Source organism: Gillisia xinjiangensis, assembly GCF_046298265.1.
Classification (GTDB): Bacteria; Bacteroidota; Bacteroidia; order Flavobacteriales; family Flavobacteriaceae; genus Gillisia; species Gillisia xinjiangensis.
Map to the genome: position 1 here is coordinate 115344 of NZ_JBKAHK010000006.1, position 57671 is coordinate 173014.

The following is a 57671-nucleotide window of genomic DNA, read 5'->3' on the forward strand; positions in this document are numbered from 1 at the left end:
TTCATTTGCTCTATGGTATATTGGTCAAAAGTTTTTAATTCGTTTTCTGATAAAGCTGGCATACGTTCTAATCCTTCTGGAACTTTCTCTCCAATAGTGGTATCAACTAATTTTCCATTTTCTAAAAGTACCAAACCATAGTCTTTAGCTTCTTCAATAACTCTTGGCAACCAAACAACACCGCCACCAGCATCATCATGACCTAGAATCGAAAATATCATTCCATACTCATCCCCCACGTTTTCAAAGCCTCTAAACATATTTGTTGGTAATGAAATAATATCTCCTGGATGCAAGATAATCTCGCTTTTTTCATCATTATTCCAATAGAAGCGCCAGTGACTGCTATATACCATAAAAACTTCTGCTGTAAAATGAGAATGTGGCGAGTTTTTAACTCGTGGCGGTTGTCCAGCTGCACCAATACAAAAGCCATGTTTTTCTGAGAGATTCACTTTTTGATGAGTGCTTTCTGACACACCTCCACCAATAATACTGTAATTATCTTTTAGATTACTACCTGGTGTTTTGGCATCTATGAATGCCGCTTTACAAGGTATTAAATCTTCATATCGAATTAATCTTTCTTTGAGCATCTCTTTTAAAATTTAATTATTGTTTTGTTTTTCTTTATTTAATAGTTCAAAAACATCAATCCCTAACTGCTTTAAAACATGAGGCATATCAATGAAAACCCAATTTTCCCTTAATCTGTCATCTTCTCGCCTCCAATAATCTACTACTCGTAATGTTATTTTCTTCCCAGTTGCTTTTAAACCTAACCAACCATCGCCATTATGCGATCCATACATTGCAGGAAATCCAAAATCACAGGAATAGTTACCTTCTGCAATTTGTGTAAAATAATCCTCCTCTTTCTTTATGGTAATCCCTCTGTCTGGAAAAGCGGTTATAAAAGGGATTTGGTGATTTTTTTGAAAGCCCTTTAAGCCTCTTGTTGTACCAATCCCAGATGGACCGTACCACATCATATTTTCCACATCCCAAAATCGTTCTTGCCCCATAGAATTTAATGTTTTTCCATCATAGCTTCCTAATCCATTTAACATTGCATTGGTTAAATCAATTGTTTTTTTGTCTTCAATTGGGTCCGTATTATAATTTATGATACCATCTCCTGTCATTGGTGCAGGAGGAATCAATTCCACACCCTTGTTAGGGAAAAGATTAAATCCAGCTTGCCTTATAACATCAAGCATATCAAAGAAAAACCAGGCTTTTATAATCTTTTTATCTTCCATCATAAAATGAACAGCATAACGCAACCATGTTGGTTGTTGATTGGCCGGAATACCTAACCAATCTTTTGTAAAAGTGCCTATAAAATTTCCTGTACAACTGACATAACTTCGTTCTTCATAATCTCCACCAAGAAGAATATAAGGGTGATTTTCTATAGCTGTAAATGAATTTAATAAAGGAGTCCAAAAACTATTGTTGAATTCTTTAATACCAGTTAATTCTTCAAAAGGACTTGTAATATTTACAATAACGTTTTCGTCAAAATATGTTTCTAAAACATTATTAACGTCAGCGATTTTTGTTTTATTCATTTCCTTAAAAAAGGAGGTGATTAGGATTTTATTTGCCGTTTTCTTATGTTCTAAATCTGCAGTCATTAATTTTTATTTATTTCTCTTTTTAGTAATTGAAATACATCAATGTTAAATTGTTCAAGTGGATCTATCATTACCCAATTCTCTTTGAATTATTATCTTCTCTTCTCCAAAAATCCATAACCCTTATAGTAAACGATTTATGAGATAGTTTTAATCCAAGCCAACCATCACCCATATGTTTGAAGTCCTTTATAAGGTATCAAAAATGACATGCATGATTTCCTTCTGATATATTTACAAAGTTTGTAGATAAGTTTTCTTCGTTTTGTTTTAATTATAAAGTTGACATAGTGCATCAAAGCCATCATAAACCATCCATTCATCTGTAATTTTCCCGTTTTCAATATTATAATGACTTATTATTGGAACGAAAACCTCATCCGCTGAATCTATCCCAAAAATCCCAGATTTTGTTGATCTTCCTCTAATGTACCAACGTGCTGCAATTTCAGTTGAATTGCCTTTTCTATTTGATGTAATGCGATCAACATTTATAGTTACTTCTTTAAAAGAATTTAAAATAGATTGTATATATTCTTCTATATTATTAACACCACGAACATCCTGATTACATATTGCATGAAGTGTGCTGTTTTCTGAAAAATAGTTTTCTATCTCAGCTAATGCTTTATTTTTCCAAACATTAGTAATTAAAGAATACACTAAACCTTCTGGAAATGATATATTTTGTGCTTCCATTTCTATAGGTGAGTTAACGGATATTGACATGGGATTCTCTTTATAAGTCACATCTTTTTTGGCCATTTCTACAGGGTCAAAACCGAGTTGTAGCAAAATGTATAGATTATCTCTTACGAGCCATTCTTCATATATTTTATTGTTGGCAATTTTACAATCTGCAATGGTTCTAAAGCTGATTTTTTTACCTGTAGACATTCCATAAACAGTACTACCTTGGTTTGTAGCGGTAGATAAAATACGGTGTGAGGAATAGAAGTCTCCATTATTATCTGTTGACCAAATCACAGCTTCTCCTTGCATCTTTCTATCTGGGAAAGAGGAAAGTGTATCATTTGTGCCCCCAATTACTTTTTCTACACCGTTTATTTTTCTTGCTCCTGTATGAATTAATATGTCTTTTTCATAGGTTTCATTAATTACTTCTACGTCTTTTTTTTCCCAGATATCTTCCGTTATCTTTAATATATAATCAACAATATTATGATACTTACTTTCAAACCCTGGTAGATTTTGTTGTAAGCCATCTCTTTTCAATTGTTCAGTTTCTATATATATCATTTGTGTCGTCAAATCTTCAGTTTTTAGTTTGTAAAAATATTTTTTAAAGCAACGGTTTGCTCTTTCGCATACTCGGTTAGCATCATGCTATCAGATTTAAGAGCTATAAACTTAAACCCTTTTTCAATCATTTTTTTAGCATCTTCTATGGTTGCGCACCAAATTCCTGCTACTAAATTACGTTGCTGGCATTCTTTTAATACAGTATCTATTGCTTGGTCAAAAAAGCCTGTAGTGTCATTTTTGGTAGTTGCTTTTATCGACAATTTTAAATCTCCTGAGCCAATAAAAATGCCGTATAATCCTTCAACTGAGCATATCTCATTAATATTTTCTAAGGCTTGAACGGTTTCTACCATTGCGAAGGTGAGAATTTCATCATTCGCATAATCACCATAATCCATTCCTGCATAAACTCTTGCTCTTGTTGGCCCAAAACTTCTATAGCCTAATGGAGGGTATTTACAAGCCCCTACAAAAGATTCACATTCTTCTTTGTTGTTGATCATCGGGCAAATAATGCCATAAGCACCCCCGTCTAATAGTCTCATGATTTCTCCAGGACTATTCCAATTTGCTCTAGCAAGAGGCACAGTTTCTGTTGTTGATATGCCCTGCATCATTTGTATAGCCGTTTCTATGCTTTGCAACCCGTGCTGCATATCTACAGCTACACAATCCCAGCCAGCATTTGCCATAACTTCAGCACTCCAGGAGTTTGGTATATGCAACCAACCACACGCTACTGTATTATTGGATTTTAATAATTTTTTTAGTTTATTTTGACGCATAATATTTAATTTTTATTCCACCAATCAATTATTGCTTTATTAACTGAACGAGGTTGTTCTAGTGTACTTAAATGCCCACATTCTTCGATAATTTTCAACGCTGAAATAGGGATGGCATCTGCCATTTCTTCGTGTAATTGTACTGGACAGATAGTATCTTCTCTGCCTGTTATTATTAACGTAGGACATTTTATGTTTTGTAAATCCTTTGTACTATCTGGTCTTCCTAATTGCGCTTTAACTTGATTAAAAAAACCATCAATACCTACATTAATCGCCATGTCTAAAATAGTGTCTCTCAATTCTTTTTTTTGAGCATTTTTTGGATGTAACATAGCATCTATTAAAATATTAGAGGTAACCTCTTTAAATTCTCCTAAATAAGCCATCCCTACAAAACGTTGTAGATTAATCTTGGTTTGTTCCGATGGTTTTTTGTAATTTGTATCTAACAGGATTAACTTTTTAATTCTATCAGGTGCTTGCCTAAGTAATTCAAAAGCAATAATACCTCCGTACGATAGCCCCATTATGGATAAATCGCCCGAATACGTATTTAATATATTTTTAGCGACCTGTTTTAAACTATTGGAACTGCAAGTACTTGCGACATAGCAATCTGCTACATCTGTTAAGTCTTTTTTTTGATATTTAAAAAGAGAATCATCACAAAGAGTTCCTGGTATCATTATTAATTTTTCAGCCACAAGAAGAGATAATAATTTTAGGATTTACAAATTATCTAAGGGTTGATTAACCAAAAACATTTTCTATGTTTCTGGTTAATTTCAACACAAACTAATTCAAAAATGTATTAATTCTGATACCAATGCTTAGCAGTAATTATATCACCGCCAATGTTTGATGCTGCTGCTTGGTAATTAGAAGAATTCACAGATTGCTCTAAAGTTGGGTAAAACACCCTTGTCGGCACTAAACCATCCGTAAATGTAGTTGCTAAAGATCCTGGAACTAGGTTTGGAAGCCCTGTTCTTTTATGAGTACCCCACATTGATAGTGTGTTGTTAAAGAACATGGCTTTCCATTTTTGATTTATTAAATTAGGTAAAGTACCATCCCATGCCACATCTGGTCTTGTTAAAAAATTTTCTGGCATCGCTAAATTCCAATATGCTAGATTAGCGGCAATTCCATTATCATAATAACTTTTAGCTGTAGAAGTAGAGATCCAGTTATTTAATCTTGCCTCAGCTAAAATAAATTGTACTTCTGCATAGCTTATGAATACGAAATCTAATAACCCTTTATTGTCTTGGAACTTTGTGGTGAACTGAGAAGCGAATAACTCTGCATTTCCACCTGTCCCTTGTGCTACTTCTCTAGTTGTACCGCTTTCAACTCCTACAAATGGACCGGAAGACACACTCGGATCAATTGGTTTGTCCGCAAAAAATGCCAATCGCGGATCGTCATCTGCATCATCTGTTGGATTTACGCCATCTAACATACTAACAAATCTTTCCGAAGGACTTAATCCTCCTAAAGCGGAAAGTAGTGAGAAATCAGAAGTATTTGGTGCAACACCAGTAAAGTCATAAATAGCAGCTTCTGCATTACTTGCAATAATTGGATATGTTGAAGGATCAGAAACAATTGTTTTTATTTGATTGGCTGCATCAATGGATCCATTGTTTGAAAGCCTTAATAAATAGCGTAATCGTAACGAGTTTGCCATTTTTCTCCATTTCAATACATCGCCCTCAAAAAGTATATCTCCACCTAAAACAAAACCTTCTGTATCACTATCAAAAGCGGTATTTGCTTCTTCTAATAGGTTTAATACCTGCGGGTAAATATCTTGCTGTTTATCATATACTGGCTGCACATTATCCAACCCTTTTAAAGCTTGAGAATAAGGAACATCGATCCACAACTCGGTTAGTGAAGCCAAATAAAAAGCATTTAAAGTTTTTCCAGCACCAACATATGCATTTAGCCCGTTGGCTTGTCCATAAGCAATAGATTCATTACTATCTCTCATTCCTTTATATGCAGCAGACCAAAATTTGCTAAATAAATCTATGCCAGAAGCAAAGTCGTAAGCATCTAATTCATTTTCATTTCTATAGACTTTATACTGCATTATTTGATCTGTTAACTTCATTTGAACATTTAAATGGGGATTTAAAGGCCCAAAAATTGAACTTGGTAATAGTGTTCCAGAATTGGCTTCTGTTGGTAAATTTGAATCAACATTCATATCTTCAAAACCGTCTGTACAAGAGGTAAAAAAAAGCAAACTCAATATTATTAATTTGATTTTATATATATTTTTCATCATGATTTTTTTTTAGATTAAAATGACACGTTAAGGTTAAAACCATAAGTTGCTGCTCCAGGTAGTTGACCAATTTCAAAGCCAGGCACAAAAGAACTTCCGGTAAAACTTAATACCTCTGGATCAAAGTGCCTTACAAAATCATCTTTTGTCCACGTAGCCAAGTTTCTACCAAAAAGAGAAAAACTTATTTTTTCAAAAAGTGAATTTTCAAAGTATGGTTTTAAGTCTATTCCTAATGAGATTTCTCTTAATTTTAAAAATGTAGAATCATAGGTATTAGCTTCAATGTTTGATGCATCCCAATTGGATCTATACCAATCATATCCAGAAGTAGTCTGTGTGTTTTGTGTAAACGAACCGTTCCCATTATCAACAACCCCATTAGGCACAAAGTTTTCTGTTCTATATGGAAGTGTTTCGGTGATAGAACCTGATCTGTAGAGCTGAGACCCCGTTAACGAGTAAAAATCTCCACCATTTCTGTAATCTAAAAATATATTTAAATTAAGATTCTTGTATTGAAAATTGTTAGTCATACCCAAGGTCCAATCTGGATTATAGTTTCCAACTTTCTTTATATCTTTACCAATTTTAGGTCTCATAAGACCTCCTATATTTTGTAAAATAATATTTCCTTGGGGATCTCTCTCGTATCCCCTTCCATAAATATCACCCATTCTCCCACCTGGCCTCGCCTCAATTGTTGCCCCATTTGGACCTGATGCAATAATTAATGTTTCAATTCCATCAGCAAGGCTAACCACTTCAGATTTACTTTTAGCAAAGTTAAAAGTGGATACCCAGTTAAAGGCTTTTGAAACTATTGGTTTTGCGGTTAACAAAACTTCAATCCCTTTACTATTAATCTCACCAGCGTTGAATCTTCTAAAACTCACCCCTGAACTTTGACTAATTGGCGCAGTAAGTATTTGATTTGTAGTGGAGTAGTCATAAAAATCTATTTCGAAATTTAATCTATTATGAAGTAGTCTCAATTCAACACCAAATTCTAAAGCGTCTGTTTTTTCACTCTTAAGACTTTGGTCCGTAACTACAATAGGGTTTGTAACAGAACCTGGTATTATTCCTAGATTATAGGAATTATTTATGACACCTGGATCTGTACTATTACCTGTTTGTGCATAGCTTGTTCTCAATTTTAAATACGAAATAAAGTCTGGTAACTTGGCCATTTTTGAAATTACTCCACTAAGGCCAACCGATGGATAGAAAAAACTTTGATTTCCCCTAGGCAAAGTTGAAGACCAATCATTTCTCCCAGTAACATCAAAAAATATTTTTTGATCATAACCCAATTCAACCGTGCCATATACACTATTTAGTTTTTTCTTGGTATCAACCTGCGTAAGTGCAGGTTTATCTGCGGCATTACCGAGACTATAAATACCCGGTATTGCTAAACTATTTGTTTGCGCTATTTTATTTGAAATAATTTGTTCATAGATGCTTGCTCCTGCATTTACCTCTAAGTTAAATTTATCAGTTATATCTTTAGTGTAAGTTGCTAACATGTCCAAATTCAACTCTTGTAAACGCACATCTTGCTCTCTGTACATTCCATCTCTAAAAGCAGGCTGCCCCGATGCTCTTCTAGATTGCCTTCTATCTTCATAAGTATCTAAACCAATTCTAACGAAAGCAGAAAGATTATCATTGAACTCGTAGTTTGTTTTAAAATTACCAAATATTCTGTTATGCTTAAATCCGTTTAAATTTTCATTTACAATAAGATAAGGGTTTGTTCCCCAGTTTAAAAAATAATTTTGTTCCTGGTTTTCCTGATTTGGCAACCAATAATCTCTATAATCATCAAGACTAAAATTTTTCATTACCCAAAGCATACTATACATAAGACCTCCACTATTGTATCCTATATCTGGAACATTGCCCGAATTGCTGTTAACATAATTTGCAGACAAATCAATTGTGAGCTTTTCAGTTAAATTAGAACCTAGTCTTATTCCAACATTGGTTTTATTATAATCTGTGTTTGGTACAATACCTTCTTTGGAAATTCTTCCTAAAGAAACTCGTCCATATGATTTATCATCAGCAAATGAAAATGACAAATTATTATTATATGAAACACCTGTTTCAAAAAAACCCTCTCTATCTGCTCTTTGTAAAAATGGGGTAGGTTCCGGATTAGGATTATTTGGGGTTCCTTGGGCGATTAATTGCCCATCTGTGCGCGGGCCAAAGTTTCCTCCCCAGTTGCTTCTGTATTGGTTAAAATCAGCACCCAAAGGGCCACCACCACCATACTCGTATTGCTCATCCCAAAATCTATTAACTTTATCTATACTAACCCCTGTGGTATAGCTTACACCTACACCTTCTGTATTTTTTCCAGATTTTGTAGTAATTATTAAGGCACCATTTGTACCTCTCTCCCCATACAATGCAGCTGCTTTTGGTCCTTTTAAAACGGTAATAGTAGCATAATCATCAGGATTAAGATCATTTAAACTGTTTCCATAATCAACTGGTAAATCGCTTGATACAGGGTTACTGCCAATACCTATATAGGTGTTAGAAATTAAAACTCCATCAATAACAATTAAAGGTTGATTTTTATTTGGATTTAAAGAAGTTTCCCCTCTTAGTACAATCCTTGAAGAAGAGACAGCCGACCCATTGTTGGTTCTTACAGACAAACCAGATACTTGACCAGATAACTGCTGCGAAATATCACCAATTCTGGATTGGTTTATTGTTTCAGCTTTCAATGTTTGAGCAGCATAAGATACTTTTTCTTTAGATTTTGTGACACCCAAAGCAGTAATTATAACCTGATCTAATGTAGATGCATCTTCACTTAATCTAATAATTAAATTCGTACCGTCCCCAACATCCACTTCTTTGCTGCTGTAACCCAAATAACTTACAATTAATGTAGTAGCACCAACTGGAGCTGAAAGAGTAAATTTACCATCAAAATCCGTAACAGCTCCTTTTTGAGTTCCTTTTACAATTACAAGGGCTCCGGCTATTGGTTGATTTGTAATATCATCTACCACAGTTCCTGTTATTGGTTTTTCTATTAATTTTGATTCAGCATACAATCCCGAACTTAATAGAAATAACAAAAGAATGCCCGTGCTTAATACATACTTTCCGTATAAGGAGTACTTCCACTTCTTTGCTTTTTTAATGTTACTCATAATTATAAAATAGATTTGTTACTTAATTATTTTTAAGTCTTATGTACGTATAAATCAACACACTAAACTTACAATAAAAATCAAACATATAAATTATTTTATAATATACCTAATAGTTTATAAAATAATTTATTAACTAAAAATTATGAAACAAGACATATATGCAAAAAAAAAATCAAGAATTAAACTGCAATGTCATAGAGAAAGAGCTCCTGGAGAAGAGCTTTACGGAATTATAAGGATTAGAAATCGATCATCTCACAGGCTTTGAGCAACATGCATGCTCCTGCTTTAGCGCCCAAGTATCGACCTAGTGTTGAAGAAATAACTTCGCACCGCTCTGTTTTATTAACTTGGCGCGTTTTAATTATGCCCATTTTAATAGGGTCTATAAAGAAATCTTTTACCATAACATATTCTCCACCAATTATTACTAATTCTGGATCTAAAAGATTAATAATATTACCTAAGGCTTTCCCTAACTTAAGCCCTTGCTCTTGAATTAATTTTACCGAAAGTTCATCCCCTTTTAAAACAGCATCAAGTATATCATGATATTTATAATCAGATAAATTTGGCTTGTTAAAATAAATAGAAACTTGTCCATCAATAACAGCAGATTTAAGATCATTCAATAATGCATTCCCACCGATCTCAGTACCTAAGCAACCTGTTTTACCGCAATCACAAAGTCTCTTTCCTTTTTTGAAATGAATATGATTGATCCTCCCAGCAACTCCATGACTACCTTTAATTATATGTCTATCAGAAATAATACTTAAACCTAAAGCCCTACTTACTTTAACCACTAGAACATTGTCAACACCCTTTGCTTTACCAAGTATTTGCTCAGCTACTCCAATGGTTCTAGTATCCATATCCACAATTACAGCAAGGTTTAAATTGGACTCTAAATGATCTTTAAGTAAAATAACATCTTCAAGAAAATAGCTAGACAATGTACGATCGAAATTCTTTACAACTTCTTGAATACCAATACCAATGCCGATAATATTATTTTTATTAATACCAGAATCTAGTAAGGATTTTTCTATAAAACTTGAAATATTGTTTAAGCCTTCTTTATCATTTGACAACGTAAAATTTCTATCTATAGAGGTATATATAACATCTAATTCTATATTAAAAATGCTTAACTGAATAAATTTAGAAAGGATTTCAACACCTACAACATTAAAGTTATTTTTAATTAGGCAATAAGTAAAAGGTTTTCGCCCATTTTCAGAAGACTTTTTCCCTTGTTTGATTACCTGTTTTTGATTTACCAATTCTTTTATTAAGGAGGTACAAATAGGTATACTGACATCAATAAAACTCGCTATTTCGGGAATTGTTAATGGTTCTTTATGTCGCGAAAGATAGCGTATAATTTTTCGTAAATTATCAACTTTGCGTCCCTTGACTCCATTTCCATTTTCAAACTCTAATAAATCAATCATTAGTTTAATATTAGTAAGTTTAAGACGTAAAATTAAAAAAATATTTAATTAACATCTTGATTAATAAATAATTAGGATGTTAAATAGTTGCTAATCAGTAGCTAATATAGTTGTTTTAAAAGCATGACAAAAAGGCCTTGATAAATATTGTCTCCATTTCACATAGTAGGAAAGTATATTAGCTCAATGCCTTTTGCTTTTGTTCTATCATGGTGTGAATATTTCCATTTGCATCAAAAGCTGCAGTATATAAAATAGCATCTTCCATTACTAAAAAAACTAGCTGTTTACTGTTCCAATTCTTTATGAATATCTTGAGTTCCACAAATAAACCGAACAGAAGAGAGCCCAAATTCATGACTTTTCAAAGTCGCCATAGCTGCGTCAATAAATGCTTCATTTGCAGATATTCCTAAGTAATTATTAGCACAAAAATTTAAAACTTTTTTTCCTGTAGTTGTCATAAAAGAAGCACCTTTGCTTAGAGGTTATTACTCTTTCCTTTTTTGAATAAACCATCAATTTTAACAGCCGCTATCTCATTTAACAATTCGTTTTTGATTAATCCGTACATATATCCTAAGTATTTTGAATTTTACGATATTTATCTTCTAAATTTTTAATCATGTCTAATGTCATGGAACTAATGTCATATTTAGGCTTCCAATTCCAATCATTTCTCGCTGGGGAGTCATCAATACTATTTGCCCATGAATTAGCAATGTTTTGTCTAAAATCTGACTTATATACAATTTCAAATTCGGGGTATATTTTTTGAATAGATTCATGCAGCTGTTCTGGTGTAAAGGTCATTCCTGAAATATTATAAGAAGTTTTGACCGATATCTGTTCTAATTGCCGAATTACTTAATCTAACTACTTCGCCCGTATACGAACGTATTAAACAACTGGAAAGAAAAGGATATATAAAAAAATATGTTGCTTTAATTAATAAAAACCTGATCAACATATTACAGCCATTTGCATAGTGTCATTGAGATTTCATAACGAAGGATTTATTGATAAATTTGATCGTCAAATTAAAGCATTAAAGGAAGTTCAAGAATGCTACCATATGGCAGGAAAAGTGGATTTCTTTTTAAAAATAAATTTAGAAAGCCTTGATGCTTATCACGAATTTATACGACTAAAGCTTTCAAAAATTGAAAATATTGGAGTATTGGAAAGTTACTTTGTGCTAAAAGAGATAGTGCAAACTACAGAATATGACATATAATATTAGCCTAGTTCATTTTTTCAGAAATCTTTCCATCAGCATCCATAAAGTCAGTAAAATTATTACCAACCGCTCACTTAAAGAAGCATTGGCTTACTATGCGGGACAATCGCTCAAATATATGGAGAAACCGTAATTTACCAGTTGAGATAATAAAAGAAATGCCTATTAACATTGAGGAAAATAAAAGTAAAAGTATCGGTGAGATATACATTCAAAATTTAAACCTACAATCCTATTTATTACTGAGCATAATAGACAATAACTTAAAAAATATTAAAGATGACTTGGAGTACATCAGAAACACTTTTTTTTGATGATTTTAGCCTTCATTACAAAGACTGAGAAACTAAAATGAAAATCATATAAAAATAAAAATAATACTTAAACAGGTCTCACATCCAAACTTCCTATTCGCTGCAACGCCTGATTTATAAAGGACGATAACTATTACAAACTCAAATCCACCCAAACTGCAGGATGCTCACTGGCAGCAAGATTTTTATGAGTTATATTTGGATATACCGAAAACATAGGCCGTTTATCTGGCCAGATGCCTTTCCGGTTTAATCCGCTGCTTCTAACTTTGGTAAAAAGTTCCGGGGATAATAAGAGATAATCTTTTTGCTTGATATTTACTCCCATACGGTAGGCTCCAAGACTGTAATAGCCTGCATCCTTTCCTTTGTCGAAATCCACATTAAAGGATGGGTGTTTTGCTACATCTTTTAAATTGGTTTTAAGCAGTAAAGGTGAAAGGGAATAACAATAGGAAACGGCATTGAGCGTACCGACAATAGCAATATGCTTTTTACCTTCAGAATATAAATGATTATAGACTTCAGCAATTTTTTCGGTTTGTCCTATTCTTGTATCATCTGAAAAATTTTTATCTTCCGTTTGCGCCTGTAAGTGTGTAGCCAGGATCCAAATAAAATTCCCTTTAGCGGTTCGTATTTCATATTCCACAAGATCTTTATCGAAAACACTATCTCCCGGGGAATTTAAATCATAAATATGGCTCCTTACAGACTTTATCTGAAAACCATTTCTGGTAAGAACACCTATTTCCTGGCCTCGTTTATCATTTCCTTGCACCACAAATGTTTGTTGAAAAGGTTTGCAATACCTGGGAAGAAACTCCTCATTAAATTCTGCAAGCGAGGCGCGGTCTTCAATCTCCTGAAGAATCAAAATATCAGGGTTCACATCAGCGATCACCCGTGCTTTATTTTCTACTGCTTTTGGATCTAATGGATAATTCTGTAGTGCGATCCACCCGTTCCAATCGGTCAGTTCACAGGCTTTTAATTCTTTTGAATAATTCTTGCCTTTCAAAAAAAGAAAGCCGGCTTTTCTCCTTAAAACAGCGTAGGGCAACTGATGGCTATTATCCACACCCACTAAAAGTGACAATTCCCTCAATCGTTCGGTATCTTGATTGTTCTTTTTAGGTTTTCCCATTAACTGGTCTAACTCAGTATGCCAATCCTTACTACATTTACTGAAAGGCTTTTCCATAAAACTTCTGTCCCGATGGAATAAATTCTGAATATTAAAAGTGGCTATTTTCATCTATCTCCTATGATTTAAATCTTAAGATCTACCGACCGTCAAGATTTTGTTCCTCTGAAAATTATTACAAAATCATTTACATTTTCCAGTAGGACAGCATTTTGTGGATAAAATAAAATTTGTGCTTCCTTGATTTATTTTGATCTCAAATGAGATCAAAATTCAGAGAATTCTCGAATGAGCTTGTTAATAACTATAAAGCCAGCTGAAAAATTGGAGGGTAAAAACGACAGATTTGTGATTTTGAAGTTATAAAATTGCATTTTTTTAGAATGGTTTTGGGTTATGCTTATACAACCAGAATTTAATTTAAGATTCTTGCTATTTCCTTTTATCAGTAGTTTCTTCATCAAAGGAAATTAAGTTAAAAAGCTGGCGCATTCTGCTCCTTACCCTTGTTCCATAGCGCTCTTCCAACTCACCTGCATTTAGATTTGTAGTCGCATGGGTTCTTACTTTGTGATTCAGAAATAATTCATAGCGGGAAAGAAGAATTTCTCCCAGCACATTACAATCCTGTCCGTAAAACCTTCCTACCGGCTCAACTCCAAGGTCATCAAAGCAAAGATAACTGCTGTTTCCATAATCCTCAATGGTTTTATAACCAAGATGATGAAAAGCAAAGGCTATATTTCTACAGGGTATAACCTGATATTCCTTTTGGTGTGGCACCAGGTAACGTAACAGTTTTAGAAAACTTGTTTTTCCACAACCCACTGGTCCGGTTAGTAAAATCCCTTTTGCAGGATCAAGTTCGAATTTTTTACATTTTTCTTTATCTGCAATTATATAATTGCAGAGCTTGAAAAGAAGGGGTTCATCTTGTTTAAATAAGCGAAACTCCTTACCAAAGAGCAGGTTACCTTTTGCTTGCAAGTATTCGAGCATTAGAGGAAAATCGTATAGAACTTCCTTTCCCTTAAATTTCCCAATCCTGTATACCACCCCGCCTTCAATTATTTCACAAGGGTTCTCCATAATTTTTATTTTTTTTAATTTTTAAATGATCCGGATTTTTTGATCTTAAGCCCGGTTGAAATTCTTCGGCTTTCTTCATCCAACGATGCGCTAATGCTTGCCAGTTTACCACGCTGGTATTTTGGTTAATTTTCCACCCAACAGCTTCGTAATGGTGATAAAATTTAGAAGCTTCTGTATCAGTCCAATTTTTCTTTTTAAAAAAATTTAAAACTTCAAATTCACTTTTTGGCCAATAAGTTTTATCATGTTTAATATGTTTAATATTGTTTGTTTCATATACCAGAGCTCTTACACCACTCTTATCATACTCTTCTGCTACTTGTTCGAGAAATGTTTCCAACTTATCCATTTCTTGTCCAGTGCTAGTTGCCTGCTTGTCCAATACTTGTTCATCACATGTCCAAAAAATGGACATCTTAACCTGGCTTCCTTTTAAAGGGTTTTTAGATGGCATATACATAATGTAATTCCAATCGCTAAGCTCTCGTATACATTTATGATACGTAGAAAGCGAACCCACTTTAGAAGCCTGCATAATTTCTTCCCTTTGGACATAAAACTGTTTACAAAATCTAAATACATTCCAATACTGAAATAGGGCATAATATATACTTAGATGGGAGGGATTAAGCCGGTGATCATCCTTAAACCGCTCAAAAACTCCAGTAAGGTGCCGTATGTAATTCATACCTAATAACTATTGTCTACCCTATATTTCTGCATAACTCGCTGGATATCATCTGTATCATAGTAGATTGTGCCTGCTATCTTGATGTAAGGGAGCGTACCATTTATTCGCATATTCTGTAAAGTACCTGCACTAATCTGCAGCAATTCCATCACATCTGCAGATCTCATATATCTCTTCAGATTTCCATTTATGTGTTCTAAAAGAAGTTGCTTAAGTTCATCAAAGAGTTCTAACTTAAACTCCATAAGATCATCGGTGGTAATAATTTTATTTGCCATTTTGAATAGGTTTAAATAAAGACCCCACCGATGGTTATACTTTTTTACACGGTGGGATCTTGTTGATTTGACTTCTGATACAAAATTGATGCGCTTTGGGATAAAAATTTCACTAGTTCGACAGAACCCTGATAAAATTTAACATCTCTTATAAATTGCCCTAAATGGCTTTAAAATGCAGTAGAACTAATGAATTTTTCTGTTGAGAAAAGGGCTAAAAAGTTAAAAACCGTATTTTCGGAGTTCCGTAACCATACCGAAAATTACAGCCCCTCATCCCGATTTAATTTTTGCTCAAAATTCCAGGTTAACTCATCCAGAAATTTGGTTCTTCTGCCTTTTCTAGTCTTGATTTCCGAAAACTTTTTATAAAAATTATCCAGTTTTAGACTGAAAACTTCTTCAAAAAGGCTAACAATCGAAATGATATCGGCGGAACCATTATTAATGGCACCTGAGTGATGCAAAGCATAAATGAGTTCAATAAGTGCAACCTTTGAAGAAGTCCACTGTAAATCGTGTTTATATGCGAAATTTCCTTGAGGATTATCAAGTAAGGCTAACTGCTTATGAAAAAAGGTGAGTAACTTTTGATATGCTTTTAAACGGGCAAGTAAAATATCATGTGAAGTACTGAATTCAGGATCCCAGTATAATGGAGTATCATAAGATTCTACCTTATTTAAAAATCCACGGGTAAAGTAGAATTCATCCATAAAAGTATATTCCAGTTCAATATACTTTTGAAACTCCCTGTTTTTCTGAAAAAACTTATTGATTTTTTTTATTTCTTTATGCAGAAGCTTTCGACTATATTTTCCTGGAGTAGTTGTTTCCAGTTCAATGGAACGTAATTTAATATAGAAGATAAGCTCACTGAGAGGAATTTGTTTTTGCTCCTTAAAAAAATGAATCTCCTCAGAAATAGATTTAAACTTAACGGGCTTAATTTTTACCCTATAAATTTCCAGGATTTCCCGACAGTATTTTATAATTCTGCTATACGCAAGAAATCGGGTAGCAGAAGTTTCCTCTATTTTTAGAATTTCCTGGGCAAGTTGGTTGGATGTAATTAGAAAGTTCACCTTTAAATCTGTTAAACACTACCTTAAATTTCAGGTAAAAGTGCGTAACATATAAAACGAAAGGATTCTAATTTATAAATCAAGCTACATCATTTATAAACAAACACTAATAAAAAGCACCAATGGATATTAATTTAGGATAAACATAAGTATCTGTAAAGCCCAATAATCGATTCGTTCCAAAAATATAGAGCTCGTTTCTAAATGAAAGGAAATAATCATTGCTAAATCCCATAAAAAGAAGAATATCGAGAGGAGGTAGTATGCTATCTATTGATTGCGTTTCATGTTGCTCATGGCAAAACTGAAAATCTTGCCATACAGCATAACTGTATCATCGTAGTTACCCAAACCTTCATGACCATTTAAATAATCTATATCCATTAAAACAGGCATTTCTGCGTTTGATGAACTCTGTAGTTTGGCTATATACTTCCCACTATCCCACAAAGGAATGCGATCATCTTGGGATGCAGGCATTATCAAGGTTGCCGGATATTCGTTTTCTGTATTCAGGTTATAATAGGGATCCATTTTAACAAGACCTGTGAATTCCAGGCTGTCTTTTACTGTTCCATATTCAAGGTAACTTGTGCTATTAGACGTAGCCGATGATTCCAAACCAAGAGGATTTAGTCTTGGTACTTCAGCAATAAATGAAGAAAAAAGGTCCGGACGTTCATTCACTGCCATACCTGCCGTAACACCACCTGCACTGGACGTATATAAAGAAATGAGTCCCTTTTTGGTAAAACCTTTTTCGATTAAAGCTTCAGTGCAGGAAATAAGATCTTTCCAGGAATTATGCTTTAATGTTTTCATTCCCTGTAAATGCCACTCTTTTCCCTTTTCTCCACCTCCTCTTACATGAGGAAATGCAAGAATTCCACCCCGGGCCGCCCAGTCTAAAAAAATTGGATAAAAAAAGGGACTCAGACTTTCCCCATAGGCTCCGTATACATAAATAAAAACTTCATTATTTGAATTAAGTAGGCTGGGATTATAAAGAAGCGATAATGGTACCTCCACACCATCGTGACTTTTGACCATAATCTGCTCTGAAATTAGATCTTCAAATTCAGAATATAATATTTCTAATTGTAAACCTTCTTTCTGTAATCCTTCTTCTTCAGATATGAGGAATCTGGTGTAATTGGAGGTCCAACCATCTAATTCTACCCCGATAGAATTATTCTTCACCGACCCTCCAAAGAAAGTAACATATCCCGGGGTAATGGGTGTTTTAAGGTTAGTGATATTTTTTTTCTTATCGATTTCCCATAGGCTAACTTCAACTCCGTACTTAGACCGCGAGTAATATACTTTATCCCTGGTCACATCAAATTGTGTAATCGGGTTTTCCATTGTTCCTTCGACCAATACTTCAGGATTATTGAAATTTGGATTCTGGATCTGGACGCGGCTTATTTGATTCCCGGTGTCATTTCCCTGCCGGAAAATAAACTCCTCCCCTCGCACTTCACCCTCAGTTAAATATACTTTCTGCTCATCTGTAAAAAAAGGAATCCAATTTAGGTTTCCTGATATTATATCTGAAACTTTTGCAATATATCCATCATAGTGATCACTGGAACTTGCAGAATAACCAATTATGTATTTATCCTGACTGGAGCCAATTTTAACCTTCGGATAAAAATCAGGAGAAATATTTACTGTATTACTATCACCGAAAACTTTATTATTAAGATCCAGGCTGTCTCCTAATTTGTGAAGAACCGAAAAGGAATTTCTCTTATACCCCGGTTCTTTTTGATCTACGATCGGAAAATAGAGATAAATAAAACCCGAACTATCAGGTAACCACTCAATGCCACCAAATGAAGGATTAATATTGGTAATTTCTTCTCTGTAGAACTTCTTGTTTTTTACATCCAAAACTCTAACAGTAGATGAAAAATTTTGATCGGGTCGATATCCAATGGCGATTTTTTTTCCATCAAACGAGGGTTTTAAATAGGTGATCGCTTTTATTTCATTATGATTTGCTGGGTCAAAGATTTCCACCTCTTCTGCCGAAAGATTTTCTTTAAAATATAGCTTTTGGGTACCCGAGGAGTCATCGTATTTTAAATAAAAATAATTTCCTTCTTCATTCACTTCAACCATGCTCATTGATCCGTTCTGACGATTCTGGAATTTTTCAAATTTCACTAAATAATCTTGTAGCAGATTATTATTCGAAAAATAAGCCTCAGCCAATGAATCCTGGGATTTTAACCATTGGACAATCATTGGATCTTCAAGGTTATTCAGGTTAGCATAATCATCTATAAGTGTTATACCAAAATTATGCGAGGTCAGCACTTGCTTGGGAAGAGATGGGTATTGTGATTGAACAAAGTTTTCCTGACCAAAAGAAATGGTTAAAGATACTAAGCTCATATAAAGGAATAGAAATTGATCTTTCATTTTCATTGTTTTAAATTTTAAAAAGCCCGGAATAGTCCGGGCTTTTTTGCTTTAAGCTGATTAATCCTTACCCGGTTTAGGCCGTCTAACCTTGTCGCGGTCAATTCCAGCAGTACTTCCGCCGCCTTTAATTTTTTCCAGATTTTTCAAAGCTCTTCCCTGGTAATCTTGCAATGTTTTTTTCATGATTGAAAATTTTAAATGTTAATAATTATTTGCGTGCTACTAAATAACTACATCGGAAAACAAATAGCAATACATACATACCCTCCATTTATAAATGACGGTCAACTTTTCTTGAATTCAGCTCCTTTATAAATTTAGACGGGTATACACCGGTGTTTCTATAAAAGGCTTTAGAAAAAGACTCACTTGTCTTAAATCCAAATATCTCAGCCAAACCCGGATTACTAAATTTCAATAGAGAAGGATCATTATTTAACTTACGGATAGCTTCCGCTACACGAAGACCTTTTAGATAGTCAGGAAACGTTTTCCCTTTATATGTATTGATAATTATTGAAAGGTAGGAAGTATTAGTCTCCAATTCCTTGGAAAGAGTGGACATATCTAAATCTTTATCTAAAAATCTTTCAGAGTTTTCGAACCCTTCCAGTTTATTTAAAATATCATTTCTGACATCCTCCGGTACAGAACTTGGAGGGTTATTGACGGGCTCATTTATTATTTTTTTTCTTACTGAACCTTCTTCCAATAAAACTTTTAATTTTTTTTGCATCCGGGTCGATCTCACAAAGAAAAATATTCCAGTGAAGCTTGCTAAACCTGCCAGAAATCCAACAGCGGTAATTATTGTTTTTTTATTTTCCAGCTGTGCTTCAGCTTCTCTTTTTTGACGCTTTAAATAAGGAATATCATAAGAAGCCATAGCTGCATTTATAATATTTTCCTGTTTTGTGGAATGTAGACTATCATAAGTAATTAACTTCCCGATGTATTCTATCTGACTCTTTTTATCATTCTGATCCATGGAATGGAGAATTAGTTGATGATAGACATCTTTTACCTCTAAAAAAGGGTCACCCGTTGATGTTACTATGGAATCAATCTCTTTAAAATACTTAATAGAAAGATCTTTATTATTCAACCTGCCCTCTATTTTACCCAGGTAATATAGCTTTATAGCTTTACTGGTCCCATCAAGAGAACCACTGTATTTTAAAAGTGTATCTCTGGCCTTACCCAAAGCGCCTTCATAAAAATTAATTTGTGCGTCTAAAAGAATAAAATCTTGAAAATTAACCTTGTCCTTCAATGCTGAAGTTAAATCTATACCGGGGTTGGCATAGAACCTTGCTGAATCAATTGACTGTAACCTTAAATGAGTGAGGGAGAGATTAAACAACAGTTCTATGTAATCTTCGTAATGTTGTGTCTCAAAATTTTTATCTTTCTTCAGTAATTTTAAGGATTTATTGAAAATTTCCGCTGCAGCATAATGCTGTCCGTAAATATTTCGAATGGAAGCAATAGCAAGTGCAAATTCCTTTTGTTGTTCCACATTATTTTTCCTTATAGCGTAATTATATGCAGTAAGATATTCGGTAAGAGCTAGCTGAAAATTTCCAGATTCATAATAAAGATGTCCTTTCAGCGCGTATCCAATCGCAGGATAATTTGAATGAATACTCTCTTCGGTAAGCAAAATGACTGAATCTGCATATGCCAATGCAGGAAGAGTTTCTTCTAAAGTTGTTTTATAATAATAGGCTCTGGCTTTTTCAAGATTATTATTTTCTAAAGTAGCTTTTCTCAAATGTATTTTGATAAGCTTTCCCAAAGCTGCGCTATCTTCTTCTTCCAAAGCCTCATATTCCAGATCATGGATTTCTTCATAAGATAATTTTGTCGTCACGTTTTCATAACTCTTGCCCGGAATATCCTGCGAATACCCATAAAAAGAGATGGCTCCACTTGATGCTAACATTAAGTAGATAAAGATTGATTTATATGTTTTCGGGTTTACTGCCATACTAATTTTATTTTAGGTTGTCCAAAGCTGTCGGAACTGATAAAAAACCCGCTCAAGTAAAGTCACTTCCTCAAGCACTATTTCTGCTGTCCCTATTAATTCTTGATGAAGGATTAGTTCTTTTCCATAAGAAGTAACCAAACCATCCACATCCAAATACACAACGTAAGATGGAACTGACTCCCGGCTTGGCACCTCTGATATCGAATTAACGCTTGCCTTTATAATTCCCCATTCCCTATAAGGATAATTGTCTAGTCTTAAATAAACCAATTGGCCTCTACTAATCTGTCCGGAATTTTGAGCAGGAACGATACATTTGCCCAATAGATCATTCCTGGCAAATGGAACAATAGTGAATACAACCTCGCCTTCTATAATATTTTGATGTTCACCCCAAACTTGGTTAATAGAAAGCCTACCTGCAATAGGACTTTTTATAATATTTTCATCTTCCCATTCGGTAATGCTGTTGAAAAGATTCTGCCGAGAAAAAACCAATGCCGCTTCCTGAATGCTTAATTTTCTTTCTTCCGAAGTCCTTAAGAGTTCAAGATCACCTTTAGTCCTGCTCTTGTCAGCTTGGAGTTGGATTATCTGTTGTTTGAGTAAAAAAATTTCCCGGTTCTTCTCGGTATGTTGCAACTCAATCTTTTCCAAATCAAATTTAGAGATCACTCCTTTTTCATATAATTGACGATGGCGATTTATGTTCGCTGTTGAAATAGAAAGACTATTTTCCATTAAGTAAAACTCCTCCTCTTTGGAATTTAGAATTGAACCCTGGTTCAAACTATTTTGAAGCAACTGTTGCTCCATGGCTTTGTTCTGGCCGAGTGTACTTTCTAAGATAACGGTGTGATAGTCTTCTAAAAATCTATTGTAAGCTGCCTGCAAGGAAATTCCTAAATTTAAGGTTACCGGAAATTCTGTTATCAATGCATCCAGAGATAATATTTGTGACAAATCCTTCATTAATACTTCTTTTAAGAAAGCAACGTCTCTTTGATTTGCTGGATTATCAAGAACTGCTACAATATCTCCTACTGCTATGGAATCTCCCGGTTTATAAAAGATTGCAGAAAGCTTTCCGTCCCTTTTTGCCTTAATTTCAACAGGTGGATTCTTTGAAGTAACAGTTACAGTTCCTTTTACTACCTGATTGAAAGAAACTAATGCAGCCAGAAGTAGAACCAGAAGGAAGAATATAAATATATAGACAGTACCGCGGCGCAATAAATAACCAGGCTCAATATCCAAAGGATTATTCCCGTTCTTATGATATTCTCTATGCTCCCTCATCTCAAATTTTTAGTTGGTTTTTGATCAGGTTATGGTAAACTCCTTTATTTAAAATTAAATCATGGTGATTACCTCTTTCCACAATTTCCCCCTTATTCATAACCAGTATTTGATCAGCATTCATTACTGTGGATAGCCTATGGGCTATGATTACAACCGTTCTGTTTTTATAAAAAGAATCAAGGTTGTCAGTAATAAATTTTTCGTTTTCCGAATCTAATGAGCTGGTGGCTTCGTCCAGGAATAAGTAATCCGGATTTTTATAGATTGCCCTTGCCAGTAAAATTCTTTGTCTTTCTCCGCCACTTAGAAGCTGGCCATTTTCACCAATCCTTGTCTGATAACCAAGCGGCAGATTCTCGATGAATTCATTTAGGTTAACCATTTCCGCAGCTTTGCGCAACGACGTACGGTCTACGGGAATATCCGGCTTTGATTCCGTAATATTCCTCTCAATTGTATCGTTAAAAAGACATCCATCCTGCATTACAACTCCACACCTACTCCGCCACAGGGCTGTATTGATATCTCCCAGATATTCATCTCCGACTCTCAGGGAGCCTTTCCAGGGTTTATAAAATTTCAGAAGCAGTTTTAACAAAGTTGTCTTTCCTGAACCGCTCGAACCCACAATTGCTGTAATCTTTCCTTGGGGAATTGTTATACTAAGATCATTTAGCAAGGGAGACAAGGAAGGGTTTCCATAACCAAAACTAAGATTCCTAAAGTGAAGATCGCCTTCGGGTTTGATATTGTCATACCTTCTCTTACCATCTTCAGGTATTTGATTATGTACTTCAGCCAATCTGTTAAAAGAGAGTCTGGCACTCTGGTAATCTGTAAGAAAATTGATAATATTGGAAATAGGCAAGGATAGATTACCTATAATAAATTGAATTGCCAACATTGCCCCTAAAGTTATTTGCCCTGTGATTACGGCCTTTGCAGACCAGAAAATTATCAAAATATTAGTTAATTCATTTAGGAATAGTCCACCTTTAATTTGAGCCTGCCCTACACCTAAAATCTTTGACTTTATCCTGAAAAGACTATTTTGGTTGATTTCCCACTCCCCCTTTCTTCTGTTCTCTGAATTGTTTAATTTTATTTCTGAAACAGCCAGAATTATCTGAAGAAATAACGATTGGTCTTTCCTGTTTAGATCGAAAAGCTGGTTATCCAGGAGTTCCTTTTTCTTCATAAATAACAGGGACCACCCGAAAAATAGAGATGTTCCGGTGAAAAATATGAGTGCTATAGAGGGATGGAAGTAGAATAATACTATTCCAAATATTACTATAGAAAGGATATCAAAAGGGATATTCAATCCACGTCCGGTTAGAAAATCGTCTATCCTTTGATGATCATAGATTCTTTGCATAAAATCTCCCGTGGTTTTTGATTCGAAATATTTTAAAGGAAGTTTCAGCAATTTTCCCAAGAAATCTGAAAGCATTTGAATATTTACACGAGTACTTATATACAACAGGATCCAGTCCCTGATGACTTCTGATACTGAACGTGTTAAAAACAAAAAGAACTGTGATAATAGTATAAGATTGATGAAACCAAAATCTTCATAGTTTATTCCATAGTCCACGAGACTCTGGGTAAGGAAAGGAAGCATTAATTGAATTGTGGCCGCAATTAATAAACCGAGAAACAACTGGTTTATATATTTCTTATAAGGTTTGAGATACTCAAGTAGAAATCCCAAACCATCTTTCTTCTCCATTTCAGGAGGTTCCTCGTCAAAGAAATAATCTGTGGGTTCAACCAGAAGAAGAATACCCTGATCTTTCTCTGCCTCTGCCCACTTCTCGATAAATTCATGATGCTTGTATTTCACCCTGCCATAGGCTGGGTCAGAAACATAGATGAACTTTGAGCTAATCTTATAAATTATTATAAAATGATTCCCCTCCCAATGGGCAATGGCAGGAAGGGGTACTTCTGAAATTAATTCCTGAAAATCTGCTTTAATTCCGACGGATTCTATTCCCAATTTGCTTAATGCTTTGGCAAGACCATCCAATGAAGCCCCATCCCTTTGCAGAAAAGAGATTTGTCTTAAATATTCCAGATCATATTTTTTTCCGAAGAATTCAGTGAGCATCTTAATACAAGAGGGGCCACAATCCATCTGATCCAGTTGACGATACACGGGAAAATCGATAGTCCTAAACATAACAAATGAAACTAATTACACTTAAATTTAATTTGGAATTGAATAGGTTCAATCTCAAATTAGCGCTGATTTATAAATCACGTTCTTTTGGAATAGAAATAGGGGAAGATCTTTTCCTTCAATAATGTAAAATGTAAGATTTGTTTAATCGCGGATTAATGTTTAATCTTTCAATCGATTGGGCTACAGAAATTTAAGAAAAAAAATTAAATGTTTTTAATAAATTTTTAATCTGAACGAGAAATTTAAAAAAAATGGATCAAAATGAATAACCATTTTGACCCAATAATAAAAAGTTCTCCCATATATTAAAATAGTCCCTTAGCCTAAATAGGTGAATTTGGTTTAGGCATAACTTGTTTCCCTTGGTTCAGAATCTCCCGTAAAGCGTTGATGTCCTGACTCACCTTGTTTTCTAAAACCCTGGCATAGACTTGAGTAGTTGAAATTTTTGTATGTCCTAAAAGCTTAGAAACCGTCTCAATAGGCACTCCATTACTTAAAGTTACAGTGGTTGCAAATGTATGCCTTGCCATATGGAAAGTTAGGTTCTTTTTTATACCACAGTACATTGCAACTTCTTTTAGATAGACATTTAATTTCTCATTGGTAATTACGGGTAATAGTGAACCGGTGACCATTGTCACAGGATGATGCTCATATTTCCTTATTAGCTCTAAAGCTGGGTCAAGTAATGGAACTCTTATAGGTGTATTGGTTTTCTGCCTTTTTGTGACAATCCATTTGTTGCCATCATTTCCAACAGAAATATTGTTTCCTGTCAGCTTCATTATATCAACATAACTTATCCCGGTATAACAGCTAAAGACGAAAAGATCCCGTACCCGGTCCAACCTTTCAGCCGGAAATACAAATGTTTCCAAATTTGATAATTCATTATCTGATAAAAATTCGCGATCGGTTTTCTCAAAAGTGTTTTTCCAGCGCCTGAAAGGATCTTTATCTATCCACTCCATATGGTAAGCCAGCGTAACCATTTTTCGCAACCGCTGAATATGCTTCATAACGGTATTATGTTTCATCGCCTTCGGATGGCCTTTTGGATAATACGAATTAAGAAAATTCTCGAAATCACATAGAAACTTATAATCCAGTTCTTTAAGATATAAATCTGGAGTTTTACGTTCCTTATTAATGAATTTAAAGATATAATTTTCTGTAATTCCATAATTTCTAATAGAACCCACAGCGAGCGTACTCTCTATCTTCTTGGAATGGTAATCAATGAGGTTTTGAAGAGATTTAGAATTCTCATCTTCTCCAAGGAAAGTAGCCTTAATTAACTGGGCAGTAACTTTCTTACCCTGAGAAGTTAATTCCTGATAACATTGAAAAAGTCGGGATTTTGCAGAATCCAGATGTAGATTTAATTGTTTTGCTTTAGCAGAGTTGCCCTTGGCTCTTCTTTTTTGGGAATCCCATAATTCAAGTGAAATTTCACGTTTTAAACTAACAAGAACCCTCCTTTGGTTGACCGTAATTCTTGCATAAATAATCCCGTCATTAATTTTTTCATTTTTTGGCTTTACCCAAAAATGTACTGAAAATGTGTTTGTAGTTCGCATTGCTGTCATCTTTAAATTAAACAATTAATAGTTAGATGAAGTCAAATCAACAATACAAATTCAAATATCAAATTACCCATAAATGTAACCTAAGGTTACATTTTAAAAATTAGGTATCCTTTTAGGTTACATTTTAATTAAATTTACATAAAATAAAAGGAATACCCAAAAACCTAAAAAACCGCGCTAGTCCTAAGATTTGCGCGGTTTTGATGTTATTTATTAACAGCTTTGGTGACCTCGGCTGGATTCAAACCAGCAACCTCTTGAGCCGTAATCAAGTGCGCTATTCAGTTGCGCCACGAGGCCTTTTTGCGGGTGCAAATATAGGTTTAATTTTAAAAAAACCTAAATAAACAATCCGGTTTTTTTAAATTTTCAGGCTCTTCTGTTCTATTTAATTTTCTATCCTGTTATCTCTGCACTTAATCCTGCCTCCAGCAACTTGGAACACCTTGGTTTCAAATCGGGATAATCACCGGTTTTTACGGTGCATTTCCCCTTATAATGTACCAGGATCGAACATTGCTCTGCTTGTTCGGGAGTATGGTCACAAGCTATAATAAGCATTTCAATAACGTGGTCGAACGTATTGTGATCGTCGTTAAATAATACTATCTCGTAATTCTTCTGTTTTTTGGTCTTGGTCTTTACCTCTTCCAATACTTCTTCCTTCGTGCTCATCTTCCTATATTTTATTGAAACTTCTCTGCAAAGATAAGAAAAGTTCTATGTTTTTAGAATTCGGTTTCCAGTTCCAATTGATAGGTCCGGGATTGATTTTAAAAATTCAGTAATATCCGGTAAAGAATCAAGATCGCTCCGCCTTTGGCGTAACTGTAAGAATCAAGAACCAAGACCTATTTTAATTAACTGATAAACATTTAGTTATAATCCCTATTTTTTCAGCACACTTTAACTACCAGTGTGATTTAAAAAATTTATTATTGCAAGGTTTGTTTTAAAAATCTCTTTGGAATGCCCAATGGACAAATGGTTTCAACTTTAACAAAAGTGTTTACCGGACAACAATGTTAAAAACTCAAAGCAAACCCGCCTGCATGATTTGGGCCGATCTCAGCAAACCTGAACGACCGTTAGTTGGGTTCAACCCTCTATGAGGAATTAAAATCATAAAGGAACAACCTTGATGCAAGCACCTCTGAATAGTTCAGGCAGGACTTGAGGAACCTGCCCAGTAAGTCACGCGGGTTTAACCATCAATGTGGGTAAAACTTAAGGCTGCCCAATTATCACGTTCCAGCTGTTCCTCGAGTTTTAATCCGTGCCTGTTACACTCCTCCTCTATCGCTTGGATATCTTCGGTATAAAATCCGCTTAAAAATAGTTTTCCACCAGGATTTAAACTGGCCGCATAGGCATTTATGTCTTCCAGAAGTATGTTCCGGTTGATATTGGCGATAATACGGTCATATTTTCGTCCTTCCAGCAATTCAGCACCTCCCTCATAAACAGAGATCAATTCGCAATTATTGCGTTCTGCATTTTCAATGGCATTCTGATAACACCAGTTGTCGATGTCTATCGCATCGATCTCCTTTGCGCCCTTCATCTCTGTTAGAATAGCCAGCACTCCGGTGCCGCTTCCCATATCCAGCACAGATTTATCCTGCCAGTCATTTTTCAGAATAAATTGCACCATCATATGCGTTGTTGCGTGATGACCCGTTCCAAATGACATTTTTGGCTCGATGATGATATCAAACTCGGTATCCGGTTGCTCGTGAAATGGAGCACGAATAGAACAAATATCATCTACAATAAGCGGATCAAAATTCTTCTCCCACTCACTGTTCCAGTTTATTTGTTCAATTTCCAACGAGGTATAGGTGATCTCAAATTCTTCCGATTGCAAAATATGAATCCCGGCAAGCATCTCCGGATCATATTCTTCTGAAGGAATATATGCGGTAACCCCGTCTTCATCTTCCACAAAACTTTCAAAACCGGCATAGCCAAGTTCTGCTATAAGAATTTCTGAAGCCGGTTGCAACGGAGCGATCTTAAATTTGAACTCTATATAATTCAGCGGCATTATTCAAAGGCATTTACAATGGCAAGAAAGTCGATCGCATTGAGACTGGCACCGCCAATCAATCCACCATCCACATCTTCATTTGCGAAGATCTCGCGGGCATTATCGGGCTTTACGCTTCCACCGTATAAAATGGAAACCTCATCGGCAGTTGCCTGATCATAATTTTCAGCCACAATTTTCCGAACATAGGCATGCACTTCCTGAGCTTGTTCCGGGGAAGCGGTTTCGCCCGTACCTATTGCCCAAACAGGCTCATAAGCCAGGATCACGTTTTTCCATGCATCCTTGGGAAGATGAAAAATGGCATTTTCCAACTGAGACTTTACCACCTCAAAATGTTTGTCTGCTTTACGTTCCTTCAGTTCTTCTCCGAAACAAAAAATAATTTCCATTTCATTTGCAATCGCTGCAGAAACTTTTTTGGACAGGATCTCATCGGTTTCATCAAATTGAGCTCTTCTTTCGCTATGACCAAGGATCACGGAGTTCACCCCGATACTCTTCAGCATTTTTGCAGAAACCTCTCCTGTAAATGCGCCTTTTTCAGCAAAATGCATGTTTTGGGCCACAACTTTAACAGGGGTATCTTTCAGGGACTGAAAGGCGCTGTACAAACTTATAAATGAAGGTGCTACATAAACCTCGGCAGTAGGTTCTTTTACCATTTGCAATTTTAAATGTGCTATCAGTTCCTGCGTTTCAGACAGATCATTGTTCATTTTCCAGTTTCCTGCTACTATATTCTTTCTCATAATACTATGTTTATTTTTTATTATTAGGGCTGTTTTATACTAAGATCACTTCTGAAATAAGCAAATCAAAACCACGGGATTTTCACGAGTTTCTTAAAAAACAAGCTTTTACAAATATAAAGGTTCGTTTAAACATACCCGACTATTCTGCTATAAAAAGCCTGGCTTTAAAATTTTATAAATCTATATCTGCAGAATCATACCAATGAACTTTTTGGGTTATGGTTCCCTTCTCAAGCGTTAGAATTCCGGGATTTGCGCGCACAATGGTTTTTAAAACAGTCTCATCACTTTGATAAAATTCAAAATTCAAACTGAATTCTCTTATAATTGCTTCCTGCCTTTCCGCATTGGAGGAGGTGAGTCCCACCACGGTATATCCCTTTTCCAGGGCGCGTTCACTCAAACCCTTTACGGCATTAAAACCATCTTTTTCTGTACTTCTTAAGTTATAGGCAACAATCAGCAAGAGTTTGTCGCTGCTCAAAATCTCTTTGGTAACATCTTCCCCGTTCTTTTCAATGAAAAAATCGGAAATCGCCGGCTTATCGCCTTCTCTTATCAGTTTTGTATCTACTCCAAGATATTTTCCCTGTACCTGCGGATATTCTCCCTGGTTCTTGATGATTATTTCCTTTCCATTATCCTCAAAGATCCAGGTATATTCATAGGTAGCTTTTTCAGCATCTTTAGGCATTTCCATTTTTTCGAGGATGTTGTTGCCTACTTTATATACTCTGAAATCTATTAGCGGAAGATGCATCAACACATAATATGCAAAGATAAAACAGAGCATAAAAGAGAGAAATATGATCCACCTGTGCGATGCCGGAACAAGAATAGGCGTAATGTATTTCCTGTTAAAGAAAAGCACAAGGATCAAAATAAGCAAACCCACATCCTTATAAAAAGATTGCCACGGCGTTAAAGGCATGGCATCTCCAAAGCAACCGCAGTCCTTCACTTTATCAAAATAAGCAGAATAAAAGGTGAGGAAAGTGAAGAAAAGAATCATCAATAACAGGCTCCACATGGTGAATTTGGGTAAATATCCAATGATGAGCATTATCCCAAGTACCAGCTCGAAGATCACCAGGATAATGGCGATCACCAATGCAAATGGAATTAGAAATTCTATTCCCAGTACACCCGTGCTAAAGTATTCCTGAAGTTTGAAGGAAAAACCAATTGGGTCATTCAATTTTACAAAACCGGAGATTATAAATAATATCCCTACAAATATCCTGGCAATTCCTACAAATATTTTCATCGTATACTACTGTTTTAGGTGAGCTACCAATGCCCGTTTTATGTATTTTTTCTTCTGAAAAATCAAAACTATACTGCTGCTTCTTCCATCAAAATAAGTGCAAAAACCGCATAATTGATTATATCCTGATAATTGGCATCTATTCCTTCACTTACCAGGGTTGTTCCTTTATTATCTTCGATTTGTTTTACCCGTAAAAGCTTCTGAATGATCAGATCTGTAAGAGAACTCACGCGCATATCCCGCCAGGCTTCTCCATAATCATGATTTTTATTCTCCATCAGGCTTTTGGTTTCAGCAATTTTTTGATCATAATGTTCGATCGCTTTTTCCGGGTTTAAATCCGGTTGATTAACAACGCCCAGTTCCAACTGAATTAAGGCCATTACCGAATAGTTGATGATCCCAATAAATTCGGGTATTTCATCTTCCTCCACTTTGCGGGTTGCATTTTGCTGAAGGCTGCGAATGCGCTGCGCCTTGATAAAAATTTGATCGGTTAAGGACGGAAGCCTCAATATTCGCCAGGCACATCCGTAGTCTCTCATTTTATTTAAAAAGAGATCCCTGCAGGTTTTCACCACGGAATCATATTGTTTTGAAGTATCCTTCATAAAAACATTCTAATTTGCGTAAATTTCGGTCAAAATATTTAGATAGTCAAAGTTAATTTTTTCGGCGGAAAAAGCCGAGTATAAACACAATTATACTGGAATGACCATAACATGCAAAGGCAAGCTTATAAATTTTGAAACTCCAAAAGTGATGGGAATCCTGAACATAACCCCGGATTCCTTTTATGATGAGAGTCGGAATTCCTCTCCTGATGTTTTGCTGAAAAAAGCCGAAGTAATGCTTGAGGAAGGTGCTACTTTCCTGGATGCTGGCGGTTACAGCTCGCGGCCGGGCGCAGAAGACATCAGCCAGGATGAAGAACTGAAACGCGTACTCCCGGCGATAGAAATTCTGCTGAAAAATTTCCCCGAAGTTTTAATTTCAGTAGATACTTTCAGAAGCAAAGTAGCCGAAAGAAGTATTCAGGCCGGGGCAGCACTTATAAACGACATTTCTGCAGGAAACCTGGATGTGGAAATGATGCAGGTTATTGCCCGGTATCAGGTACCTTATATCATGATGCATATGCGCGGAACTCCCCAAACAATGAAAGACCTCAACAGCTATGAGGATGTAACCCAGGAAGTGCTTTTTTATTTTTCAGAAAAAATTAAAGCCGCCAGGACACTAGGAATCAACGACCTTATCATTGATCCCGGCTTCGGATTTTCAAAAAATATAGCTCAGAATTTTGAACTGCTTTCCAATCTTGAGTTGTTTGAAATTCTGGAATTACCATTATTGGCAGGACTTTCAAGAAAGTCGACTATTTATAAAATCCTTAATTGCACACCAAACGACGCATTGAATGGAACCACAGTCCTAAATACCCTCGCACTCACCAAAGGCGCCGATATCCTGAGGGTGCATGACGTAAAAGAGGCGATGGAAACCGTGAAATTAACCGCACAACTGAAAAACTAACCGTATATTTTCTATTTTTACACAAAGCCTTAAAAATTTGGATTTTCTAAACCTCCGCATTCTTGATATAGTAGATATAGTGTTTTTGGCTATACTTCTGTTTTACATTTATAAACTCGTAAAAGGTACCGTAGCCGTAAATATTTTTGTGGGAATTGTCATTGTCTGGCTTTTCTGGAAGCTTACGCAGTTGTTGCAAATGGAATTGCTTTCCAGTGTTTTTGGGGAGTTTATCGGTGCCGGGATCTTTGCCCTGATTGTGGTATTTCAGCAGGAAATCAGGAAATTCCTTCTAATGATAGGATCTACCAATTTCACGCAACGCAGGAAATTCCTGAGACAATTCAGGTTTGTAAAGGATGATACTCAAATAAGTACCAATATCAACGCTATTATAAATGCATGCGAGGCAATGAGCCGAACACTCACAGGAGCCTTGATTGTGATCCAGAAATCTACCAGCCTGGATTTTGTGAAAAATACGGGGGACAAGATGAATATCGAACTCAATCAGCCAATAATTGAATCCATATTTTATAAAAATTCCCCGCTTCATGATGGCGCGATGATCGTTGAAGACAATAAGATCACTGCTACCAGGGTGATACTGCCAGTTTCAAACGACAGGACAATTCCGTTAAGGTTTGGACTCAGGCATCGTGCTGCTGTTGGTATTACCGAAAAAACCGATGCTATTGCACTTGTTGTCAGCGAAGAAACCGGACAAATCTCCTATTTAAAAGATGGTGAGTTGGTGATCTTTGAAGATTCGGTAGATTTGATCAATAAATTAAGGGATGATCTTACTTAAATCAAAAACCACAAAAGCCCTGAAAGGGTGAGATAATTGATAATTAAGGTGCGCTCTTCCCCGTACCCCTTTTTATTTCGCCCTTTCAGGGCTATCTTAAACTAACATCTTTAATTCGATGGGCGCTGCCCATCGCTGATAGATCTGGCCCTTTCAGGGCTAAATGGTTGAAGTGAAAAATATCTTTAAAATTAGAGGCAGGCCCGCCTGAATGAGAACTCAATGAGGGATCAAACCGATTCTTCAGCCATAAACTGAACTTCGTAAAGATTTTTGTAGAAACCGCCTTTCACTTTCAGCAATTCTTTGTGGGTTCCCATTTCTACGATCTTTCCTGCGTCCATCACCATAATTTTATTCGCTTTTTTAATGGTTGCAAGTCGGTGGGCAATTACAATGGAAGTTCTGCCTTCGGTTATTTTATCGGTAGCATCCTGTATAAGTTGTTCGCTGTAAGAATCTACAGAGGAAGTTGCTTCGTCCAGAATAAGAATGCTTGGATTGCTCACATAAGCACGTAAAAAAGATATTAGCTGCCGCTGCCCGGAGGAAAGCATCACCCCGCGTTCCTTTACATTGTAATGGTATCCGTTTGGCAAAGAAGTGATGAACTCGTGGATCCCTATTTCTCTTGCTGCACGTATCACGTCCTCTTCGGTAACATTCGGGTTATGAAGGGTGATATTATTTAAAATGGTATCGGCAAAAAGAAAAACGTTTTGTAAAACCACTGCGATTTCTTTCCGAAGCGTTTTCAGGGTAATATCCCTGATATCTATTCCATCTACCAGGATCTTTCCGCTGTTGATCTCATAAAAACGGTTGAGCAAATTGATTACGGTGGTTTTCCCGGCACCGGTAGAACCAACGATCGCGATAGTTTCTCCTGCATTCGCCTTGAAAGAAACCCCTTTTAAAACCTCTTCGGCTTCATCATATCCAAAGCGAACATCCTGAAATTCTATCGCTCCGGTTAAATTATCGATTTCAATTTTTCCTTCATCTTTTATGGATGCTTCCGTATCCAGAATCGCAAAAACACGGTTTGCAGCAACCATTCCCATTTGAAGCGTATTGAATTTATCGGCTATTTGACGCAGCGGACGAAACAGCATCTGGGCCAGTTCAATAAACATGATAATGATACCCAAACTTAACGCATCATTATCCACCACTCTTAAACCCCCATACCACACAATTAAACCTATGGTGATCGAGGTGGACATCTCTGCAATAGGGAAAAAGATGGAGTTGTACCAAACGGTTTTTACCCAGCCCTTTTTGTGCTTTTGATTGATCTCCTTAAAATTGTCATATTCTACCTTTTCCCTGGTGAATAACTGGACGATCTTCATTCCTGTTATTCGCTCCTGGACGAAGGTATTTAAATTGGCAACCTGATTTCTCACATCTTCAAAAGCTATTTTCATTTTCTTCTGAAAAACCCTTGTGGCATACAGAATAAAAGGAAGCACAAGAAGAACCAGCAACGTAAGCTGCCAGCTATTATAGAACATAAAGCCCAAAACCACCAGCATTTTAAGTAGATCACTGGCAATTACAAACAAACCTTCACTAAAAATACTCGCTATGGTCTCAATGTCGCTTACCGCACGGGTTACCAATCTCCCTACAGCCGATTTATCAAAATACTTCATTTTAAACCGAAGCATATGCTCAAATAAATTCACCCGCAAATCCCGTATTACTTCCTGCCCTAACCAGTTGGCAAAATAGATGAACAAAAACTGAAAGATCACTTCCAGGGTTAATGCTATCAACATTAAACTTATATAGTAAACCAGGTTTTCACTATCCTGTGGAAGAATAGAGTCGTCTATCGTGATTTTAAGCAAATAAGGTCTTAGAACCGCGAAAACAGACAATAATATAGCCGAAACGGCCACAAAATAGAAGGTCCATTTATACGGGTTTGTATACCTAAGCAATCTTTTAAAAAGATTTACATCAAAAGCTTTTCCTGTTCCTGTCGCCATTTATTTTTCTACAATAGATGTTGGATATTCAATTCCTGTTAAAAACAAGGCCTTTGCCGGCACCGAAGTTCCTGCATTTTGCCTGTCCCTGCTTTTTATAATTTCCTCCAGCTTCTCCACCGGAATTTTTCCAAGCCCAATCTCCAGCAAAGTTCCCACTATGGCCCGAACCATATTGCGAAGAAACCTGTCTGCAGTTATTTTAAAAACCAGTTTATTTTCCTGTTGTTCCCAAATCGCCGATTTTATAACACAATTATAGGTTTTCACATCGGTTTTAGATTTTGAAAAACATTTAAAATCGGTGTGTTTTTTTAAACGAAAAGCTGCCAGATTCATTTTATCGAGATCCAGTTCATTTTTTACAAGATGAGCTGTTTCATAAAAAAACGGATCTTTTTGCTGAATGATATGATATTCATAACTTCTGCTTATCGCATCAAAACGGGCATGCGCCTCGGGGTGAACTTCAAATAAATTATATACAGCTATATCTGAAGCCAAAAGTGAATTCAGCCTAAAGATAAGCTTTTGGGGGTCTGGTAAAATTTCAGCATCAAAATGAGCGAAATACTGACTTGCATGAACTCCCGCATCTGTCCTTCCAGCTCCCACAACCGGGGTTGAAACCTGCAATAAGGTAAAAAGTGCGGTTTCCAGAGTTTCCTGTACTGAAACTGCATCCGGCTGATTTTGCCAACCATGATATGCCTTTCCATTATACGCCAGTTCTATAAAATATCTCAATCTAAATTGATACTTTTACGTGATTTTTGTGCAAAGATACAGCAATATGATGGTTTGATTATATGATGGTATGATTATTTGATGGTATGATGTGATGGTATGAAATGATGTTTTGATTATAGGATGATGTGATGGTTTGAAAATTTCTTTTCTGAATTTAATTTTATTATACCTGGACAAGCTTATTTAATCGGTTAATTTTGAATTTTAATTTTGAATTTTGAACCCGGAACAGTAAAAAATGAAAAAAATATTATTGCTGAGTGATACCCACAGTCATATAGATGAAAGAATTCTGCATTATGTCGCTGAAGCTGATGAAATTTGGCACGCAGGGGATATCGGCGATCTAAAAGTAACCGATAAGATCAAAGAACTAAAACCGCTTCGGGCGGTATTTGGCAACATTGACGATCACGAAATAAGGAAGGAATTTCCGTTAAATCAAAGGTTTTTATGTGAAGATGTAGATGTTTGGATCACGCACATTGGAGGATATCCCGGCAGATATTCTCCCGCCATTAGAGAAGAAATTCAGAAAAATCCACCAAAATTATTCATATGTGGCCATTCCCATATCCTTAAGGTAATGCCTGATAAGAAACTCGATCTTCTCCATATGAATCCAGGAGCAGCAGGAAAATATGGATTTCACAAAAAAAGGACGATGCTTCGGTTTAATATAGATGGTGCAAATATTAAGGATTTGGTTGTGATTGAATTGGAGGCCTCCCCAAAAGTCTCCCCCGGTCCCTGCGAAGGAGGGGAGTTTGTCCCATAGGACTATCTATTGTAAATAAAAACTTTGTCGAATAACACCTGTGCCCTTAGTTAGAATATGACCATAACGTTTATATATATCTTCCCTAAAGAAAGAAGCTGAATTTTATTTTGGCCCCCGAAGTATTGGAGTAAAGGCGGGAAAGTGATCCGTTTTAAATCTGTGTAATTCACGTTTTTAGCAATCCGTGGAATTCGTATTTTAATCCGTTTTTCTGGCTTTTGTTTTGTTCCTCTAAAATTAATTAATTCTATAATCCCTTTTCCGGAATTCACCTGTAGATTATGTAGTTGTTTTTGTCTACCTGGCCTTTTCGCAAATTCTTATGCATTTCTGTTTCTGGATACATTTCAGGGTACTTTATTATATGTGCCAAAAAATTCCGTAGGTTATTTTCTAACTGGAGAATTTCCATTTCCGTCCATGCTTCTTCTAAATATTCAAGAACTTTTTTTAAACCTTTTTCTGCTTGTGGCGTCCAAACTATTTCTAATGCCATTCGTCAAAGCGGTTCATTACAGTTTCGTGTGCTATATAATCATTTTTATCTGCTTGTGCCAAGCCAGTTTCAATTTCCTTCTGTTCTTCCTTCGACATTTCTCCATACCAATCCCCTTGTTCATCTTCAAAAACTTTTTTTATTTTTGCCAACAAGCTCTTTTTTTGTGTCTGTAACAAAAGCTGCATCAACTCTAATTTTGTAGTTTCTATATTCATGATCCCGGGTTTAATCCTAACAAAGATAGTATTTTTATATGCAAATTTTATTCCCAATCAAGGGATAAAAGCTGGTGAATCCCACCCCGAAGCATTGGAACAAATAACCCGGTTCAAGATTCCGGATTGAAAATTCAATAAACCCTAACTCTTTGCACTCCAAACCCTTCGAGACCACCACTATTTAGGGGTCGGGATAAAGGTGGAAGTCAGAGGAGTGAAAAATGCATAATTCTTCCTGTATAGATTGACTAAAATTTTTGCTTAAACAAAACAATTAGGCTTGATCCAAAATGAACCTTCAATTTTGTTTTGCCCCATAGGACTATCTATTGGTAAAAAAAAGGTATTCGCGAATAATAACTGTGCCGTTAGGTTAAGAACAGGACCATTTAATTAGCTTGAAACAAAAAACCCGAAGCTTTCACTTCGGGTTTTTCTCGCACTAATAACACTAAGATAAATTAGGTTTATCGAAACCGGTCCACAGATTTTACGAGATCTTCATCCTTTTTAATGGCCTTATTGGCCAGCACTAAAAAAACGATAGAAAGAACAGGAATAAACATCCCAATACCCTTCTCTGAGATTTGCATCTCTCCAGGTACAGTTAGTGTCCAATACACGAAAACTCCTAGCAAAAAAAAGTTTAATATTATATTGACGCGCCCCAACACAAATTGAAGCTTTCTGTTTTTAAATAAAAATATTGTTACCAACGATAAAACGGCCGATCCTAAAAACATTGCAAGTGCAAGAATTACATCCTCCACATACACCGCTTCCCCCGCCTCATTACTCCACAAAGAAACAAAAAAAATCAAGACCCCGCTTATGAGAGCGGCAATAAATAAATAGATACTTTGGATACGTTGAATCATGCTAAATTCTCAAAATTTAGGTCAAAAATAAGTGTTTCTTTTTAGAATCCATATCCCAAGATTTAAAATAAAGTTGTATTATTGCATCAATGTTCTGTAACCTGTTCAAAATAGGTTACTTATAACCCCAATTTTTTTTTCGAATCTTCCTCGAGAAGTTTACAATAAAACCATCACAATCTTATTCATAATAATACATGTTTGAAATTTCAGAATTAAAAGCTAAGAAGCTGCCTGAGCTTCAAGATATAGCTAAGTCTTTAAATGTTCCCAAATACCGCACCCAGAAAAAACTGGATTTGGTTTATCAAATTTTAGACTATCAGGCCGCGAACCCTGCAAAAGTCAAGGAAGTCCTAAGCGATGAAAAGACTCCTTCAGCCCCTAAGGAAACTCAGGATAAGGCTGAAAAATCCAAAATTGGATCGGAAAGCAGTCCGCAACGGAAACCCAACCCTCGTCAGAATAAGCCGAGACCGGAAAATAAAAGCACTCCGGACAGTGAGCAAAAAAAGAACCAGCCTGTGAAAAGTACAGATAAAAAACCTCACGAAAGATCTTCCGATCGTTCAAAGGGAACTTCTGGAAAATCTCAGCCATCCAGAAAAGAGGACACTATGGAAACCACCTCCAAAAAAGAAGATCACCCAAGGGACAACGGAAACTCTTCCAGGGATTCCGGGAATTCTTCCAGAGATTCAGGAAACTCATCCAGGGATTCAGGAAATTCTTCTCGGGACAACCAAAAAAATACCCGTGATACCAGAAAAGAGCCAAGAAGCAGCAATAAAGGTGACAGCACCATTAAAAACAACGGAAACCGCGATAACCGAAACAGGTACCGCGAGCCGGATTATGAATTTGATGCCCTTATAGAAAGTGAAGGAGTATTGGATATCATGCAGGATAACTACGGATTTTTAAGATCTTCAGATTATAATTACCTGTCTTCTCCAGATGATATTTATGTTTCTCAATCGCAAATAAGGCTGTTTGGTTTAAAAACAGGAGATACTGTTTTAGGCCAGATTCGTCCGCCGAAAGAGGGAGAGAAATATTTCCCGCTTATCAAGGTTATAAAAATAAACGGATTGGATCCCCAGGTAGTTCGGGACCGGATTTCATTTGAACATCTGACTCCGCTTTTTCCAAAGGAAAAATTCAAACTTGCCGAAAGACAAAGCACAATTTCCACAAGGATTATGGACTTGTTCTCTCCAATTGGAAAAGGACAACGTGGAATGATCGTTTCCCAGCCTAAAACCGGGAAAACAATGTTGCTTAAGGATATTGCAAACGCGATTGCGGCCAACCATCCCGAGGTGTATCAGATCATCCTATTGATCGATGAACGTCCAGAGGAGGTTACCGATATGCAGCGAAATGTAAAAGGAGAAGTTGTTGCTTCCACTTTTGACCGCGAAGCACACGAACACGTAAGAGTGGCAAATATCGTACTGGAAAAAGCCAAAAGAATGGTGGAATGTGGACATGACGTGGTAATCCTTCTGGATTCCATAACACGTCTTGCCAGAGCTTACAACACCGTACAACCTGCCAGTGGTAAAGTATTGAGTGGTGGTGTAGATGCGAACGCCCTGCACAAACCTAAACGTTTCTTTGGAGCTGCCAGAAATATTGAAAATGGAGGATCCCTGTCAATCATTGCTACTGCCCTAACCGATACAGGTTCTAAAATGGATGAAGTGATCTTTGAAGAATTTAAAGGAACCGGGAACATGGAACTTCAACTGGATAGAAAAATCGCCAACAGAAGGATCTTCCCTGCTATTGACCTTACTTCTTCCAGCACACGTCGTGATGATCTTTTACTGGATGAAAACACCTTACAGCGTATGTGGGTGATGCGAAAATATCTTGCAGATATGAACCCTGTAGAGGCGATGGAATTTATCAATGAGCGATTTAAACAAACCAAAAACAACGAAGAGTTTTTGATCTCTATGAACGGGTAAAATTCACTTTATTCCTAATACAAAATCCGGTTATCAAAAGATAGCCGGATTTTTTTAAAAAAATCTAATAAGGAAACGGTAATGCCAAATAGACCCTTTAAAGAGTCCTTTATAGAGCAAATCTACTCCTGCTTTAACTCCATTTTCTCTGCAAAATAATCGCAGAAATCTTTCATGGTTGCTGTCATTTTTTCATCCTGGGTTGCACGATTAAAAGTGTCGCTCATTGCAACCAATGTTTGATGGAAAAATTTTTTCATCTCATCCACCGGCATGTCCTTGGTCCATAAATCTATACGTAAGGTTTCCTGTTGTTTTGCATCCCACATGGAAAGCATCATTGCTTTTGCTTCTTCCTTATAAATATCTCCATCTTCAGCGCTCCAGTATAGTTCTTCGGGCACCTTGTTTTCATCGAGAATAACTTCTATATTGATCTCAGATTTTTTAAATTCTGCCATTATTTCTTTGGTTTATATTTTGCTTTATTAAAAATTGTTTCGGCATCTGTATCCAGCATTTCCGGCAGACTCACCTCGTATTCATCCATATATGCCCGTACTATTTCCCAGCCTATATACTGTCCCAGCATTGCCGGAGCTTCGTTATCGAGTTCCAGATAAAATTTCGAAAAAGGCGCAGGATATAGGAACCTGGAATATAATTGGGTATCGGAATCAAAAATTAGTTGGCGCTCTACAAAATACCTCCATATCTGCGCTTCATTGTTTTTTGCCCATTCCAGTTCTTCCGAGGTATATCCTATTTTCTGATGATCTGGAGTTTTCGGGAGCCAGCGATCTTTCAGGTACAGAATTTTTCCATAATAGATCATATTCGCAAGAAAGGTTTTTGACTTGGGCTGAGGCAACTTTTCTTTGGCAAATTCAGTCGCTACATCCTGAACGATCTGATTTTTCTCAAAATTCTTCTTCAGATATTCCTGGATTCCCATGTAAAATTGATGATCCTTACCTAGATAGGTATCCAAAGCGATAAAAAGATAATCCGGAGTTAAAAGAACCTTGTTTTTATAATCCACTTCAGAAGTAATTGTGACCACTGTTGGCGCCTCAAACGGAGGAAAATAGTATTTTATATGCTGAAAAAGTGAATGAAGCTGCTCCTCTTCAGAAGTAAAATCGGAATAAATTTTTGAAACTTCCATGTTTATTTCCTGCTGAATGGTATCATTTATCTTATCGATCCAAACGCTATCAGGAAATCTTTCAGGAAAAAGAAAAGGATATTCTGCTTTAAGCTGCGGAAGTTCTTCCGGAGTGATCCTGGCAAATTTATCGTCAAACCGCTCTACTTTAAAATCAACAGGGAATTTTTCAATTTCCTTACTTATTCCTGATTGCTCCTGGCAGGACCACATTGCAATCATTCCAGTTAGCAACAGAAGTTTTTTAAACATATATATTTTTTGTGGGGCCTTTAACGCTGCCGGTTTTTATTAATTGGGGAATCATGCTATTTTTGTTTGCAAAGATATTATTTACAAACTTAAACACCCAAAATTATGCAAACGGAAAAAGTGGTCGATCACATTGTAAATTGGCTAAAAGATTATGCCACGGCCGCAAACATTAAAGGCTTTGTGCTTGGAATAAGCGGCGGCGTAGACTCTGCTGTGGTTTCAGCCCTTTGTGCCCGCACCGGATTGCGTACTTTATGTTTGGAACTTCCCATTCATCAACATAGAATCCAGGTTGATTTGGCTAAAAACCATATCACTTCTTTGCAAAATCATTTTGCCAATGTAAGCAGCCTGGAAGTAAACCTTACCCCGGTTTTTGAAGAGTTTAAAAAAGCAGTTCCCCTTGTGCAGGAAAGTGAATTTTTAAACCTCACTCTTGCCAACACCCGCGCGCGTTTAAGGATGAGCACCTTATATTATTTTGCCGGTTTACACTCTTATCTGGTAGCAGGAACCGGAAATAAAATAGAAGATTTTGGTGTAGGATTTTTCACCAAATATGGCGATGGCGGAGTGGATTTAAGTCCCATTGCAGATCTATTAAAAAGTGAGGTTTTTGAGCTGGCAAGGTTCTTAAATATCAACAGGGAAATTCAGAAAGCAGAACCAACCGATGGCTTGTTTGAAGACAGCTTAAGCGATGAAGATCAAATAGGTGCAAGCTATGACGAACTTGAATGGGCGATGAAAATGCAAAAAAACGGCAAAAAACCATCCGATTTTAAAGGCAGAGAATTTGAAGTTTATAAAATTTATACCAGGTTAAATTCCATCAATCAGCATAAAATGAAAGCCATTCCTGTTTGTAAAATACCCGTTCATCTGAAAAATTAAACCCTTTATCGAATAAAATTTCTTTAGCGGTTAATTCATAAATTATTGGATTATTTTAGTTTGACCTTTTAATAATCGACTAAAATACATCCACCCCTACCGCAGTGAATTTTAGTGAAAACCGGTTTTCTATGAGCACAGTTTTAATCGCAGATCATCATCCAATCACATGGGAGGGAATTACCTCTTTACTCAGCAAAAATGAGCAATTAGAGGTAATTGGACATGTTACCAGTGGAAATGAACTTTTTAAATTCCTTAAAAATCAAATTCCCGATGTTTTGGTGATGGAAATTGACCTTCCACAAATCAACGGAATTACAGCTCTAAGAAACATTAAAAACCTTTTTCCGGGGACAAAAATGCTTGTATTTAGCTGCCATCCCGAAGAAATGTACGCACTAAGCGCCATAAAAGCCGGAGCTTCAGGTTATATCTCGAAAACGGTAGCTATAGAAAATTTACAAATGGCCATTACACAGGTCGCACGTGGAGGTATTTATTTGAACCGAAATATTACAGAAAGAATCAATTCCGGAATCTCACAAAGCAACAGCCTTATTTCAAAATTTAAAAAGCTTTCTACCCGGGAAGCGGAAGTACTGAATTTAATCTCCAACGGGAAACGCAACAAGGACATTGCTGAAGCTTTGGACATTAACGAAAAAACGGTTAGTACCTATAAAACCCGGTTGTTGAAAAAACTTAAAGTGGACAATATTGCCGATCTCATCCATCAAACACGGTTGCTGCAGCTAAGAACTACATAACCCTGTTCAATCTGTTTGATAAAACCCGTTTCAGGGACTGATAATCCATAATATCTTCAAGTCTTTTTCGTGGATCTTCTTCCTCAGAATCGTTTATTTTTTTAGAAAGTTCATCTATCTTTTGGTTTATAAGGAACCTCCGTAATGCCAGGATCGTTTCATTTACCAACCTCGCAACAGACTTTTCTTTGGTTTTAACCATGATTTCCATGCGCTCCCAATCGTGAAGGACATATTGCTCCTCTTCCATTAAAATAGTGGTTACAAGCGAGGATAATTCGGGCTCAAGTTCATTCAAGATCACATCAAGTTCTAAACTTCCCTTCTCGTTCAATTTTGCAACCAATAAAAGATAAAGCTTTCTGAAATCGTCATTGGTAAAGGCTATTTCATCCTCCTGAAGGTCAAGGTATATCTTCTCAAAAACTTTGGCTTTCTGGATCTCGGGTTCCAGAACAAGGTCTCCATTTTTGTTTTCCTTCCAAACCATATCTTCAAATTCTTCTTCTACTGTTCCGTAGAGCAGGAGTAAGCTGATGATCTTGCGTTCAAGCTCAAACAATTCATCCACCTTCACTTTGATGGTTTCGGAATCGCGAACTACTTCAAGTGGTTTTGTGGCCTGGGGTTTGGACATCGGTTTCCCGGCCTTTGCGAGCATTTGCGATAAAGTGGAAAAAAGCACATTTTCAGAAATATCCATGATCCTGGAGCATTCCTGAATATAAACTTCCTGCTGGATCTGGTTCGGGATCTTTGAAATACTGGAAACCATATCCTGGATAAGATTTGCCCTTTTTACCGGATCATTTTTGGCGTCTTCATATAATAAGGAAGCCTTGAACTCTATAAAATCCTTGGCATTTTCATTTAAATAGTCCTTTAGATCGGCCTGGGAATTTTTTCGTGCAAAACTGTCTGGATCTTCTCCATCTGGAAAAACACACACTTTCACATTCATTCCCTGCTCCAAAATAAGATCTATTCCACGTATGGAAGCCCGGATCCCGGCTGCATCTCCATCATACAGCACCGTGATATTTGTGGTTAACCTGCTGATTAACCTAATTTGTTCTGAAGTAAGCGACGTACCGGATGAGGACACCACGTTTTCAATTCCGCTTTGATGCAGCTGTATCACATCGGTATAACCTTCCACCAAATAACAATTATCCTCTTTGGCAATGGCCTGTTTTGCGTAATATATCCCGTATAAAACCTTGCTTTTATGGTAAAGCTCACTTTCCGGGGAATTCAGATATTTCGCGGCTTTTTTATCATTGGTAAGTATCCTTCCGCCAAAACCTAAAACCCTTCCGGACATGGAATGTATTGGGAACATCACCCTTCCCTTAAACCGGTCAAATTGCTTTTCACCTTTTACAATACTGAGCCCTGTTTTTTCCAGATAATCCAGCTTATATCCTTTCCGAATCGCTTCTGAAGTAAAAGCATCCCATTCATCCAGACAATATCCCAGCTGAAATTTTTTGATGGTTTCGTCGGTAAAGCCACGTTCTTTGAAATAACTAAGTCCGATAGCTTTCCCTTGCTCCGATTTTAAAAGTATATTCTGAAAATACTGATTTGCGAATTCTGAAACCAGGTACATGCTTTCCCGCTCATCTGCCTGTTGTTTTTGCTCATCAGATTGTTCGGTTTCTTCAATTTCAATATTGTATTTTTTTGCCAGATATTTAATGGCCTCGGGATAGGTGAAATGTTCGTGTTCCATTAAGAATGCAACCACGTTCCCTCCTTTTCCGCTGGAGAAATCCTTCCAGATCTGTTTCACCGGAGAAACCATAAAACTGGGACTGCGCTCCTCGGTAAAAGGGCTCAATCCTTTATAATTGCTGCCCGATTTTTTTAGCTGAACAAAGTCACCCAAAACCTCCTCGACCCTGGCGGTTTCAAATACTTGGTCTATGGTGTTTTTTGAAATCAAATTTTAGTGGAAATAAGTTTTGTAAGTGTCAAATGTAACAATAAAAAAAGAGAACAATTTTCAAATAAATGAAAACCATCCTCTTTCAACATCTTAGCAGAATGTTACTTTATTTATATCAAAACCCAAGCCGTTTATTTAAAAAACACATCTTAAGTCATTGATTTTTAAAATTTTAACACAGTGGCAGCTTTTAATATTAATCGATATCAAATCTTAAACCTACCGAAATATTATTCAGTTCTACATTCGGGTCTTTGAAGATTGGATTTAAATCGTATTTCACATAAAGGGCTGTTCCACCCAAACTCAAATACCCACTCAAACCATAAATAAAATCATTGGTATTATAATCAGCTTTCAATTTTTCCTTTACCTTATCATTACCTTCATCATACTTTAGTTTTTGCCGTTCCCCAATATTAAATCCGGCATATCCACCAAGTCCAATCTTAAACATTCCATGGGTGGAATACCTGAAATATTTTTCGGTTTCTGTTCTTTTTGAGGGACCAAATTCAAAATGTACAGGAAATACCAGGTTATCCATTCTAAATTTGGATTTGTCCAGGTCCAATGGAAACTCCTCCAGAACAGTGAGTTCATCTTTATCAACAAAATACCGGTTGTCTGTAGGTTTTAAACCATTAAACTGGAAGGAAACCCCATATTTTAAACGGAAAGCATTCGAATTATTGAGAACACGCGTCTTCCAGGCCCATCCAATCTCAAAAAAGCGGCTCCCTCCTATTTTAAAATCTGAATCATCGATAGAATTTTCATCAGATATTGCATTGTTTAAACCAAAAGCAAGCACAATATCACTGGTAGTCCTGCGATCGTAAGGAACTTTTTTATCTCTACTCATATTGATATGAACTACTTTTCCTTCATCAAATAATGACAAACTATTTATATGCTCTTTATTGCGATCTGCAAGTTCCAGCTCATTTTCAAGAATGGTAATTCTGTTTTCAATATTTAACGCATGTTTTTTTGCCGCATTTTCTCTCTGTTGCTTTGCCTGTTCCGGAGTGATCATTTCTTTTTCCAGTCGGTAATTAATACCTTCCAAAGTTTGCTTTAGTGATTTCTTTTCCCTGGCGATTATTTTATCCCGTTCCTTCTGAAAAAATTCCATACTTGTGTTAACGGAATCCTTCTTCGCAAGGGAAATTGAATCGTTTTGAGCATTTGTAACCTGAAGCATTAAGCCCATAAGAAGTAAACTAAAATAACTGATAATTGTTTTCATGATAATTGGTTTTAGCCCTTTCCCAGCCTTCCTAACCCGGAAGGACTAAGAAAAAATTTTGATTGATGAATGAACTTATTTAGTGATGAAATTGTTTTAATTATTACGGTTTTCCACAGCGATTCGGGCTTTTAAAAAGCCATCCTTAACCACCTCAAAAACCTTTTCCCGAAAAGATTCCTCCAGCTCCATCTCCACATTCCAAAGCAGGGCATTGGCAGTTATTTTTTCTGAAAAAGCCGTTTGTTCACCACTTCTTTTCAATTTAGAGCTCGCTTCAGCCAACAAGGCATCTACTTCTGCATCTGTAATATTTCCGCTGCTCTCCTGCAACATTATTTCTCCAATGGCATTCCGGATTTTTTGAGGGAATTCCGGCACTTCTGCATTTATTATTTCTGGCTCCAGAATTGGCTCCTGCTGTCTTATATTTTTATTTACTGTGGCAACAGCTTGAATATCGCTTATCAAAGGTTTTTGTTCTTCGGAAGTTGTTAAAGTTTTTTTCCTGGCCGGCGTTTCAATTATTTCTTTGTTTTCTTCAAAAGCTATTTCTTGTGAATTTGCTTCTTCTAAGATTTTTTGCTGAATTTTATTTTCCTTCTGTTCAGGTTTTTCTATCGGAACATTCACAATTTCCGGGTTATTACCTACCGGTTCGTTAAAGAAAGAACCGAAGATCAGGATCCCGCCTATAATCGTTGCTGCTATTCCAACCCACCAGAATATGGGATTTCTCCTCTTTTCTTCAGAATCCAACCGTGCACTGAGTGCTTCCCAACTGCCAGATTTTGGTTCTATCTCCCGCTCATTCAGCTTTTCGCTGAATTTCCTTTCAAATTTTAACTGTCCCATAATCTGATGTGCTTTGCGTTTTTAATTTTTCCTGTAACATTTTCCTCGCCTTAAACAACTGGGATTTTGAAGTTCCCTCTGTAATATTCAGCATTTTTGAAATTTCCTGATGCTTGTAACCTTCAATGGCATACATCACAAAAACCACCTTATAACCTTCCGGCAGACTGTCGATCAGTTTCTGAATATGCTCCACCTCAATTCCGGATTTGATATTGTTAAAACTCTGGTTGGTATCTTCAAAAACCTCTTCAGCAAAATCCATTACCTTTTTCGATCTTAAAAAAGAAATTGCTTCCCTAATCATTATTTTTCTCACCCAGCCCTCAAAACTTCCATCATTCTTAAAGCTGGAAATATGCTTGAAAACCTTAAAAAATCCGTTGAGCATAACTTCTTCGGCGTGGTGCAAATCCTTGATATACATCCTGCAAACACTCAGCATTTTCCCTGAATATTTCCTGTACAATTCCTCCTGTGCATCGCGGTTATTTTTTGCGGCACGGGTGATAAGTTTGGTTTCGTTTTTAAAAAGTTGAATTACTTTCACAGATTTATAATAAGGCTTCTATTTATAAAGACGCATGAAATTTACAAAAGGTTGCCTGGAAAAATTTAAAAAATTTAAAATTTAAAAATTCAAGGTTGGAAAGTGGAAAAAGTTGAAAGTTGGAAAGTTGGAAAGTTTGAAATACGGATTTCACGAATTATAATGAATTACGCGAATTTGGAATCCGGAATTAGGAACTCATAATTCGAAATGGGAATTTACTTTTTACGTTCGATCACGTAATTTACCATTAGCTCGAGAGAATCTTTATATGAAGATTGAGGGTAAACGTAGAGAATTTCCAGGGCTTCCCTTTGGTATTCCTTCATTTTATTTTCAGCATACGTAAGTCCTCCCTGAGACTTCACAAAGGCTATTACCTCCTTAACACGCTTTTTATTTTTATTATGGTTTTTAACGGAATTGATCAACCACTTTTTCTCCTTTGGAGTTGAGTTATTCAAGGCATGTATGAGCGGAAGGGTCATTTTTTGTTCCTTGATATCTATTCCGGTTGGCTTCCCAATTTGCTCATCCCCGTAATCAAAAAGATCATCTTTTATTTGAAAAGCCATCCCTATCAGCTCCCCAAATTTTCTCATTTTTTCTACCTCCTCCGATTCCGGTTTTACAGATGCAGCCCCAAGACTACAACAGGCTGCAATAAGCGTGGCGGTTTTCTGGCGAATTATATCATAATAAACGTCTTCTGTAATATCAAGTCGGCGTGCTTTTTCAATTTGCAGCAATTCACCTTCACTCATCTCCCTTACCGCTACTGAAATAATCTTTAAAAGATCAAAATCGTTGTTGTCTATTGACAGCAATAATCCTTTTGAAAGCAAATAATCCCCAACCAAAACAGCAATCTTGTTTTTCCAGAGTGCATTGATACTGAAAAATCCGCGTCGGCGGTTGGAATCATCCACCACATCATCATGCACCAGGGTGGCCGTATGGATCAATTCAATGACCGCTGCGCCACGATAGGTACGTTCATTCACATTTCCGTTTGAAACCATTTTGGAGACCAGAAACACGAACATAGGCCGCATTTGCTTGCCTTTCCTGTTGACTACATAATGAGTGATCCGGTTTAACAAGGCCACTTTTGAAGACATGGACTCGAAGAACTTTTTTTCAAAAAGTTCCATCTCTTTCTCAACCGGAAGTTTTATTTGGGAGATAACCTTCATAAGGATTCCAAAGATAGTTAAAGAATTCCGTTAAAATACAAGGCCTTTAAAGGTTTTCATCCGGATACCTATCCCGACAGAAGGAGCGCTTTTAAAATGAAAGAATTTCAATTATTATAAAGCATCGTTGACCTATAGAAATCTAAAAAAATATCTGAAATCAGGCAGTAATTGGCACTTCACTATCTTTTAGCCACATATGCACGAATATTTTTTAGGCTTTTTGTCTTTTTTCTATTCTCTTTTTTCTTGATTCTTGATTTTTGTCTTGACTATTGTATTTAAGAAGATTTGTTCGCTAATTGTCCGCAGGCAGCATCGATATCTTTTCCCCTGGATCGTCGAACGGTTACCGTAATTCCGTTTTGTTCGAGCATCTTCTCATACATATGTGTAGCCTGTGAAGAAGCCTGCTGAAACTGCCCATCATCTATTGGATTATATTCTATCAAATTCACCTTACAGGGAACATACTTACAAAATCTCACCAAAGCTTCTGCATCTTTCGGTTGATCATTGATCCCTTCCCAAACAATATATTCATAGGTTATCCTGCTTTTGGTTTTTGCATACCAATATTCCAGCGCTTCTTTTAAATCCTGCAACGGGAAAGTAGCATTAAAAGGCATAATTTGAGTACGTATCTCATCTATAGCCGAATGCAGGGAAACGGCAAGTTTGATTTTTGCCTCATCATCTGCAAGTTTTTTTATCATCTTCGGCACTCCGGAAGTGGAAATGGTAATACGTTTGGGAGACATTCCAAGGCCGTCTTTGGAAGTGATCTTTTCCACAGCTTTCATCACATTGTTGTAATTCATAAGCGGCTCCCCCATTCCCATAAAAACAATGTTGGAAAGCGGTTTATCAAAATACAACCGACTTTCATTATCGATAGCAACCACCTGATCATAGATCTCATCTGGATTCAGGTTTCTCATGCGTTTCAGGGTTGCGGTAGCACAAAATTTGCAATCCAAACTGCAACCCACCTGAGAAGAAACGCAGGCAGTAGTTCTTTTGGGAGTTGGAATAAGAACAGATTCCACGGTAAGATTGTCATGCAGTTTCACGGCATTCTTAATAGTGCCGTCACTACTGCGTTGCATTAAATCTACCCGGATATGATTGATCACAAAATTATCCTGCAACATTTTGCGGGTTTCCTTTGAGACATTGGTCATATCTTCAAAACTATGCGCACCTTTATTCCAAAGCCATTCATATACCTGCGATCCCCGGAAGGATTTATCACCCTGAGCGACAAAAAATTCCTGAAGTTGCTGTTTGGTTAAGGCCCGTATATCTTTCTTATCATTTTTCACGCTGCAAAAGTAAGGATTTTATACCGATTTTTTAGTCGATGATTGGGTAACTAATTCTTATTCAACATTCTGAATGCTTCAGGCTGAAAGCCACGAATACAGAAATATTTTTCCGGTAATAGTTGTAAAGAATTTATATGTATTCATTGTTGTCCGGTAAACATTTTTGTGAAAGCTTAAAGCGCATATCGATTGGGAATTCCAATGGGATTTTTAATAAACAAACCTTACTTTTCTGAATTATTCAATCATATCGATAATTTAAATGTTCTGAAAAAATGGAAATTATAACTAAATGCTTATCAGTTAATTAAAATCAAGTCTTTTCTTGATTCTTGCAGTTATGCCGAAGGCGGAACGATCTTTTCTCTTTACCGGACATTACTGATATGTATTAATAAAACCTAAAATTTAATTTTCTAAATATTCTATAAAAAAACCACGAATGCACAAATATAATATTCGTGCATTCGTGGCCGTAATAAATCGGCAGAGTGGAAAAAAACATTATCGAAAAAAAACAAAAAAGCCACAAAACACAAATTTAAATATTCGTGCATTCGTGGCTTTAAAAAATAGGTATAATGAAAATTAAACCCTTAATGAGGGATTAAATAATCAACATGGCATCCCCATAGGTGTAGAATTTATATTTTTCCTTGATCGCTTCAGCATAAGCCTTTTTCATAAAATCATGTCCTGCAAAAGCAGAAACCATCATCATTAGCGTAGATTTTGGAGTATGGAAATTTGTGATCATACAATTTGCTATGCTAAAATCATACGGAGGAAATATAAACTTATTTGTCCATCCGCTGAATTCATTCAAGGTATGATTTGAAGAAACCGCACTTTCAAGAACTCTCATCGAGGTTGTTCCCACTGCACATACTCTTCTTCGCTCCTTAATAGCCTTGTTGATAATCCTGGTTGCATTCGTATCGATGAAAGCTTCTTCACTATCCATTTTATGCTTTGAAAGATCTTCTACTTCAACCGGATTAAAAGTACCCAAACCAACATGTAAGGTTACTTCAGCAAAGTCAATTCCCTTAATCTCAAGGCGTTTAAGCAGTTGTTTGGAAAAGTGCAAACCGGCCGTAGGAGCAGCAACTGCACCTTCGGTTTTAGCGTAAATGGTTTGATATCTTTCCTGATCTTCAGGCTGAACATCTCTTTTGATATATTTTGGCAACGGAGTTTCCCCTAATTCATCCAATTTTTTTCTGAATTCCTCATAGGAGCCATCATATAAAAACCGAAGGGTCCTACCCCTGGAAGTAGTATTATCAATCACTTCTGCTACCAGACTTTCATCTTCCCCAAAATATAACTTATTCCCAATCCTGATCTTTCTTGCAGGATCCACTAAAACATCCCATAACTTAGTCTCAGGATTTAATTCCCTCAATAAAAATACTTCAATTCTGGCGCCTGTTTTTTCTTTATTCCCATATAATCTTGCGGGAAAAACTTTTGTATTATTAAGCACCAGAACATCTTCAGGTTCAAAATAATCTATAATGTCTTTGAATTGTTTGTGCTCAATTGTTTGCTCTTTTCTGTTCAACACCATCAATCTTGCTTCATCCCTGTTTTCTGAAGGATATTCTGCCAGAAGTTCTTCCGGAAGTTCAAAACCGAATTGTGAAAGTTTCATTCCCATAGTTACATTTTTTTAAGTGCGCAAATATACAACCTGCCAATAGGCGTTGTCAAGCAAATAGAGGTTTATTTAAAGAAAAGCTTTATTTAGAAGGCTTTACGAGACTAAAACCTATTTGTTGCAAATCTTCCCAAAAGCCGGGATATGATTTTGAAACCACTCCTGCGTCCTCTATTTCCAGCGGTACTTTTAATGAAAGTGGTGCAAAAGCCATCGCCATTCTATGATCGTTATATGTGGCAATAGAAATATTTTTGTTCAGCATTTTTGCCGGGAAAAGCTTAAGGCAATCCTCTGTGATTTGTACCCTGGCTCCCAGTTTTTCCATTTCGGTTTTTAGGGCAACCAGTCGGTCGGTCTCTTTGATTTTTAAGGTATGTAACCCGCTTAGTTCGCATTCAATGCCCAAAGCCAGGCAGGTAACGGCGATGGTTTGAGCGATATCCGGAGCATTCTGAAGGTTTTCAATGATACGCCGTGGTTTTTTACAAGGTCGCTTTTCCAGTATTATGGAATTTCCTTCAAATCGGGTCACGATTCCAAAATGTTTATAAATTTCAGCGATACAGGAATCTCCCTGCAAGCTTGTTCTTCGGTAATTCGAAAGCTTAAGATCTGCGGTTTCGCTGATTGCTGCAAGACTATAAAAATAAGATGCCGAGCTCCAGTCCGATTCGATTTTTACCTTTTTTTGCCCCAGACTTTTCTTAGGTTGTATGTTTATTTTATTTCCTTTAAAATCGCCTTCAATCCCTAAAAAATGCAATAATTCCAGGGTCATTTCTATGTATGGGGTGGAAGTTACCGTACCTTCCAGCAGTATCTCCAAACCTTCCGGTAAGGATGGTGCGATCAACATTAAAGCAGAAATATACTGGCTGCTAATATTGGCTTTAACCGAAACAAAACTCTTCTTAAGTTCCTTCCCGCTAATTTTTAATGGCGGAAATCCTTTCTGTTCTAAGTAAGAAATTTCCGCTCCCAGATCCTTTAAGGCGTCAACCAATAATTTTACCGGTCGCTCCTTCATTCGTTTGCTGCCGGTAAGGACTACCTCACAGCCCTTTTTCGCTGCAAAATATGCGGTTAGAAACCTCATAGCCGTTCCCGCATGGTGAATGTCTACGGTTCCCGAATCCCTTTGCAAAGCTTCCTGCATCACCCTGGAATCATCACTATTGGAAAGATTTTCCAGGCGAATGCCGGGATAAAGTGCCTGCAGGATCAAAACCCTGTTGGATTCGCTTTTTGAACCAGTGATTTGCAAGTCTCCTTTCAGGTTTTTTTGAGAATGGGATAGTTGAATCTTCATTTTATAAATTTCGGATTAATTTTTTTTTAGCATTGTTGTCCGGTGAAAATTTATGTAATCGCTGAAATCACACATTAAATGAACAATCCAGGGATATTTGTAAAGTATACACCTTGCATTTAGGAATTTTAAAATTATTCTAATAATTAGGGTATTCTGAAAAATATAGATATTATAACAAGATGTTTATCATTTAATTAAAATCAAGTCTTGGTTCTTGATTCTTTCAGTTCTGCCAAAGGCGGAACGATCTTTATTCAATATACCGGACGGTACTGATTTTAAATTAAAAAATTTTAGCGGTCTCTTTCTTCCTTTTTGATCCTGGAACTAAACTGACCGTAAGAAATAATAAATCCGTACACCAGCGAGCCAAGAATAGTCCCTAATGTAAATTGAACCCAATTTCCGTCGCCGAGTTTAGCTTCAAAAAACTTTGAAAATTCAAATCCGCCGTAATCAAATAACATGGAAATAAAATGATAAATAATTGCAAATGCAATCCCCATTCCTGCTACCGATTTCCAAAATGCTTTATCCTTAACTATTCGTTTAAAAGCCATTTATTTAAGTTTATCATTATTTTGATGCCGATCATGATCGCGTTTGGTTTTCAGGTCGAGTTTTTTGTCAAAAGCTTCCTGAAGATCAATCCCGGTTTGATTGGCGAGGCAAAGTACCACAAACATTACATCGGCCAATTCTTCTCCCAGATCCTTGTTCTTATCGCTTTCTTTTTCACTTTGTTCCCCATAACGGCGGGCAATTATTCGCGCTACTTCTCCTACCTCTTCTGTGAGTTGCGCCATATTGGTGAGCTCGTTAAAATACCGCACTCCGTGCGATTTTATCCATTCATCTACGGCTAACTGTGAATTTTGAATATCCATTATTCCCTGTTTTTTGAATCGATTAAAATTGTGACCGGGCCGTCATTTACGAGAGAAACCTTCATATCTGCCCCAAAAATTCCGGTTTTTATGGGTTTCCCAAGCAGATTCTCAAGCTTTTTATTGAATTCCTCATACAAAGGAATGGCAATCTCTGGCTTTGCTGCTTTTATATAACCCGGCCTGTTACCTTTTTTTGTGCTGGCGTGAAGCGTGAACTGACTTATTACTAAAATCTCTCCGTCTATATCCTGCAAAGAAAGATTCATCACTCCGTTTTCATCATTAAAAATCCGCATTTTCAGGATCTTATTGCACAGCCAGTCTATATCTTCGGCTGTATCTGCCTCTTCAATACCCAGCAATACCAAAAGCCCGGACTGAATTGCACCGTTTATAGTTCCTTCTATGCTAACAGAAGCTTCGGATACCCTCTGTAAAACTATTCTCATTGGTCTTCTTCGTAATTATCTATTCTGTATTGCTGCTCGTCCTCTCCCTTGATGATTTGTAAATAACTTTTGTACCTGGACCAGGCAACGCTACCGTCTTCCAAAGCATCTTTTACTGCACATTTTGGCTCTTCCAGATGCAAACAATTATAATATTTACATTGATCCTTTAAAGCAAAAAATTCAGGGAAATAATTCGCGAGTTCTTCCTTTTCTATCTCAACTACACCAAATCCTTTTATTCCCGGAGTGTCAATTATTCTGGCATCAAAACTCAAATCGTACATCTCTGCAAAGGTCGTGGTATGTTGCCCCTGTTTGGATTGTACGCTTATCTTGGAGGTCTTCAGGTCCAGTGTAGGTTCCAGCGCGTTTATCAGGGTAGATTTCCCTGTACCGCTATGGCCGGAGATCATGGAGGTTTTCCCGGTCATCATCTTCTTAACCTTATCAATATTTTTTCCGGTCATCGCCGAAATTCCCAGGCATTCATACCCGATCTCGCGATATAGCGCTGCCAGGTATTTGATCTCTGCCAGCTCATCTTCATTATAAATATCAATTTTATTGAAAAGCAGTACTGTTTTAATATGATATGCTTCAGCAGTAACCAGAAACCGGTCTATAAAAGTGGTGAAGGTTGGCGGATTATTTAGCGTGACCAGTAAAAATGCCTGGTCTATATTTGAGGCTATTATGTGTGTTTGTTTGGAAAGGTTTACAGATTTGCGAATGATGTAATTATCCCGGTCTTCTATCTCCTTTATAACCCCTTTCACATCTTCCAGTCCTTCCTCCAAATCAAATTTCACACGGTCTCCCACCGCTACCGGATTGGTGCTTTTAATCCCTTTAAGCCTGAATTTCCCTTTTATCCGGCAATTGTAAATCTCCCCGTCTTCAGCCTTTACCTGGTACCAGCTCCCTGTAGATTTATAAACGATTCCTCTCATCAAAATTTTTAAAAAGTTAAAAAACTTAATTTATTATGCTCTGTATTTAGTTGTAATTTCTCAAAAACCTCAACCATTACAAGCAAATTTACATTTAAATTATTGGTTTTCACTTTTATCCTAAACGGAAAAAAACCCGCACTGGTATCTAAATATAGTGCGGGGTTTATTTCTATTTGGCTTTCATCACCTTTTCCTGACGATTGATAGATTCCTGGTGAACCGCTTTAAAAAGTCGAAGGATAAATTCTTCACTTAACCCAACCTGTTCTCCCTCAAGCACCATTTTACCCAGGATCTCATTCCATCGTTTGGTTTGTAACACCGAAACATTCTGATCTTTTTTCACCTTTCCTATATCATCTGAAATTTTCATCCTTTTAGATAAAAGTTCTATTAGATGATTATCTGCTACGTCTATTTGCGCTCTTAAATTATTCAGCTTGTTCTGAAATTCGGCACTTTCTGAAATTTCTTTTCTTATTTTAAGATCTTTCATAAACTGAATTAAGGTTGCAGGGGTGATTTGCTGTGCTGCATCGCTCCAGGCATTATCGGGATCGTGATGGGTTTCCACCATCAATCCGTCGTAATTGAGATCTAATGCGGTTTGGCAGAGATCAAAAATAGTATCGCGCCTTCCGGCAATGTGGGATGGATCCAGGATTAAAGGAAGATCCGGAAAACGGTTCTGCAGGTCTATGGGAATTTGCCATTCCGGATTGTTCCTGTATTTGGTTTTTTCGTAGGCTGAAAATCCGCGGTGAATCACCCCAAGGTTTTTAATATCGGCCGTATAAAAGCGCTCTACAGCACCTAACCAAAGGGAAAGATCGGGATTCACGGGGTTTTTTACCAATACGGTTTTATCAGTTCCTTTAAGCGCATCTGCAATTTCCTGGATTATAAATGGAGAAACCGTAGTTCGTGCTCCAATCCACAATATATCAATATCATTTTCCAAAGCAAGCTCCACGTGATTAGGGTTGGCAACTTCGGTGGTGGTCAACAATCCGGTTTCCTCTTTGGCGGTTTTTAACCATTTTAAACCAAGTGCTCCCACTCCTTCAAAATTTCCGGGACGGGTCCTTGGTTTCCAGATTCCGGCACGCAATACGCTCACATCGCTGTCTTTTAGCTGTTTTGCGATCTTCACCACCTGTTCTTCGGTTTCGGCACTACAAGGGCCTGCAATTACCAAGGGATGATCCAAATTGAATTCATCTAACCAGTTTCTGAGTTCTTTCTTGTTTTCCATGTTCTTCGATTTAATCTTAGTGTTAATTTATTCCGTTTAAAATTGATTTTATATGATTGGTTTTTTCCATTTCCCTGTAAACCTCTTCAAAATTATTTTCTTCCATCAGGCTCTTGAATTGATTTAGATTGCTTATATATTCGGTTAAAGTTTCAAGTATATTCTCCCTGTTTTGCTGAAAAATGGGAGACCACATAGCTGGAGAGCTTTTTGCCAGTCGTACCGTTGACGCAAATCCGCTTCCCGCCATATCGAATATATCACGCTCATTCCGTTCCTTTTCCAAAACCGTTTTTCCCAGCATAAAGGAACTTATGTGTGATAAATGCGACACATAGGCTATATGTTTATCGTGGGATTTTGCATCCATATAACGAATGCGCATCCCCAAATGCCTGAAGATTTCGAGGGCTTTTTCCTGTAATTTGAAAGCAGTTTTTTCCACCTCACAAATAATCATCGTTTTATTGCGGTACAATTCTGAAACAGCTGCCTCCGGGCCTGAAAACTCGGTTCCGGAAATAGGATGGGCTGCAAGGAAATTCCGCCTTTTTGGATGGGTTGCAACCTCAGTGCATATTTTTTCCTTTGTAGATCCCGCATCAATCACCAGGGTATGATCACCGATTTGATCTAAAACTTTCTTCAACAAACCTATTCCTGCATCTACCGGAACCGCGATAATCACTAAATCTGAACCGGCAACATCCTCCAGCTCTGCACTCTTATCTATAATTCCCAATTCCCTGGCTTTTTCCAAATGTGCTTCGCAATTATCTATCCCAACAATTTTTGCCTGCGGGTAAAATGCTTTAAGGTCCAGTGCAAAAGAGCCTCCTATTAACCCTATTCCTATGACATGTATGTTCTTCATAAACCTATCCTTTCAATTGCACGATCGATCACCTCGCTGGTTGCACAAAGGGAAAATCGTACATATCCTTCTCCCTGATCCCCAAAAATGAAACCCGGGGCGATGAAAATACTGTGGGTATATAGTAAATTATTCACCAAACCTTCTGAAGTTTCCCCTTCCGGAACTTTTGCCCAAACGAACATGCCAGATTGGTCCTTGCCAGGTGTACAGCCCAATGCTTTTGCAAGCTTCAGGATTTTTTGTTTTCTTTCTGCGTAAACCTTGTTCAGGGAAGTAAACCAGCTTGCGGGTAAGCGCAATGCGGCTGAAGCTCCTGCTTGCAGCGGGTAAAACATTCCGCTATCCAGATTGGTCTTCACTTTTAAAATAGTGTTCAGGTTTTTTTCATTTCCGCAAACCATCCCAACCCTCCATCCGGCCATATTAAAACTCTTGCTTAAAGAATTCAGTTCCAAAACCACCTCTTTGGCTCCTTCAGTTTCTAAAATGCTTCTCGGAGAATCATTCAGAATAAAACTGTACGGATTATCATT

Annotated in this window: 56 protein-coding genes and 1 tRNA gene (2 of these 57 cut by a window edge); 8 read left to right on the forward strand and 49 right to left on the reverse strand. The window is 36.7% G+C overall.

The genetic code is table 11. The features are described from left to right. The 10 genes from ACKGJN_RS11560 to ACKGJN_RS11605 form a co-directional block, all read right to left on the reverse strand. Positions 1-596, reverse strand: partial view of a cupin domain-containing protein gene (locus ACKGJN_RS11560; RefSeq protein ID WP_409539660.1) — the 5' portion only. It extends 421 nt beyond the left edge of the window; 596 of the gene's 1017 nt are visible here — the first part of the coding sequence; the start codon lies at positions 594-596; the stop codon falls past the left edge of the window. A gap of 12 nt (positions 597-608) precedes the next feature. Continuing rightward, complete coding sequence (locus ACKGJN_RS11565) at positions 609-1640, reverse strand: nuclear transport factor 2 family protein (protein WP_409539661.1); 1032 nt, start codon at positions 1638-1640, stop codon at positions 609-611. Positions 1641-1910: 270 nt separating this feature from the next. Then, positions 1911-2912, reverse strand: coding sequence for a nuclear transport factor 2 family protein (locus ACKGJN_RS11570; protein WP_409539662.1), 1002 nt, complete (start codon positions 2910-2912; stop codon positions 1911-1913). Between the two features lie 11 nt (positions 2913-2923). Continuing rightward, positions 2924-3691: an HpcH/HpaI aldolase family protein gene (locus ACKGJN_RS11575; RefSeq protein WP_409539663.1), complete on the reverse strand. Its 768-nt coding sequence runs from the start codon at positions 3689-3691 to the stop codon at positions 2924-2926. A gap of 5 nt (positions 3692-3696) precedes the next feature. Beyond that, positions 3697-4398 carry an alpha/beta fold hydrolase gene (locus ACKGJN_RS11580; RefSeq protein WP_409539664.1) on the reverse strand — a complete coding sequence of 234 codons (702 nt, stop codon included), beginning with the start codon at positions 4396-4398 and terminating at the stop codon, positions 3697-3699. Between the two features lie 107 nt (positions 4399-4505). After that, positions 4506-5993 carry a SusD/RagB family nutrient-binding outer membrane lipoprotein gene (locus ACKGJN_RS11585; RefSeq protein WP_409539665.1) on the reverse strand — a complete coding sequence of 496 codons (1488 nt, stop codon included), beginning with the start codon at positions 5991-5993 and terminating at the stop codon, positions 4506-4508. A gap of 14 nt (positions 5994-6007) precedes the next feature. After that, positions 6008-9178: a SusC/RagA family TonB-linked outer membrane protein gene (locus ACKGJN_RS11590; protein WP_409539666.1), complete on the reverse strand. Its 3171-nt coding sequence runs from the start codon at positions 9176-9178 to the stop codon at positions 6008-6010. 242 nt (positions 9179-9420) lie between these two features. Then, the gene (locus tag ACKGJN_RS11595; RefSeq protein WP_409539667.1) at positions 9421-10638 is read right to left on the reverse strand and encodes an ROK family protein; all 1218 of its coding nucleotides are present in this window, start codon (positions 10636-10638) and stop codon (positions 9421-9423) included. A 287-nt stretch (positions 10639-10925) separates the two neighbouring features. Next, positions 10926-11102 (reverse strand): hypothetical protein, encoded by a 177-nt coding sequence (locus ACKGJN_RS11600; RefSeq protein WP_409539668.1) that lies wholly within the window; start codon positions 11100-11102, stop codon positions 10926-10928. 115 nt (positions 11103-11217) lie between these two features. Further along, positions 11218-11451: a Rossmann-fold NAD(P)-binding domain-containing protein gene (locus ACKGJN_RS11605; protein WP_409539669.1), complete on the reverse strand. Its 234-nt coding sequence runs from the start codon at positions 11449-11451 to the stop codon at positions 11218-11220. Between the two features lie 41 nt (positions 11452-11492). Between ACKGJN_RS11605 and ACKGJN_RS11610 the strand changes: the two genes are divergently transcribed. Then, positions 11493-11627 carry a winged helix-turn-helix transcriptional regulator gene (locus tag ACKGJN_RS11610; RefSeq protein ID WP_409539869.1) on the forward strand — a complete coding sequence of 45 codons (135 nt, stop codon included), beginning with the start codon at positions 11493-11495 and terminating at the stop codon, positions 11625-11627. A gap of 5 nt (positions 11628-11632) precedes the next feature. Then, a complete protein-coding gene (locus ACKGJN_RS11615) occupies positions 11633-11875 on the forward strand; it encodes an Lrp/AsnC ligand binding domain-containing protein (protein WP_409539670.1) in 243 nt (80 codons plus the stop codon). Between the two features lie 450 nt (positions 11876-12325). Here the strand turns inward: ACKGJN_RS11615 and ACKGJN_RS11620 are convergent, their stop codons facing one another. From ACKGJN_RS11620 to ACKGJN_RS11700, 17 genes are all read right to left on the reverse strand, one after another. Then, a complete protein-coding gene (locus ACKGJN_RS11620) occupies positions 12326-13450 on the reverse strand; it encodes a hypothetical protein (protein WP_409539671.1) in 1125 nt (374 codons plus the stop codon). A 321-nt stretch (positions 13451-13771) separates the two neighbouring features. Next, complete coding sequence (locus ACKGJN_RS11625; RefSeq protein ID WP_409539672.1) at positions 13772-14428, reverse strand: ATPase; 657 nt, start codon at positions 14426-14428, stop codon at positions 13772-13774. Next, positions 14412-14966 (reverse strand): hypothetical protein, encoded by a 555-nt coding sequence (locus tag ACKGJN_RS11630; protein ID WP_409539673.1) that lies wholly within the window; start codon positions 14964-14966, stop codon positions 14412-14414. Before ACKGJN_RS11630 ends, ACKGJN_RS11625 begins: the two co-directional genes overlap by 17 nt. Before the next feature lie 155 nt (positions 14967-15121). Continuing rightward, positions 15122-15400 carry a helix-turn-helix domain-containing protein gene (locus tag ACKGJN_RS11635; RefSeq protein WP_409539674.1) on the reverse strand — a complete coding sequence of 93 codons (279 nt, stop codon included), beginning with the start codon at positions 15398-15400 and terminating at the stop codon, positions 15122-15124. Positions 15401-15663: 263 nt separating this feature from the next. Next, positions 15664-16485: an RteC domain-containing protein gene (locus tag ACKGJN_RS11640; protein ID WP_409539675.1), complete on the reverse strand. Its 822-nt coding sequence runs from the start codon at positions 16483-16485 to the stop codon at positions 15664-15666. 270 nt (positions 16486-16755) lie between these two features. After that, positions 16756-18915: a prolyl oligopeptidase family serine peptidase gene (locus ACKGJN_RS11645; RefSeq protein WP_409539676.1), complete on the reverse strand. Its 2160-nt coding sequence runs from the start codon at positions 18913-18915 to the stop codon at positions 16756-16758. Between the two features lie 60 nt (positions 18916-18975). Continuing rightward, on the reverse strand, positions 18976-19101 hold the full coding sequence (locus tag ACKGJN_RS11650; protein WP_409539677.1) for a hypothetical protein: 126 nt from the start codon (positions 19099-19101) through the stop codon (positions 18976-18978). Positions 19102-19189: 88 nt separating this feature from the next. Continuing rightward, a complete protein-coding gene (locus ACKGJN_RS11655; protein ID WP_409539678.1) occupies positions 19190-20908 on the reverse strand; it encodes a helix-turn-helix domain-containing protein in 1719 nt (572 codons plus the stop codon). A 12-nt stretch (positions 20909-20920) separates the two neighbouring features. Continuing rightward, on the reverse strand, positions 20921-22210 hold the full coding sequence (locus tag ACKGJN_RS11660) for an HlyD family efflux transporter periplasmic adaptor subunit (protein ID WP_409539679.1): 1290 nt from the start codon (positions 22208-22210) through the stop codon (positions 20921-20923). 1 nt (position 22211) lies between these two features. Then, positions 22212-24398 (reverse strand): peptidase domain-containing ABC transporter, encoded by a 2187-nt coding sequence (locus ACKGJN_RS11665; protein ID WP_409539680.1) that lies wholly within the window; start codon positions 24396-24398, stop codon positions 22212-22214. A gap of 326 nt (positions 24399-24724) precedes the next feature. After that, the gene (locus ACKGJN_RS11670; RefSeq protein WP_409539681.1) at positions 24725-25984 is read right to left on the reverse strand and encodes a site-specific integrase; all 1260 of its coding nucleotides are present in this window, start codon (positions 25982-25984) and stop codon (positions 24725-24727) included. Positions 25985-26216: 232 nt separating this feature from the next. Then, positions 26217-26293 (reverse strand) — tRNA-Arg (locus ACKGJN_RS11675). 96 nt (positions 26294-26389) lie between these two features. After that, complete coding sequence (locus ACKGJN_RS11680) at positions 26390-26668, reverse strand: ATP-dependent Clp protease adaptor ClpS (protein WP_409539682.1); 279 nt, start codon at positions 26666-26668, stop codon at positions 26390-26392. A gap of 529 nt (positions 26669-27197) precedes the next feature. Next, positions 27198-28040 carry a 50S ribosomal protein L11 methyltransferase gene (prmA, locus tag ACKGJN_RS11685; RefSeq protein WP_409539683.1) on the reverse strand — a complete coding sequence of 281 codons (843 nt, stop codon included), beginning with the start codon at positions 28038-28040 and terminating at the stop codon, positions 27198-27200. Next, on the reverse strand, positions 28040-28795 hold the full coding sequence (gene tpiA, locus ACKGJN_RS11690) for a triose-phosphate isomerase (protein ID WP_409539684.1): 756 nt from the start codon (positions 28793-28795) through the stop codon (positions 28040-28042). The genes prmA and tpiA overlap by 1 nt, the downstream gene beginning before the upstream one ends. Positions 28796-28970: 175 nt before the next feature. After that, positions 28971-30065, reverse strand: coding sequence for a BT_3928 family protein (locus ACKGJN_RS11695; RefSeq protein WP_409539685.1), 1095 nt, complete (start codon positions 30063-30065; stop codon positions 28971-28973). Positions 30066-30133: 68 nt separating this feature from the next. Further along, positions 30134-30679, reverse strand: a complete 546-nt coding sequence (locus ACKGJN_RS11700; RefSeq protein WP_409539686.1) for a DUF1599 domain-containing protein — start codon at positions 30677-30679, stop codon at positions 30134-30136. A gap of 100 nt (positions 30680-30779) precedes the next feature. On the opposite strand from ACKGJN_RS11700, the gene folP reads away from it, so the two are divergent. Together folP and cdaA are read left to right on the forward strand one after the other, a co-directional pair. Continuing rightward, positions 30780-31604: a dihydropteroate synthase gene (gene folP / locus ACKGJN_RS11705; protein WP_409539687.1), complete on the forward strand. Its 825-nt coding sequence runs from the start codon at positions 30780-30782 to the stop codon at positions 31602-31604. Positions 31605-31641: 37 nt separating this feature from the next. Next, positions 31642-32415, forward strand: coding sequence for a diadenylate cyclase CdaA (gene cdaA, locus ACKGJN_RS11710; protein WP_409539688.1), 774 nt, complete (start codon positions 31642-31644; stop codon positions 32413-32415). A 230-nt stretch (positions 32416-32645) separates the two neighbouring features. Here cdaA and ACKGJN_RS11715 read toward each other — a convergent pair whose 3' ends face one another. Beyond that, positions 32646-34412 carry an ABC transporter ATP-binding protein gene (locus tag ACKGJN_RS11715; protein ID WP_409539689.1) on the reverse strand — a complete coding sequence of 589 codons (1767 nt, stop codon included), beginning with the start codon at positions 34410-34412 and terminating at the stop codon, positions 32646-32648. Then, positions 34413-35159, reverse strand: a complete 747-nt coding sequence (truA, locus tag ACKGJN_RS11720) for a tRNA pseudouridine(38-40) synthase TruA (protein WP_409539690.1) — start codon at positions 35157-35159, stop codon at positions 34413-34415. It lies immediately after the preceding gene. A gap of 241 nt (positions 35160-35400) precedes the next feature. Between truA and ACKGJN_RS11725 the strand changes: the two genes are divergently transcribed. Next, entirely contained in the window at positions 35401-35940 is a 540-nt protein-coding gene (locus ACKGJN_RS11725) for a metallophosphoesterase family protein (protein ID WP_409539691.1), read from the forward strand. Between the two features lie 271 nt (positions 35941-36211). Here the strand turns inward: ACKGJN_RS11725 and ACKGJN_RS11730 are convergent, their stop codons facing one another. The 3 genes from ACKGJN_RS11730 to ACKGJN_RS11740 all read right to left on the reverse strand — a co-directional run bounded on the left by ACKGJN_RS11730 (position 36212) and on the right by ACKGJN_RS11740 (position 37538). Then, complete coding sequence (locus ACKGJN_RS11730; RefSeq protein ID WP_409539692.1) at positions 36212-36439, reverse strand: type II toxin-antitoxin system RelE/ParE family toxin; 228 nt, start codon at positions 36437-36439, stop codon at positions 36212-36214. After that, a complete protein-coding gene (locus ACKGJN_RS11735; RefSeq protein ID WP_409539693.1) occupies positions 36430-36657 on the reverse strand; it encodes a hypothetical protein in 228 nt (75 codons plus the stop codon). Before ACKGJN_RS11735 ends, ACKGJN_RS11730 begins: the two co-directional genes overlap by 10 nt. Positions 36658-37127: 470 nt before the next feature. Beyond that, positions 37128-37538 (reverse strand): DUF4293 domain-containing protein, encoded by a 411-nt coding sequence (locus ACKGJN_RS11740; RefSeq protein ID WP_409539694.1) that lies wholly within the window; start codon positions 37536-37538, stop codon positions 37128-37130. A 197-nt stretch (positions 37539-37735) separates the two neighbouring features. On the opposite strand from ACKGJN_RS11740, the gene rho reads away from it, so the two are divergent. Beyond that, a complete protein-coding gene (gene rho, locus ACKGJN_RS11745; protein WP_409539695.1) occupies positions 37736-39514 on the forward strand; it encodes a transcription termination factor Rho in 1779 nt (592 codons plus the stop codon). Positions 39515-39636: 122 nt separating this feature from the next. Here rho and gldC read toward each other — a convergent pair whose 3' ends face one another. Both gldC and gldB read right to left on the reverse strand, forming a co-directional pair. Then, positions 39637-39975 (reverse strand): gliding motility protein GldC, encoded by a 339-nt coding sequence (gene gldC, locus ACKGJN_RS11750; RefSeq protein WP_409539696.1) that lies wholly within the window; start codon positions 39973-39975, stop codon positions 39637-39639. Next, on the reverse strand, positions 39975-40934 hold the full coding sequence (gene gldB / locus ACKGJN_RS11755; RefSeq protein ID WP_409539697.1) for a gliding motility lipoprotein GldB: 960 nt from the start codon (positions 40932-40934) through the stop codon (positions 39975-39977). The genes gldC and gldB overlap by 1 nt, the downstream gene beginning before the upstream one ends. Before the next feature lie 105 nt (positions 40935-41039). Here gldB and nadE point away from each other — a divergent pair, with 105 nt between their 5' ends. Next, positions 41040-41831: an NAD(+) synthase gene (nadE, locus tag ACKGJN_RS11760; protein WP_409539698.1), complete on the forward strand. Its 792-nt coding sequence runs from the start codon at positions 41040-41042 to the stop codon at positions 41829-41831. 131 nt (positions 41832-41962) lie between these two features. Beyond that, on the forward strand, positions 41963-42601 hold the full coding sequence (locus tag ACKGJN_RS11765; protein ID WP_409539699.1) for a response regulator: 639 nt from the start codon (positions 41963-41965) through the stop codon (positions 42599-42601). Here the strand turns inward: ACKGJN_RS11765 and dnaG are convergent. From dnaG to ACKGJN_RS11840, 15 genes are all read right to left on the reverse strand, one after another. After that, positions 42594-44549 (reverse strand): DNA primase, encoded by a 1956-nt coding sequence (gene dnaG, locus ACKGJN_RS11770; protein ID WP_409539700.1) that lies wholly within the window; start codon positions 44547-44549, stop codon positions 42594-42596. The two genes, ACKGJN_RS11765 and dnaG, sit on opposite strands and share 8 nt — an antisense overlap. Before the next feature lie 199 nt (positions 44550-44748). Beyond that, positions 44749-45804, reverse strand: a complete 1056-nt coding sequence (locus ACKGJN_RS11775) for a hypothetical protein (RefSeq protein ID WP_409539701.1) — start codon at positions 45802-45804, stop codon at positions 44749-44751. Between the two features lie 96 nt (positions 45805-45900). Next, positions 45901-46659, reverse strand: a complete 759-nt coding sequence (locus ACKGJN_RS11780; protein WP_409539702.1) for a hypothetical protein — start codon at positions 46657-46659, stop codon at positions 45901-45903. Next, positions 46640-47209: an RNA polymerase sigma factor gene (locus tag ACKGJN_RS11785; protein ID WP_409539703.1), complete on the reverse strand. Its 570-nt coding sequence runs from the start codon at positions 47207-47209 to the stop codon at positions 46640-46642. The genes ACKGJN_RS11780 and ACKGJN_RS11785 overlap by 20 nt, the downstream gene beginning before the upstream one ends. Positions 47210-47427: 218 nt before the next feature. After that, positions 47428-48405: a polyprenyl synthetase family protein gene (locus ACKGJN_RS11790; RefSeq protein ID WP_409539704.1), complete on the reverse strand. Its 978-nt coding sequence runs from the start codon at positions 48403-48405 to the stop codon at positions 47428-47430. A 281-nt stretch (positions 48406-48686) separates the two neighbouring features. Beyond that, positions 48687-49730: a 23S rRNA (adenine(2503)-C(2))-methyltransferase RlmN gene (rlmN, locus tag ACKGJN_RS11795; RefSeq protein WP_409539706.1), complete on the reverse strand. Its 1044-nt coding sequence runs from the start codon at positions 49728-49730 to the stop codon at positions 48687-48689. A gap of 610 nt (positions 49731-50340) precedes the next feature. Next, a complete protein-coding gene (gene queA, locus ACKGJN_RS11800; protein WP_409539708.1) occupies positions 50341-51396 on the reverse strand; it encodes a tRNA preQ1(34) S-adenosylmethionine ribosyltransferase-isomerase QueA in 1056 nt (351 codons plus the stop codon). Between the two features lie 82 nt (positions 51397-51478). Beyond that, complete coding sequence (gene aroA / locus ACKGJN_RS11805; RefSeq protein WP_409539709.1) at positions 51479-52708, reverse strand: 3-phosphoshikimate 1-carboxyvinyltransferase; 1230 nt, start codon at positions 52706-52708, stop codon at positions 51479-51481. A gap of 296 nt (positions 52709-53004) precedes the next feature. After that, entirely contained in the window at positions 53005-53271 is a 267-nt protein-coding gene (locus tag ACKGJN_RS11810) for a hypothetical protein (protein WP_409539711.1), read from the reverse strand. Then, on the reverse strand, positions 53272-53598 hold the full coding sequence (locus tag ACKGJN_RS11815) for a nucleotide pyrophosphohydrolase (RefSeq protein ID WP_409539712.1): 327 nt from the start codon (positions 53596-53598) through the stop codon (positions 53272-53274). Beyond that, positions 53598-54050: a D-aminoacyl-tRNA deacylase gene (gene dtd, locus ACKGJN_RS11820; protein ID WP_409539713.1), complete on the reverse strand. Its 453-nt coding sequence runs from the start codon at positions 54048-54050 to the stop codon at positions 53598-53600. Before dtd ends, ACKGJN_RS11815 begins: the two co-directional genes overlap by 1 nt. Then, entirely contained in the window at positions 54047-55003 is a 957-nt protein-coding gene (gene rsgA, locus ACKGJN_RS11825) for a ribosome small subunit-dependent GTPase A (RefSeq protein WP_409539714.1), read from the reverse strand. Before rsgA ends, dtd begins: the two co-directional genes overlap by 4 nt. Before the next feature lie 172 nt (positions 55004-55175). Further along, positions 55176-56261, reverse strand: coding sequence for a chorismate mutase (locus tag ACKGJN_RS11830; RefSeq protein WP_409539715.1), 1086 nt, complete (start codon positions 56259-56261; stop codon positions 55176-55178). Between the two features lie 22 nt (positions 56262-56283). Further along, positions 56284-57135, reverse strand: coding sequence for a prephenate dehydrogenase (locus ACKGJN_RS11835; protein WP_409539716.1), 852 nt, complete (start codon positions 57133-57135; stop codon positions 56284-56286). Continuing rightward, positions 57132-57671, reverse strand: the end of a protein-coding gene (locus ACKGJN_RS11840; RefSeq protein ID WP_409539717.1) for a pyridoxal phosphate-dependent aminotransferase. 609 nt of this gene lie beyond the right edge of the window; 540 of the gene's 1149 nt are visible here — the last part of the coding sequence; its start codon lies beyond the right edge, outside the window; its stop codon occupies positions 57132-57134. The genes ACKGJN_RS11835 and ACKGJN_RS11840 overlap by 4 nt, the downstream gene beginning before the upstream one ends.

Excerpts from the sequence above, each read along its gene's own strand:
- ACKGJN_RS11565 (WP_409539661.1), bottom strand. The coding sequence starts at position 1,640 with ATGACTGCAGATTTAGAACATAAGAAAACGGCAAATAAAATCCTAATC.
- ACKGJN_RS11575 (WP_409539663.1), bottom strand. The coding sequence starts at position 3,691 with ATGCGTCAAAATAAACTAAAAAAATTATTAAAATCCAATAATACAGTA.
- ACKGJN_RS11585 (WP_409539665.1), bottom strand. The coding sequence starts at position 5,993 with ATGATGAAAAATATATATAAAATCAAATTAATAATATTGAGTTTGCTT.
- ACKGJN_RS11590 (WP_409539666.1), bottom strand. The coding sequence starts at position 9,178 with ATGAGTAACATTAAAAAAGCAAAGAAGTGGAAGTACTCCTTATACGGA.
- ACKGJN_RS11595 (WP_409539667.1), bottom strand. The coding sequence starts at position 10,638 with ATGATTGATTTATTAGAGTTTGAAAATGGAAATGGAGTCAAGGGACGC.
- ACKGJN_RS11600 (WP_409539668.1), bottom strand. The coding sequence starts at position 11,102 with ATGACAACTACAGGAAAAAAAGTTTTAAATTTTTGTGCTAATAATTAC.
- ACKGJN_RS11605 (WP_409539669.1), bottom strand. The coding sequence starts at position 11,451 with ATGACCTTTACACCAGAACAGCTGCATGAATCTATTCAAAAAATATAC.
- ACKGJN_RS11620 (WP_409539671.1), bottom strand. The coding sequence starts at position 13,450 with ATGAAAATAGCCACTTTTAATATTCAGAATTTATTCCATCGGGACAGA.
- ACKGJN_RS11625 (WP_409539672.1), bottom strand. The coding sequence starts at position 14,428 with ATGGAGAACCCTTGTGAAATAATTGAAGGCGGGGTGGTATACAGGATT.
- ACKGJN_RS11630 (WP_409539673.1), bottom strand. The coding sequence starts at position 14,966 with ATGCAGGCTTCTAAAGTGGGTTCGCTTTCTACGTATCATAAATGTATA.
- ACKGJN_RS11635 (WP_409539674.1), bottom strand. The coding sequence starts at position 15,400 with ATGGCAAATAAAATTATTACCACCGATGATCTTATGGAGTTTAAGTTA.
- ACKGJN_RS11645 (WP_409539676.1), bottom strand. The coding sequence starts at position 18,915 with ATGAAAGATCAATTTCTATTCCTTTATATGAGCTTAGTATCTTTAACC.
- ACKGJN_RS11650 (WP_409539677.1), bottom strand. The coding sequence starts at position 19,101 with ATGAAAAAAACATTGCAAGATTACCAGGGAAGAGCTTTGAAAAATCTG.
- ACKGJN_RS11655 (WP_409539678.1), bottom strand. The coding sequence starts at position 20,908 with ATGGCAGTAAACCCGAAAACATATAAATCAATCTTTATCTACTTAATG.
- ACKGJN_RS11660 (WP_409539679.1), bottom strand. The coding sequence starts at position 22,210 with ATGAGGGAGCATAGAGAATATCATAAGAACGGGAATAATCCTTTGGAT.
- ACKGJN_RS11665 (WP_409539680.1), bottom strand. The coding sequence starts at position 24,398 with ATGTTTAGGACTATCGATTTTCCCGTGTATCGTCAACTGGATCAGATG.
- ACKGJN_RS11670 (WP_409539681.1), bottom strand. The coding sequence starts at position 25,984 with ATGCGAACTACAAACACATTTTCAGTACATTTTTGGGTAAAGCCAAAA.
- ACKGJN_RS11680 (WP_409539682.1), bottom strand. The coding sequence starts at position 26,668 with ATGAGCACGAAGGAAGAAGTATTGGAAGAGGTAAAGACCAAGACCAAA.
- prmA (WP_409539683.1), bottom strand. The coding sequence starts at position 28,040 with ATGCCGCTGAATTATATAGAGTTCAAATTTAAGATCGCTCCGTTGCAA.
- tpiA (WP_409539684.1), bottom strand. The coding sequence starts at position 28,795 with ATGAGAAAGAATATAGTAGCAGGAAACTGGAAAATGAACAATGATCTG.
- ACKGJN_RS11695 (WP_409539685.1), bottom strand. The coding sequence starts at position 30,065 with ATGAAAATATTTGTAGGAATTGCCAGGATATTTGTAGGGATATTATTT.
- ACKGJN_RS11700 (WP_409539686.1), bottom strand. The coding sequence starts at position 30,679 with ATGAAGGATACTTCAAAACAATATGATTCCGTGGTGAAAACCTGCAGG.
- folP (WP_409539687.1), top strand. The coding sequence starts at position 30,780 with ATGACCATAACATGCAAAGGCAAGCTTATAAATTTTGAAACTCCAAAA.
- ACKGJN_RS11715 (WP_409539689.1), bottom strand. The coding sequence starts at position 34,412 with ATGGCGACAGGAACAGGAAAAGCTTTTGATGTAAATCTTTTTAAAAGA.
- ACKGJN_RS11725 (WP_409539691.1), top strand. The coding sequence starts at position 35,401 with ATGAAAAAAATATTATTGCTGAGTGATACCCACAGTCATATAGATGAA.
- ACKGJN_RS11730 (WP_409539692.1), bottom strand. The coding sequence starts at position 36,439 with ATGGCATTAGAAATAGTTTGGACGCCACAAGCAGAAAAAGGTTTAAAA.
- ACKGJN_RS11735 (WP_409539693.1), bottom strand. The coding sequence starts at position 36,657 with ATGAATATAGAAACTACAAAATTAGAGTTGATGCAGCTTTTGTTACAG.
- ACKGJN_RS11740 (WP_409539694.1), bottom strand. The coding sequence starts at position 37,538 with ATGATTCAACGTATCCAAAGTATCTATTTATTTATTGCCGCTCTCATA.
- rho (WP_409539695.1), top strand. The coding sequence starts at position 37,736 with ATGTTTGAAATTTCAGAATTAAAAGCTAAGAAGCTGCCTGAGCTTCAA.
- gldC (WP_409539696.1), bottom strand. The coding sequence starts at position 39,975 with ATGGCAGAATTTAAAAAATCTGAGATCAATATAGAAGTTATTCTCGAT.
- gldB (WP_409539697.1), bottom strand. The coding sequence starts at position 40,934 with ATGTTTAAAAAACTTCTGTTGCTAACTGGAATGATTGCAATGTGGTCC.
- nadE (WP_409539698.1), top strand. The coding sequence starts at position 41,040 with ATGCAAACGGAAAAAGTGGTCGATCACATTGTAAATTGGCTAAAAGAT.
- ACKGJN_RS11765 (WP_409539699.1), top strand. The coding sequence starts at position 41,963 with ATGAGCACAGTTTTAATCGCAGATCATCATCCAATCACATGGGAGGGA.
- ACKGJN_RS11775 (WP_409539701.1), bottom strand. The coding sequence starts at position 45,804 with ATGAAAACAATTATCAGTTATTTTAGTTTACTTCTTATGGGCTTAATG.
- ACKGJN_RS11780 (WP_409539702.1), bottom strand. The coding sequence starts at position 46,659 with ATGGGACAGTTAAAATTTGAAAGGAAATTCAGCGAAAAGCTGAATGAG.
- ACKGJN_RS11790 (WP_409539704.1), bottom strand. The coding sequence starts at position 48,405 with ATGAAGGTTATCTCCCAAATAAAACTTCCGGTTGAGAAAGAGATGGAA.
- queA (WP_409539708.1), bottom strand. The coding sequence starts at position 51,396 with ATGGGAATGAAACTTTCACAATTCGGTTTTGAACTTCCGGAAGAACTT.
- aroA (WP_409539709.1), bottom strand. The coding sequence starts at position 52,708 with ATGAAGATTCAACTATCCCATTCTCAAAAAAACCTGAAAGGAGACTTG.
- ACKGJN_RS11810 (WP_409539711.1), bottom strand. The coding sequence starts at position 53,271 with ATGGCTTTTAAACGAATAGTTAAGGATAAAGCATTTTGGAAATCGGTA.
- ACKGJN_RS11815 (WP_409539712.1), bottom strand. The coding sequence starts at position 53,598 with ATGGATATTCAAAATTCACAGTTAGCCGTAGATGAATGGATAAAATCG.
- dtd (WP_409539713.1), bottom strand. The coding sequence starts at position 54,050 with ATGAGAATAGTTTTACAGAGGGTATCCGAAGCTTCTGTTAGCATAGAA.
- rsgA (WP_409539714.1), bottom strand. The coding sequence starts at position 55,003 with ATGAGAGGAATCGTTTATAAATCTACAGGGAGCTGGTACCAGGTAAAG.
- ACKGJN_RS11830 (WP_409539715.1), bottom strand. The coding sequence starts at position 56,261 with ATGGAAAACAAGAAAGAACTCAGAAACTGGTTAGATGAATTCAATTTG.
- ACKGJN_RS11835 (WP_409539716.1), bottom strand. The coding sequence starts at position 57,135 with ATGAAGAACATACATGTCATAGGAATAGGGTTAATAGGAGGCTCTTTT.